The organism is Mycobacterium sp. IS-1742, assembly GCF_001500125.1.
Lineage (GTDB): Bacteria > Actinomycetota > Actinomycetes > Mycobacteriales > Mycobacteriaceae > Mycobacterium.
In genome coordinates, this window is record NZ_LQIV01000021.1 from 1 (window position 1) to 57,671 (window position 57,671).

Sequence of the window (57,671 nt, forward strand, 5' to 3'; positions counted from 1 at the left end):
ACGGCGGTGGTGGTGCGGGCGCGGGCGGTTCGGTGGTGACCGTGACGACCGGCGGCGGCGGCGCGGCCGACGGTTCCGGCTCGGGTGCGCCCGCGGGCAGGCGGGTGGTCTCGAACTCGGTGACCGGCGTGCTGTCGGTGGAGGTTCCGGTCAGCGCGTAGGCCACGCCACCGACGGCGATCGCCGCGACCACCGCCGCGGCGCCGAACGCCAGCTGCGGCAGGTGCCAGCCGCGGCGGCCGTCCTCCGGCTCGTCGGCGGGCAGGTAGTGCACGGCGGGCTGGGCGCCGGTGGCGGTGGGTGCGTAGGGGTTGTACGGCTCGTAGGTCTCGTCACCGGTGTAGGGCACCGGTTCGTCGGAGGTCGTGTCGTCCTGCGACCACGCCAGGGCGCGGAAGGTCGCCGACCCGGGCGCATCGTCGATCATCGCGGTGACCGGGGCGGCGGCGGCCATCCCCGTCGGGGCGTCCGCGGCGGCGCTGTACGCGGCGAACAGCGCCGCGCCCACCGCGGCGTCCAGCGCCGGTTGCGGCGTGGTGATCACGGGGACGCGGGTGTGCGCCGAGAGCTGCTGGGTCACCATCGGGGTGCTCGCGCCGCCGCCGATGGTGACGACCGCCGACACGCCCGCCCATCCGATGCGGGTCCGCTCGAGTGCCGCGTCGAGCGCGGCCAGCACCCCGGCCAACGGCTGCCGCATCATCTCCTCGAGTTCCGTGCGGGTGACACGGATCGTCGAGTGGTACCCCGGGAGTTCGGCGGCGACGTCCGCGGCGGTCACCGACGACAGTCGTTCCTTGGCCTCGCGGCACTGCGCCCGCAGCCGGGTCAGGGATCCGACCGCCGCGGTGCCCGCCGGGTCGACACCACCGGCGTCGCTGATGCCGGTCAACACGTGCGTGAGCAACGCCTGGTCGATCAGGTCGCCGGAGAATTCGGTGAACCGGGTGGTCTCGTCGACCGGCGCGAAGTTCGCGGCGGCGTCCGCCAGGGTGATGCCGGTGCCGCTGCCGCCGAAGTCGAGCAGTGCCACCACCCCGTCGGAGGGCAGGCCCGGGTTGGCGTGCAACGCGGTCAGCGAGGCGACCGCATCGGACACCAGGCGCGCCGGGGCACCGTTCGGCGCGAAGACGGGGTTGGTGCGCAGCGCGTTGCGCAGGGCGTAGACCGTCGAGGTGCTCCAGTGCGCGGGCACGGCGATCGCGATGTCGCCGACGGGCGCGGAGCCGGTGGCCTGGAACGCTTCGAGGGTCATCGCGTCGAGCGCCTCGACCAGCAGCGCCTCGGCGCGGTAGGAGGTGCCGTCCGCGGCGACCAGGGGTACCGGGTCGCCGACCCGCTCGACGAAACCGTCGAGGACCAGGCCGCGTTCGTCGGGCAGCCCGACCTGCGGCGTGCGATCACTGAACAGGCTCAGCGTCGAACGCCGTAGGACTGGGGGATTGCCGACGCGTGCCGCAACCAGGTTGGTGGTCCCGATCGACAAGCCCAACGGGTCGCTCATCGGGAGATCACCCTAGTGGCACCGTCGGCGCCGTGCCGGCAACCCCTCGTTTCGGCGGGTTCGCCGGGGGGAAAACCCCCGCATGACGTCACTCTGGCTGGCCGGCCGCCCCGAGCAGGCTCTCCCACCCGACCCTCTCGACGAAACCACCCGCTCTGCCGACGTGGTCGTCGTCGGCGCCGGGCTCACCGGGCTGATCACCGCGGTCCTGCTGGCCCGCGCGGGCCGCGACGTGATGGTGCTCGAGGCGTTCCGCGCGGGAGCGGGCGCGACGGGTAACACCACCGCCAAGATCAGCCTGCTGCAGGGCACCAAGCTGTCGAAGATCGTCGGCAAGCACGGCGCGGGCGTGGCGAAGAAGTACGTCGAGGGCAACCTCGAGGGTCAGGAGTGGCTGATCCAGCGCTGCGAGGCGCACGGCATCTCGGTGCAGCGCGAGGACGCCTTCACCTATGCGCAGTCGGAGAAGGGGCTGTCCGCGGCGCGGGCCGAACTCGAGGCCTGTCAGGCGGCGGGGCTGGGCGCCGAGTGGGTCGACAAGGACCACGGGGCCCACGTGCCCTTCCCGTTCGAGGGCGGTGTCCGGCTGGCCGATCAGGCGCAGTTCGATCCGATGCCGTTGCTGGACAGCCTGATCGTGGAACTCGACGAGCGGGGCGGCCGGCTGGTCCAGGGTGTGCGAGTGCAGCGGGTCTCCGGCACCGACGACGGCCTCACCCTGCACGTGCGGACCTCGGAGGGCCACGAGTTCGATGTCGACGCACGGCAGTGCGTGCTCGCCACGGGGATCCCGATCCTCGACCGCGGCGGGTTCTTCGCCCGCCTCAAACCCGCCCGGTCCTACTGCATGGCGTACAAGGTGCCCGGCGCCATCACCCGCGGTATGTACCTGTCCACCGACTCCCCCACCCGGTCGGTGCGGTACGCGCCGACCCCGGAGGGGGATCGGCTGATCGTCGGCGGGGCGGGACATCCGGTCGGCCGCGAGAAGCATCCGTCGTCGTCGGTGCAGGAACTCGACTCGTGGGCCAAACAGCACTATCCGGGTGCGATGCAGACGAACTACTGGTCCGCCCAGGACTACACGCCCGCCGACGAGCTGCCCTACGTCGGCCCCATCCTGCCCGGCCAGGACAAGATCTATGTGGCAACGGGTTTCGACAAGTGGGGCATGACCAACGGCACCGCGGCCGCGCTCGCCCTGGCCGGCAGCATCCTGGGCGGCCGGATGGACTGGGCGGACGCGTTCGCCAGTTGGAGCCCGCACGAGCTGTCCGGCATCCCGAAAGCGGTGCAGGCCAACGTCGAAGTCGGGATCAACCTGGCGAAGGGGTGGATCACGCCGGTGACGCGGATCGCCGACCGCACGCCGCAGTCCGGTGGTGTGGTGAGCGGGCCGCCGTGGGCGTTGGAGGCGCGCAGCGTGGTCGACGGGGTGGAGCATCGGGTCTCGCCGGTGTGCCCGCACCTGGGCGGCATCGTCAACTGGAACGACTCCGACGAGTCGTGGGAGTGTCCGTTGCACGGGTCGCGCTTCGCGCCGGACGGCACCCTGCTCGAGGGCCCCGCGACCCGGGATCTCACGAGATCGCTGTGACTACGACTGTGACTACGACGGGCCGGTGACCTTCGCCGGTTCGTCCGGGAAGACCTTGCGCATCACCGCCGAGCCGATGCTGCCCGCGACGATCAGCGCGATACCCAGCGTGTCCGGAATCTCGTCGGACACCCAGCCGACGATCCCGGTGATCACGACGAACGGCGGCGCCCAGTCGAACACTCGGGCCCACGACGCGTCGCTCTCCCCCGTCGCGTGCTCGGGGTAGAACTCGGTGAAGGCCCCGGCCAGGATCAGTGCCGCCAGGGGCAGGATCCACCCCAGCCAGAAGTTGTCGTTGTCCCCCAGCACGGCGTCACCGTAGGCGCCCGCCGCCGCGGACACCACGAAGGCACCCGCCCACACCGCCGAGATGACGTAGTTGATCCGGAGGAAGACGGGGCTGTCCCAATGTTCGGGCGGGGCAGTGTCTTTGGCGTAGGCGAGGGTGAACGGACGGCGGATCAGCAGCGTGACGATCGCGAATGTCGCGAGCGCGATGTTGCTCAGTTCGCCGGCCCACAGCGCCAGCGATTCGATGGCGTGCTCCGAGGCGACGAGTCCGAGGATCACCAGCACTGCGAAGAACGCGACCCCGAACGCCTCCAGCGCGTGCACCGGCACACCGCGGCGCTTGCCCACCCACAGCGTGAGGAGGGCGAGTCCCAGTGCGGCGGAGGCGGCCTCCTCGAAGCGGCCGGGACCGACGACTATCGCCATGAGAATCCACGGCGCGAGCCCCGAGAACGGTGACCTGACGTAACCGTCGACCAAATTCATGCCCGGACTCTATGCCGGGTACGGCGGTTGTGCTGCAATGTCGGCCATGGGCGACATCGACGAGATTAAGAACGTGAAATACCGGTATCTGCGCGCGCTCGACACCAAGAACTGGGCCGAGTTCGAGGACACCCTCACCGAGGACGTCGAGGGCGACTACGGGGAGTCGCTCGGCGAGGACCACCGGTTCACCGACCGCGACGCGCTGGTCTCGTTCATGAGAACCTCCCTGGGACCGGAGGTGATCACCGAGCATCGCGTCGACCATCCCGAGATCGTCGTCGACGGCGACGAGGCGACCGGCACCTGGTATCTGCAGGACCGGGTGATCGCGCCGGATTTCAACTTCATGCTGATCGGCGCCGCCTTCTACCGCGACCGGTACCGTCGCACCCCCGAGGGATGGAAGATCTGCGCCACCGGGTACGACCGGACCTACGACGCCAGCATGTCGTTGGAGAACCTGGGATTCAAACTCAAACGCGGTCGCGCACTGAACCTGTAGAGCATCACTTCGAGATCGCGATCACCGCGCCCGGCCGCAGCCACCGCATGATGTCGACCAGCGTGGCGTCGTCGATGGCCACGCATCCGGCGGTCGGTCCGCCGTCGGTGGAGTGCACGAAGAACGCGCCGCCGTTGCCGGGGACGCGCGCCTTGTTGACGCCCATCACCACCGCGTGCCGGTACTGCGGGATGTCGAGGTTCTCGGTGCCCGCACTCAGCGATGTGTCGAAGCGGCACTGCTCCTTCCTGCACACCTGCATGGTGTTGTAGGTGGGGCTCTTCATATCCCCGTCCCACCAGTGGTCGGGCCCCACCTGGACGTAGGGCAGGCCGCCACCGGGGTTGGGCTCGGTGCCGAACGCGAAGTCGAGCGTGAACACCCCCATCGGCGTCTTCATCTCGCCGTCGTGGGTCTGCGGCGCCATACCCTTCGCGCCGATGAAGGCGGGAATGCCGACGCCGATCGGCTGCCAGCCGGCCGCGGTGCGCTGGTACACATCCATCTTCGCCGTCGAATCACCCACGCCCACAACGGAGATCACCTGAGTGGCCGCCCCGACCGACGAGGCGAACCACGGGCCCGCGGCAGGCGCCGCCGGGGAACCGGCGACCAGGCATACCGCGACGGCGCACAGCAGGCTCAACAGTCGGCGCATCCCACCCATCCTGAGCGGGCGGCCTCTCGGTTACGTCAACGTACGGACACGATCGGGTCGCGACCCGAGCACCCCGTCGAGCCACTGCGACCACACCTGCTGCTGCGCGGCGGCCGTATCGGCGGCGGAATCACCGTAGAGGTACAGGCACACCATCGCCCGCATCTGCTCACCCATCGGGTACGCACCGACGACCGCGACACCCTGGCCGGGGCGATCGAGCCGCAGCATCACCCGGCGGGCTTGCCGCGTCTGGTCGACGCGTTCCACCACACCGCCGAATTCAGGTGTCCGCGAGGATGCTTCGGCACGATCTCCCACGTCGACACCCGCCAGCCCGAGCTCGCGGGCCCGCCGGGACCAGCCGTCGGCGACATCGCCCGGATACTCGGCCATCACGCGGACCGGCGCGGCGGGGCAGCCGGCGAAGTCATGCAGGTAGAGCCGCAGGACGTCGAAGAATCCGGGCCAGCCGCCCTCGAACCCCTCGAGTTCGTCGTCCCAGTCGTCGGCGTCGGCGAACAGGCTGTGCACCATCCGGACCACGCACGTGCCGCCGCTGCGGCCGGTGACGGTGATCTCGGTCGCCAGCGGTCCGGGCGACCCGGTGCTGCTCCACTCGTGCTCTTCGTAGGTGAGCCGGCGCGGCGGCTCCCACCCGGTCACGACGCCGCGTTGCACGGCGCCCCCGCCGAAGTCGAAGTGGAGTTCGCCGCCGACGCGTTCCTCGACGGTCGTCGGGGTGAACCATGCGCTCATCCCCGGACCCGTCGCGATGGCGTCCCAAACCTGTTCCGGTGTGCCGGGTACGACCAGTTCCATCTCGACCCAGCGACGTCCGTCGTCTTTTCGTATCGGCATCACGCATCCTCCTCGTTCCTGGGCATCGGATAGGCGGCCAGCACCACTCGGTGCGCCCGGCCGTCGGGGGCGGTGTCGTCGTGATATCGAGCAGTCAGCGCGGCGACGGCGTCGGACAGCTCGCGGGTGAACTCGGCGCGGTCGGCCGCGCTGCGGAATCGGACGGTCGCCTCCAGGGACAGGGTGGCCAGTCGCTTGTCCCTGGCGCGCGCCTCGCGCCACAGATCGCCGACCTCCTGGACGGTCCGCGCCGCCAAGGCGATCAGGTAGCTCGCCGAGAGCCGGTCGCGGGATCGTCCGGGATCGGTGCCAGCGGCGCCCAGGGCGCCGGGCGACACCACATAGGACGAGGCGGTGGCGACCAGGAGGCGTTCGCGCAGGCCGCCCCACTTCCGTTCCCCCGCGATGGTCACGAGCTGGTGCTGTTCGAGTGCCCGGAGGTGGTAATTGACCTTTTGCCTGGCGATTCCGACGCGGGTGGCAAGCGTTGCGGCCGAGGCCGGTTCGGTCAGTTCCGCCAGCAACCGGCTGCGCACGGGGTCGAGCGCGACGACGGCCGCGGCGGGGTCGGCGATCACTTCCACATCCAGCACGGGGCCATCGTCATCCTTGACAAGAAGTTTTGTCAAGGGGGCCGGCGGCTACGTTGGCTGCTATGGACCTCCGCATCCGCCGCCGCGCCAGTGGCCTCCGACAGATCGGCAAGGGCCTCGGCAGCCTTGACCGGGAGGTCTTCGAAGCCGTCGCCGAGTCGCCCAGTCCCCTGTTGGACGCGACGATGCCGCGACTGACCAGGGCGGCCGACCATTCGAAGCTGTGGTTCGCCATCGCCGCCGGGCTGATGGCGGCCGGCGGGCCCAGGACCCGGCGCGGCGCCAACCGTGGCGTGCTGTCGCTCGCCGTCACCAGCCTCGTCGCCAACCAGGGCGCCAAACGCATCTGGAAGCGCGCCCGCCCGAGCTATCTGCCGGTGCCGCTCGCCCGCCGGAGCCGGCGGTTCCCGACGTCGAACTCGCTTCCGTCGGGCCACTCGGCGAGCGCCGCGGCGTTCGCGGTCGGTGTCGGTCTGGAGAGCCCGCCGATCGGATTGGGGCTGGCGCTGCTGGCCGGGCTGGTCGGGCTGTCCCGGGTGGCGACGGGCGCCCACTATCCCGGTGACGTGTTCGCCGGCTTCGGGCTCGGCGCCGGCGTCGCGGTCCTGGGCGGCCGGGTGGTGCCGCCGTCGACCCCGACGAAACTGCCGACGGCCGAACCGCTGCGCGTGCCCGCCCCGCCCCGGCCCGACGGCGCCGGCGTGGTGCTGGTGATCAACCCCGCCTCCGGCAGCGGCAGCGGCGCGCGCGTGGTGGACGAGGTGCGCGATGCCCTGCCGCGCGCCGAGATCGTCGAACTGGGCGAAGGGGACGACCTCCGGGAGGTGCTGCGGGAGGCGGCCGGACGCGCGGAGGTCCTGGCCGTGGGCGGTGGCGACGGGACGGTGGCCACCGGGGCGGGTATCGCCAAGGAGGCCGGGTTACCGCTCGCGGTGTTCCCGGGCGGGACGTTCAACCACTTCGCCAAGGACATCGGGTGCGACTCGGTCGCCCGCACGGTCGATGCGATCCGACGCGGCACGGTCGCCTGCGTGGATCTGGTGTGCCTCAACGAGGAGCACATGGTCATCAACACCGCCAGCATCGGCGCCTACCCGACGTTCGTGCAGAGCAGGGAGAAGCTCGAGCACCGGGTCGGCAAACCACTGGCCGGGTTGTACGCCATGTTCGACACCCTGCGACGCGGTGAACCGGTCCGCATCCACTACGACAACCGGACCCTGCAGACCTCGTTGTTCTTCCTGGGCAACTCGACCTACCTGCCGTCGGGTTTCGCCCCGGCCCAGCGGCACCGCATGGATGACGGCCTGCTCGACGTGCGGATCCTCGAGACCGGCCGGCGGTTGAGCCGACTGCGGATCCTGACCGCCCTGATGCTCGGCCGGCTGGAGCGCAGCCCGCTCTATCACGAGATGCGGGTGCCGGAGTTCACGTTCACCGCCGTCGACGGTCCGACGGTGCTGGCGTGCGACGGGGAGGTGGCCGCCGAAGTCGAGAAGGCCAGTTTCAGCGCGCAGTACCGGGTGCTGCCGGTGTTCCGTCCGTTGGACTGACGCGCGGCGGGTAGAGCAGCAGGCACAGCACGACATACGCGTAGCCGAGCGCCCAGCCGGCCACCACGTCGGAGGGGTGGTGCACGTTGAGCACCACCCGGCCGGCCCCGATCGTCGCGATGAGCACCACGCCGATCGCGATCGCCCAGCGCCGCGACGCCGGCGGCAGCAGGGGCACCAGCAGGACCAGGAACGCCGGCACGCAGACCATCAGCCCCAGGGCGTGGCCCGAGGGGAACGACGTCGACTGCGCCAACACCAGTGCGGTGGCGGGACGCTGACGGTCCGCGACCGCCTTGGCGAGCACCAGCAACAGACCCGACAGTTCGACGGTGAGCACCAACCACAGCGCGGTGCGGATGCGGCGCCGGACCAACGCGACGACGATGACGACGATGCCCACGAGCCGCAACACCGTCGGCCCCAGCACCGTGCAGTAGACGACCCAACCCGTCACCCAGCCCGGGTGGGCGGTGCCGAAGCGGTCGAGCGGTTCGAGGACGGCCAGATCGGCGTCGTACAACCACGCCCAGTGGGCGGCGTAGCCGATCCACAGCAACGCGAAGACGGCGGTGGCGAACACGGCCGAGGCGATCAGCCATCTCCGGTGGGGCACCACGCCTGTGTACCAGTCACCGGCGATGCCGTTTAGGCTGACTGCACATGGCCGTCTTTCTGCGCAAGTTGCTCCGCATCGGCAGGTTGCCCGACGAGATGCGCGCGGCCGCCGAGGCCGAGGGGATCCTGCACCTGTCCGAGTGCGTGCCGGTCACCCGCCGGTTCACCGGGTCCATCCCGGGCAAACGGGCGACGGGAAGCGTCTCCGGCTACACCGGCGCACTGGTGCTGACCCGCGAGCGGGTGCTGGCCACCCTTTCGACCGTCCCGGGTCTGGCCGGCCGCACCATCGACCAGCGCTGGGACGCCCCCGCGGACGGGCCGGTCAGCGTCGAGGTCGCCCCGGACGGGCTGCACTTCGAGGTCGACGTCAGCCAGGTGGACCCCCGATCCCGCGGGCACCTGTCGCTGCACTACAGAAGCGACATCGGTGACGACGTGCTCGCGGCGCTGCCGACCCGGTCGCTGGCGTTCCACGTTCCGCCGGAGTGGGTGTTCCGGGCCGTCGGGGTGCCGTACCGGCCGTGACGGGGAGCCCGACGGCGCGTCGATATCGCATGAGCCGAACACTTGCCGATGTGGCCGCAACCCGCTTCTGTGGGGCAGCGTGACCGGACCAGAACGCCTGACACCCGCACAGCGCGCCAACGTGCTGATCGTCCACTGGCACGATCTCGGCCGCTACCTCGGTGCCTACGGGCATTCCGACGTGCGGAGCCCCCGCCTCGACCGGTTCGCCGCCGAGAGCATCCTGTTCACCCGCGCGCACGCCACCGCACCCCTGTGCTCGCCGTCGCGCGGATCGTTGTTCACGGGCCGCTATCCGCAGAGCAACGGTCTGGTCGGGCTCGCGCACCACGGTTGGGAGTACCGCACCGGGGTGCGCACCCTGCCCCACATACTGAGTGAGAACGGTTGGCACACCGCGCTGTTCGGGATGCAGCACGAGACGTCATATCCGGCGAAGCTCGGCTTCGCGGAGTTCGACGTGTCCAACTCCTATTGCGAGTACGTCGTCGAGCACGCCACCGCCTGGCTGCGCGACGCACCGCCACAACCGTTCCTGCTGACCGCCGGTTTCTTCGAGACCCACCGCCCCTACCCACGCGAGCGCTACGAACCCGCCGACGCGGCCGCGGTCGAACTGCCCGACTATCTCCCCGAGGACGACGAGGTGCGCCAGGACCTCGCCGAGTTCTACGGGTCGATCACCGTCGCCGACGCCGCTGTCGGCGAACTGCTCGACACCCTCGAGGCCACCGGCCTGGACCGCAGCACGTGGGTGGTGTTCATGACCGACCACGGTCCCGCGCTGCCGCGCGCGAAATCCACGCTGTACGACGCGGGCACCGGCATCGCGATGATCATCCGCCCGCCGCGCGACGCCGCCGTCACCCCGAGGGTCTACGACGATCTGTTCAGCGGCGTCGACCTGCTCCCCACCCTGCTCGACGTGCTCGGCGTGGACATCCCCGACGACGTCGACGGACTGTCGCATGCCGACAATTTGCTGGGCGGCCCGGAGAAAAGGCGGGAAGTGCGCACTGCGGTGTACACGACGAAGACGTATCACGATTCCTTCGACCCCATCCGCGCCATTCGGACAAAAGAATTCAGTTACATCGAGAATTACGCGCATCGGCCGCTTCTGGACCTGCCGTGGGACATCGCCGAAAGCGCACCGGGCCGCATTGTCGGACCGCAGGCGAGCACGCCGAGACCCGAACGCGAACTCTACGATCTGCGCACCGACCCCACAGAACTGCACAACCTGCTGACATCGGAGAACAAGATCAACGCCGAGACCGTCGCGGGTGATCTCGCGCTCCTTCTCGACGACTGGCGGGTGAAGACCAATGACGTCATCCCGTCCGATTTCGCGGGTTCGCGCATTTCCGACCGATACACCGAGACGTATCTGCGAATTCACGCGCGGGTGGTGACCAGCCGGTCCGCGATCGCCGCCGAACGCGGCATCGAGGACGAGCGCCGAACAGCGCAATGAATAAACTCACCGTGAACGAAAAATCCGCATAGGCATCCCAATTGCGTTGCGGTTAGGCTCACGCGCATGCCTTCCCAGCCCTCGGCATATCTGGTCCTCGCGTCGCAGCGCAGCGGCAGCACCCTGCTCGTCGAATCGCTGCGCGCCACGGGCGTGGCCGGCGAACCGCAGGAGTTCTTCCAGTACCTGCCGAAGACCAGTCAGGCCCCCCAACCACGGGAGTGGTTCGCCGACGTGCAGGACGAGTCGATCCTGCGCCTGCTCGACCCGCTCGACGAGGGCAAGCCGGACCTCGCGCCGGCCCCCATCTGGCGGGACTACATCCGCACGGTCGGCCGCACCCCCAACGGCGTGTGGGGCGGCAAGCTGATGTGGAACCAGACCCCGCTGCTCCTCGATCGCGCCGCCGATCTGCCGGACCGCTCCGGAGACGGTCTGCTCGCCGCGATTCGCGACGTCGTGGGCAGCGAACCGGTGCTGGTGCACGTCTACCGGCCCGATGTCATCTCCCAGGCGGTGTCGTTCTGGCGCGCCGTGCAGACCCGGGTGTGGCGCGGACGCCCGGATCCGAATCGCGACGCCAGGGCCGAGTACCACGCCGGGGCCATCGCACATGTCGTGACGATGCTGCGCGCGCAGGAGGAGGGCTGGCGGAACTGGTTCGCCGAAGAGAACGTCGAACCGATCGACGTTCCCTATCCGGTGTTGTGGCGCAACCTCACCCAGGTGGTCGCCGACATCCTCGAGCGGCTCGGCCAGGACCCCCGGCTGGCGCCGGCGCCGGTGCTCGAGCGTCAGGCCGACCAGCGTTCCGACGAATGGGTGGACCGCTACAAGGCCGACGCACAGCGAAACGGGCTGCCGACATGACGACCACCGACCTGGACGCCCTGCGCGTCGACGAACTGCGGCTGCTGGAGGCCGAAGCCGTCCACATCATCCGCGAGGTGGTCGCCGAACTCGAACGGCCCGTGCTGCTGTTCAGCGCCGGCAAGGACTCCATTGTGCTGCTCCGGTTGGCGGAGAAGGCCTTTCGGCCTGCGCCGCTGCCCTTCCCGGTCATGCACGTCGACACCGGCCACAACTTCGACGAGGTGATCGAGTTCCGGGATCGCCGCGTCACCGGGCACGGTCACAAACTCATCGTCGCCTCGGTGCAGGAGTCCATCGACAGGGGCCGGGTGCCGGATCCCGGTCCCGGCGCGTCGCGCAACCGCCAACAGACCCGCACGCTGCTCGACGCGCTGGAGGAAGGCGGTTTCGACGCGGCGTTCGGGGGCGCCCGCCGCGACGAGGAGCGGGCCCGCGCCAAGGAACGCATCTTGAGCTTCCGAGACGAGTTCGGGCAGTGGGATCCGCGGGCGCAGCGCCCCGAGCCGTGGTCGCTCTACAACGGCCGCATCAAGAGGGGCGAACAGGTCCGCGTCTTCCCCCTGAGCAACTGGACCGAACTCGACGTGTGGCGCTACATCCAGCTCGAGGGCCTCGAGCTGCCGTCGATCTACTTCGCCCATCGGCGTGAGGTCTTCGCGCGCGACGGCATCCTGCTCGCGGTGTCGCAGTACGCACAGCCGGACGACGGGGAGACCTCCGCCGTCGAGTGGGTGCGCTACCGCACCGTCGGCGATCTCACCATCACCGGGGCGGTGCGCTCGGAGGCCACCGACATCGCGCGGGTGATCGCCGAGATCTCCGCGGCGACGGTGTCCGAACGCGGTGAGACGCGCGCCGACGACCGCACATCCGTTGCGGCGATGGAAGACCGGAAACGCGAGGGCTACTTCTGATGAGCGCGCACAAGACCCGCCAGCTGCTCCGCATCACCACCGCGGGTTCGGTCGACGACGGCAAGAGCACGCTGATCGGCCGGCTGCTGCACGACACCGACAGCCTGCCGCTCGACCACCTCGAGGCCGTCACCGACGAGGAGGGGATCGCCGACCTGGCCGCGCTGTCGGACGGTCTGCGCGCCGAACGCGAGCAGGGCATCACGATCGACGTCGCCTACCGGTTCTTCTCCACCGAGAACCGCAGCTACATCCTGGCCGACACCCCCGGCCACGAGCGCTACACCCGCAACATGTTCACCGGCGCCTCCAACGCGCATGTGGCGGTGCTGCTCGTCGACGCGCGGGCCGGGGTGCTGCGGCAGACCAACCGCCACGCCCGTATCGCGAAGTTGTTGGGGATCGAGCACTTCGTCGCCGCGGTGAACAAGATCGACCTCGTCGACTTCGACGGGGACCGGTTCTCCGAGGTGTCCGACGAACTGCAACGGCTCTCGGCGCGGCTCGGCGGTCTCGACATCACGGTCATCCCGATCGCGGCCAAACACGGCGACAACGTCGTGCACCGCTCCGACCGCACCCCGTGGTACGACGGACCGACGCTGCTGGAGTACCTCGAGGGTGTGGAACTCATTGCCCCTCAACCAGAACCCGCCAGACTCCGGTTGCCCGTGCAGTGGGTGTCGCGGCCGACCGCCGAGCAGCGCCGCCGCTACACCGGCAGGCTGTCCGCGGGCACGCTGAGCGTGGGTGACACGGTGGTGAGCCTGCCGGCCGGCACCCGCTCGACGGTCACGGTCGTCGACACCCTCGACGACGACCGGCCGGTGGCGGTGGCGCCGCTGTCGGTCGCGATCGAACTCGCCGACGACATCGACGTCGGCCGCGGGGATGTCTTCGTCAGCGGCGCCGATACCGCGACCCTGCCCGTGCTCGCCCGCGAACTCGACGCGACGGTGTGCTGGTTCTCCGACGCCCCGCTGCGCGCCGGTGACCGGCTCGCCCTCAAACAGGGCACCCGCACGGTGCGGGCGACCGTGCAGGCCCTGCACAGCCGGCTCGACCCGGAGACGCTCGACGAGTTCGACAACCCGACGGAGTTGGTGCTCAACGACATCGGATCGGTGACGCTGCGCACCAGTTCGGTGGTGGTGGCCGACACGTACGCCGACAACCGGGACAGCGGCGCGTTCATCCTCATCGACGAGTCGAGCAACGACACCGTCGGCGCGGGCACCATCCTGGAGCCCCGCGAGGTCACCCCCGGCGCGCAGACCCGTAACGACATCCGTTGGCACCCTTCGTCACTCGATCGGCGACACCGCTGGTCGTCGACGGGACAGCGGGGCGCGACCATCTGGTTCACCGGGCTGCCCGCGTCGGGCAAGTCGACGATCGCCGTGGCGGTCGAACGCGCGCTCGTCGAGTCCGGGCAGGTGGCCTACCTCCTCGACGGCGACAACATCCGCCACGGCCTGTCGGACGACCTCGGGTTCGCCGCGGGCGACCGCGCCGAGAACATCCGCCGGGTCGGGCATCTCACGCGGCTGTTCGCCGACGCGGGTGTCGTCGCGCTGGCCTCGCTGGTGTCGCCGTTGAGGTCCGACCGGGAGATCGCGCGCACCCTGAGCGACGCGGCGAAGCTGCCGTTCCTCGAGGTGTACGTGGCCACCCCGGTCGAGGAGTGCGAGAAGCGCGATCCCAAGGGGCTCTACGCCCGCGCCCGCGCCGGAGAGCTGAAGGGGCTCACCGGTGTCGACGCCCCCTACGAGCCGCCCGAGGATCCGGACCTGGTGCTCGACACCACCGGCGCCGACATCGCCGACCTCGTCGCGCAGGTGATCGACCTGCTCGAGAGCAGGCGTTAACCGGTCCGCGCGACCACGAACACCCGCCGGAACGGGAAGAACGTCCGCCCGTCGGCACGCACCGGGTACGCCGCGTCGAGCAGCGGGATCAGCTCGGCGCGGAACCTGCCCCACTGTTCGTCGTCGAGCCGGCTCCGCACGGGCCGCAGCGCGGTGCCGGTGATCCATTCGAGCACCGGGTGCACCCCGGTCAGTTCGTGGATGTAGGTGGTCTCCCACGCGTCGACGGTGCAGCCCGCGTCGGTGAGCAGTTCGGCGTAGCGCGCCGGTGTCTCGACGACCGTGCCGACCCGGAACGGGATGTCGTGCAGCAGCGGCGCCCACTCATCGCGGTTCGCCAGCCGCCGTACCGCGTCGTGCGACGGGGCGTCGAAATTGCCCGGCACCTGCATGGCCAGCCACGATCCGGCGGGCAGCACGTCCGCCCACCGGGTCAGCAATTCGGGATGGTCGGGCACCCACTGCAGGGTGGCGTTGCTGAGCACCACGTCGGTGTCGGGCTGCGGCGACCAGTCGCGCACGTCGCCGACCTGCGCCTCGACACCGCGCTCGCGGGCGGCGGCCACCATCTCCGGCGAGTTGTCCCACGCCTCGACCGCCGCGGCGGGCCACCGCTGGTGCAGGGCTGCCGTGAGATTGCCTGGACCGCAACCCAGGTCGACGACGCGGCGCGGGTCCTCGGCGCCGATACGGGCCAGGAGGTCGAAGAACGGCCTGCCACGCTGATCGGCGAAGGACAGGTACACCTCCGGGTTCCACATGTGCCCAGTGTGCATCCAGGGCGTCGAGTGTGCCGTGAGGGCGGAAATCTCGCGGGTTTCCCGCCCTGAGTGCACAGTGAGCGCCCTGCATGCGGGCTACCATCGCTGTCGATGACGTCATCCGTCGACCCGGTCGACCCACCCGTCCCCCTGCCCGACATCCCGGGCGGCGACGCCGGCAACCGGGGACTGCCGCGGCGCGCCGACCTCACGCCGGGCCAGCGCCTGATCGTCGACTCATCGGCTGTCGCGGACATCGCCTTGCGCACCGGGGTCGCCTCGCTGGTGGGTGCGGCGATGCTGCCGTCGGTGGTGGCCGCCGCGCTGAGACCGTCGACCGTGCGGGCGGACACCGAACACCTGAGGTTCTACGGCGAACTGGCCGCCGCCCGCGACCCGCAGGCCTCGTTCCCGGCGCCGACGGTGCCCCCGCGCATCTCGTCGCGTCCGGCGAACCCCGTCGCCGAGTGGACCGCGCACGGGCGGGTGCACAACATCCGGTTCCGCAGCAGTTTCGAAGCGGTCAACCCGGCGCTGCGCGAGCGGTGCCGCGGATATCAGCGCAACAACGTCGTGCATGCCCAGCACTGGCGCCACGACGACGGGCCGCGCCCGACGCTGTGCGTCATCCACGGCTTCATGGGCTCGGCCTACCTGTTCAACGGCCAGTTCCTGTCGCTGCCGTGGTTCTACCGCTCCGGCTACGACGTCCTGCTGTACACGCTGCCGTTCCACGGCCGCCGCGCCGAGAAGTACTCGCCCTACAGCGGATACGGCTACTTCGCCAACGGATTCGCCGGATTCGCCGAGGCCATGGCCCAGGCCGTGCACGACTTCCGTTCGCTCGTGGACCATCTCGAGTTCACCGGTGTCGACCGGGTCGCGGTCACCGGGATCTCGTTGGGCGGATTCACCTCCGCACTGCTGGCGTGCGTCGACGAGCGCATCCGCGCGGTCATCCCCAATGTGCCGGTGGTGACGCCCGACCGCACCGTCGACGAATGGTTCCCCGCGAACAAGCTGGTGGCGCTCAACCGCCGGATCGGCCGCATCGACCCGGAACTCGAAGCCGCCGCGTCGCGGTACCCGTCCCCGCTGAACTATCCGCCGCTGGTGCCGCGGGACCGTCGGCTGATCATCACCGGTCTCGGCGACCGGCTGGCCCCGCCACAGCAGGCCGAACTGTTGTGGGAACACTGGGAGCGCTGCGCATTCCACTGGTTTCCCGGCAACCACCTGCTGCACGTCAGCCAACCGGATTACCTGCGCCGTATGACGCGGTTCCTGCGAAGTTTCATGTTCGACTGACCGTCACCTCCGGTTCCCGCAGGCGCGCGCGTCCCGCGGGTAGCATCGCTCACCGTGTCCGCGGAGTCTCGGCCAGTGTCCATCCTGCCGGAGAGCGAATGCTGGAGCCTGTTGCGGAGTGTGGCGCTGGGACGGTTCGTCACCTGCGCGGACGGTCGACCGGAACTCTTCCCCGTGAACTTCGTCGTCCAGGACCGGACGGTGCTGTTCCGCACGGCCGAGGGCACCAAGCTCACGAGCACCGCGATCAGCGACCATGTGCTTTTCGAGGCGGATTCCTACACCGACGCCGAGGGCTGGAGCGTGGTCGTCAAAGGCACCGCGCGCTCACTTCACGACGACGAGGACATCCTCAAAGCACAAGAGGCGCAACTGCTTCCGTGGACCGCGACGACCAAGGAGCACATCGTACGCATCCGGCCCGCGCGGGTGACCGGACGGCGGTTCGTGTTCGGTCCCGCACCGGCGTAGCCCGACACCGTCACCCCTCCGCGTCGGGCCGCCACGAACGCAGCTGCCGGAGCAGGGCGTTCTTCTTGTAGTGGTGGTCGTCCATTCTGCGCAGGATGCCGTCGAGCACCCTGATCGCATCCCTGATGTGCGGACCCTTGTTGAGCATGACGCACTCCGCGCGCTCCCCCATCGCCGCATCGCTGATCTCGGCGCGCGACGGCAGACCGCTCTTCGCGAGTTGCTCGAGCACCTGGGTCGCCCAGATCACCGGCAGGTGCGCCGCCTCGCAGAGCCACAGGATCTCTTCCTGAACCTCAGCCAGCCGTTCGTAACCCACCTCGACCGCCAGGTCACCGCGGGCGATCATGACACCGACGCCGGGCCGGCGCATCGCGGTGAGCAACAGCTGGGGCAGGTTCGCGAACGCCCGGGTGGTTTCGATCTTGAGCACGACGCCCAACCGCTCGCCGCCGAGCCGGCGCAGTTCCTCGTGCAGACGGGTGATGTCGGAAGGTCGCTGCACGAACGACATTTGGACGATGTCGGCGATCTCGACGACCGTCGCCAGGTCGGCCACGTCCTTATCGGTCAGGGCCGGGACCGGGAGATGGGTGTCGGGCACGTTGATGCCCTTGGCCGCACCGAGTTTCGAACCGCCGAACCCGGTCTGGTCGATGCGGACGCGCAGCGCGTCGCGGTCGACCGCGACGATCTCACCGCCGATCCGGCCGTCGTCGAACCGGATCGTCTGCCCGACACGGGCGTTGTCGAACACCTCGGGCAGCGTGCACCCGATCCGCGGAGCGCCCCCGTGGTCGGCGGGTGCCGGGGCGCAGTCCCTGGTCAGCGTCAGCACATCACCGCGACTCAGCAGCAGGGTCTGCTCCCGAGCGGGCAGCGGACCGACCGGGCAGGGGTCGTGGGCATCCTCGACGTGCAGGAGCGTCCCGCTCGCGAGGTAGCTCGTCTTGACACCGGTGGCCAGCAGACCGCCCCCGGCGGGATCGGGTTCGGTCAGCACGAGTGTGCGCTTGGCGCCGCGGGTGTCACGAAACCTGACCACGTCGCCGTCCTGCCGACGGCTCAGCCAGGCGGCGTCGACCGGCACCGTGACGAGTTCGGGTTCCGGCGCAGGTGCGGGGTTCTCGGCGGAGGTGAGCCAGGCGCGCGCCGGTGCCACGACGCGGCCGAGGGCATCGCGCGCGGGCCGGAGCTTGACCACCTGCGGTCCGGGCTGGATCGGTCCAGTGCGCAGCTTCGGTCCGGCCAGATCCATCGCGATGACGCAGCCGCGACCGGTCATCGCGCCGGCGCGGCGGACATGGTCGGCCATCGCGGACCACGCCGCCGGGCCGTCGTGCGCGCAGTTGATGCGGGCCACGTCCATACCTCGTTCCAGGAGTTCTCGAACGAGGGGGAAATCGGTCGCCGCCTCCGAGGGGAGGGTCACCATGATGCGGGTCTCGCGATCGGCGGGCGCGGCACCCAGCAGGTCGGCGGTCCGGCCCCGCAACATCTCCCGCCCCCGGTCGAGGTCGACGCGGCCGGCTTCCCGGGGCGCCCACGGACCGTCGTCCATCGCGGCCGCCGCGGCGCGTACGGCCCGCAACGTGCCCTCCACGTGCGGTTCGCTCCGCCCCAGCGACGACAGGCCCAGGGCGGCCAACCGGCTCTGCAGGGGCCGGAGGTCGCGCTGCCGGATGGACCAGTAGTGGACCATGTTCCGTGCGCTGAACCGGTGGTCGGGGCTGACCTCCCGTAACCGGTCCGACCACGCGCTCTCCGCCTGTCCGAGGTCCTCGATCAGCTCGTCGAGGTCCTCGAGCAGATCGGCGGGGCCGCCGTCGGCGGATGCCCGGGAGTCGATCACTCGGATCGGGGAAGTCGACACGTGTTCGCGCTCCTGGAAATCGATTGCGGCCCGGTTCCACCACGCTATGGGCCGCCGGTTACCCGGAGATGAACACCGGACGCCGATCGCGACAAGGGGCCATCATGGCTGGCGTGAACTTCTCCCCAAAAACCACGAACCGGACCGTCCGGGCGCGGAAGGTGTCGATCATCGGTGCGGGCAGCGTCGGTACCGCAATCGCCTACGCCTGCCTGATCCGCGGCTCCGCCGGCGCGCTGGCGCTCCACGACACCAACTCCGCGAAGGTGCACGCCGAGGTCCTCGATCTCAATCACGGCAGCCAGTTCGTGCCCGAGTGCGCGGTCGACGGATCCGACGACATCGCCGTCACCGCGGGCTCCTCGGTCATCATCGTCACCGCGGGCGCCAAACAGCACCCCGGGCAGAGCCGCCTCGACCTGGCGGCCGCGAATGTCGCCATGGCGCAGGCCCTCACACCGCAGCTGATCGAGCACTCGCCGCGTGCGGTGGTCGTGTTCGTCACCAACCCGGTCGACGTCGTGACGTACGCCGCATCCACCGCGGTCGACTCCCGGCCCGGGCAGATCTTCGGCACCGGAACGGTGTTGGACTCCAGCAGATTCCGGTACCTCGTCGCTCAGCGGGCGGCGATCGCGGTCGGCAACGTGCACGCGCTCGTCATCGGCGAGCACGGTGATTCCGAGATCCCGCTGTGGTCAACGCTTTCCATCGGCGGTGTGCGCGCCGACTCGTATTCTGCGGACGGCCGTGTGGTCTTCGACGAACCGACGCGTGCGGCCATCGCCACCGGCGTGGTCAACGCCGCATACGAGATCATCGCCGGCAAGGGCGCCACGAACCTCGCCATCGGGCTCGCGACCGCACGGATCGTCGAAGCGGTTCTCGGTGATCAGCACCGCGTCCTGCCGGTGTCGACCGTCCAGCGCGGCGCGTACGGGATCACCGGTGTCGCGCTCTCGCTGCCGACGGTGGTCTCGGCCGCCGGCGCGGGCCGCGTCCTGGAAGTGGAGCTCTCCCCGGACGAACTCCGGGGACTCCAGACGTCGGCGCAGACGCTGCGCGACGTCCAGCGCTCACTGGGGATCTGACGATCCGGCCTCCACGAGGTCGGCGACCGGCCGGCGGTCGACCGGCCAGCGCAGCCGGTTCAGGGCATCCCCGGAGACCGGTACGGGCCGGCCTTCGAGCCGCTCGTGGGCCAGCGGGTGCAGCGCGTCGGCCGCGGGGCGGTGCCTGCCACGGTGCGGTGTCAGACCGCCCAGCGGCGCCTTGGCCTTCGGCCGGTCCTCGGTGCGGACCGCGCATCCGGCGACCACCTCGGGGTGCCGGGGGTCACCCGAGATGTCGACGGCCGTCCACGTCTCGGCCGACGGCAGCGCGGCCACCCCCGTGAGGGTGTCGGCCAACCGCTCGTCGACGGTCACCCGGTAGGCCGCGACGTGGCCGTCCTCGCTGCGCAACCCGCGCCACGTCTCACGCGCCGCTCGAGGCACCGGCGAGTCGGTCTCGTCGACGGGGGTGAGCGTCCAGCCGAGTTCACGCAGGTGATCGGTCAGCCTGCGGGCGGCGATCTCCGTGGTCTGCCGCAACGGCAAATGTGCGGACCGCGCCTGCAGCGCTGCGAGATTCTCGGCGGCGGCGATCGTCAACGCGATCCACGTCGTCCGCTGTCCGGCGACATCCCGGCTGACCACCCGCACCTTGTGTGCCCGCACCCCGTAGCGGTCGACGTAGCCGGCCAGCAGTGACAGGGGCAGGTCGCCCGACGGCGCCTCGTCGACGCGCAGCGCCACCGTGGCGACGTGCGCCGACGCTTCCTGCCCGCGGGTGTGCCCGCCACGCCGGTTGCGCCGCAGTATCGCGAAGCGGCGCCGCACCATGTCGGTGACGAAGAGCCCGCGCCACCAGGCGAAGAGCACCACCACGACGGCGATCGCCACGCCGAGCAGCCACCAGTCGGTGGTGGTTTCCCACGGGTACGCCAGCGCCGCCGGTATGACGAACAAGAGCGCCAACGTGATTCTGGCCGTCATGAGGCCTCGTCCTTTCGTCGTCGGCTCGCCCCTGACCGCCACACGGTGGCGGCGAGAACCGTGAGCGCGAGCGCCGCGGTGCCGATCAGGGCGACCGTTCGGGGAGTGTGGTCCGGAACCGGGGGGACCGGCGGCGCGGCAACCGGTTTCGGCTGCACCGCAGCGCTCACGTCCTCGGTGGGGAGCTGCCACGTGAGCGCGGCGACCGGGTCGACGCTTCCCGCGCCCACCACGTTCGACGGGGACCGCGGGCCGCCGTGGGCGGTCGCGGTCAACCGCTGCACCACCTGCTCGGCGGTCAGTCCGGGAAACCTGCTGCGCACCAACGCCGCAACCCCGGACACGTAAGCCGCCGCGTAACTCGTCCCGCTGACCGGGAACAGTTCGTTGCGGTCGTTGGGCAGGCCGTTGGCGAGCCCGCCGCCGGGGCCGTTGCTCACCGAGGCGATCCCCTCGCCCGGCGCGGCGATACCCACCCACGGACCGGACATCGTGAACTCGGACGGCTGGCCGGTCGCGTTCAGCGACCCCACCGACAGCACGTACGGCTGCCACCACGACGGGATCGACACGGACGTCACCCCGGCCCAGTTGCGCGGGTCGCTCGGGCGGCCGGCGTTACCGAGCGGATTGGATTCACACGCCGATCCGGTGTTCATACCCGCACGGCTGTTGCCCGCCGCCGCCACGATCACCGCATCCTTCTCACGGGCCGCATACCGCAGCGCCGCACCGAGTTCGGCCTGGTCGACGCTGCGGCCCGCGGGCAGGCAGGTGACCACCGAGATGTTGATGACGCGCGCGCCGAGATCGGCGGCCCGCACGACGGCTCGGGCCAGACTCGCGACGTCGGCCGCGGCACGCGATACCGCGGGGTCCTCCCCCGGGGCGACCGGGGAGAAGCGCGGCGAGTTCTGCCGGATGGAGACGATGCGCGCACCCGGCGCCACACCGGAGAAGCCGTCGCCGCCGGGCTGGCCGGCGATCAGGCCGGCGACGAGCGTGCCGTGCCCGTCGCAGTCGGTGAGTCCGTCGGTCGACGCCAGGTAGTCCCCGCCCGCTTCGACGTTGGGCAGTCGCGGCCCGGGTTTCACGCCGGTGTCGATGACGGCGACCGTCTGACCTTCGCCACGGCTGTGCCGCCAGGCACCGGAAAGGTTGAGCGCCAGCTGATTCGGGCTGACCGCACCGGGATCGCTGCCGGCCAGGACACCGCCCACCACGCAGTCACCACGCTGCGCCATCGGCTGCACCGGTCCGGCGGCGCCCGACGGCGGCGGTGTCGCGGGGTCCACCTCCGGTGGGCTCACCGCCGCCGCGGGCGGCGCGGCGAGCAGCGCGACCGCACCGGGGCCGGCGAGCAGGGCGAGGGGTCGGATCACCTGTTGAGCACCCAACTGAACAGCCCGACGAGGAAGGCCATCACGGGGATCAGCGAGGCGTCGACACCGGCCGCGGCGAAGCCCACGAGCCTGCGCATGGGCAGCGAGTACGTCTCGGGCGAGGCGATCGACGGGTTGAGCGCCACGATCACCCACACGACGACGATCGCCGCGGCCGCGGCCAGCGCCCACCAGGCGGCGCCGAACCGGTCGGTGGCAGCGAAGAGCACGAGCAGCGCCACGCTCAGCAGCAGCGGATGGGCGAGCAGCCATGCCTTGCACGGCGCCGAATCCCAGACCCGAGCGCGCAACACCGCCCCCGCCGCCGCGGCCACCACGACGTACCACGCCCAGCCGGACACGTCCTGCCGTCCCACCAGCACAAGCGATCCCGTCACGCTGAGCAGCACGCCCGCGGCCAGGAACCCGGTCTGGTGCGACTGGCTCATCTGTACGCGGCGAGGCAGGTCCTCGAGAACGCGCAGCGGCTGCGCCGACGGCGTGGGGTCCCCGGGGGCGGGTATCACCGGCAGCGGGAACCGGGCCCACATCGCGGACAGTTGTGCGGCCTGCACGGTGACCAGCAGGCCGAGGAGGATGAGCACACAACCGAGCACCATGTCCGACAGCGTCCACACCGAGGCGGCCGCGGCGGTCAGCAGCACGCCGAAACCCGTTGCGGTGGTGGCGGTGAACAGGGCGACCGCACGGTCTCCGGTGGTCAGGCTGATCACCGACCAGGCGGTGACCCCGGCCGCGGCGAGCAGGATCTGCGCCGCCCCGAAGTCGCCGGGCACCGCCAGCGCGAACGCGGCAGCCACGGCGGGCAGCGCGGTCACCGCCAGGGCGCTGGCCAGTGCCGGTGAGGCGGCCCGGCTGAGTAGGGAGCCGAGCACCGCGGCCACCGCCACGGCGCAGACCACGATGAGTCCGAGCCCGTGCCCGGTGACCAGCCGGTGCGCGACGCTCAGGCCGGTGGCCACCACGATCAGCCCCACCACGGAGGCGGCGGCGGCACGCTTGATGTGCGCAGGCCCCCAACGCTTCTCCTGCGCAGCGGAGAAGATCACCGCCGCGTCCGCGATGTCTTCCACGATGCGGGGTGCGGACGGGCCCGCGGGCACCGGTTGCAGGGCCAGCAGGTCACCGTCGACCACGCCCACGGTGTCCAGCGTCGCGTCGAGGCTGAACGGCGCACCGCCGATGGGGGCGAGGCTCAGCCTGACCGGCTCGGGCGCCGAATCGTCCCGGTCGCCACCGTCGTGCGGGCGCGCCATGCGCTGCACGGCGGGCAGGATCTCGCGCAGCGGCAGGTCGGCGGGCAGCGCCATCTCGGTGAGCCGGCCGCCGTCGTCGCCACCGGCGAGTACGGCCACCCGCACGATCGGCATCACAGTGTTGTCGGACATTGTCGTGTTCTCAGTTCTCTCGTGTCGTGGTCGTGGGTGTCGAAGTCTCGGGTGAGGTGCAGGTCGGGGAACCAGGCTCCGCGCGGTAGGGATCCGGTCAGCCGTTCGACGGCCGCCGCGATGGCGAACGGGGTGCCCGGCGCGAACGTCGACACCCACTCGCCGTCGAACGCTCTGTCCGGGCTGACCAGGACCCGGCCCTCGGTGGTGTCGACGACGCTCACGCCGACCTGCGTGGTCACGCGGTGACCGTCGCGGTGCTCACCCGCCACGATCTCCACGTAGGTCCTCGAGGTGTCGAACGCCGCCTCGACGACCAGGCGCGCCGACGGCGGGATGCCGAGGAAGTCGAGCACCTCGGCCAGCGGGGTGCCCTGGCGGATCTGTTCGTCGGCCCGCGCACCGACGTGGGTCGGCAGCGTGAACTCGGCGAAACGGCCGGGCGCCCGTCCCGACAGTCCCGCGCAGAGCACCGGGACGAGCGCGTGCGGATGGTCGATGTCCATGCGGGTGAACGTGATCAGCGAACCGCTGCGCAACGCGACGACCGTCTGCCCCGCGCGGCGCGCCACCACACCGCGCAGCAGCGCACCCCGGCCGGACACGAACCTGCAGTCGAGCCATTGCTGCGCCCGGCACACCGTCCTGACCCAGTCGGCCACCCCGGCGTCGACCACCCCGTCGCCGGACATCACCCCGAGCGATTCGAGCGTGGCCACCGTCTCGGCGGTGAACCGCGCCCGGTCGGCCTCCTGGCTGTACGGCGGCGTGATCGCCAGCACCCAGGGCAGTGATCCCGCGCCGATGGTGTCGGCGACGAACCAGGCCTGGGCGGCGGTCAGCTCAACGGCGTTGGGACCCACTGCAACCCGATACCAGCCGAGCGCGCCGGCATACGCTCAGCCCCACTTGGCGCCCTCGGCCTGATCGCGGGCGCTCATCGACATGGTGTTCATCTCGTGGGTGCTCGCCATCGCGCGGTACGCGCGGACCAGTTCCTCGAGGCTGGCGTTCCACTGGGCCTGCCAGGCCTGGTAGGTCATACCGCTGTCACCCTGCCAGGCGCCGGCGAGGGCGGCCTGCTCACTGGCGATGTCGGCGCCGACGGCGTGCATCGCGCCTGCGTAGCTGGACATCTCACCCGCGTGCGCCAGCATCGCCGGGTAGTTGTACATGATCTGCGACATGGGAATCTCCTCGGTCGTGGCGTGCGGTCAGATGGCGGTGTAGGTGCTGGCGGCCGCCGCGTCCTCGGCGACGTACGTGCCCGCGGCCTCGCCGAGATTGACCTGGGCGATGTCGAGCAGGGCGTTGATCTTCGCCGAGACCTCGATGAACCGGGCATGGGCGGCCTGGAAAGCGGCCGACGACTCGCCCATGTGGAAGGCCTGTGAGGACTGCGCGGCCTGTTCGGCCTGCGCCATGGTGTTGCGCATCAGCGCGGCCTTGGCGCCGAACGCGGCTTCGGAGGCGACGAGTTGCGGGATGTGGGCGTCGAGCATGCTCATGGGTGTTCCTTTCGGATTGTCGAAAGCTGTTGCGGCGGCACGGATTGTCTGGTCAGGTGCGCGGTCCCCCTTCCGGCTCGTGGCCGGTCGGCCCGGCCTCGCCGTCGGGATCCCACGTGCCGGGCAGCATCGGGCTGACCGGCCCGGAACCGAACGCGTCCGGCGACAGGGTGGTCAACCCCGTCGCCCGTGCGTCGGCCGCTCCGGGGGCGGTGCCGGTGAAGCCCATCGGGCCCGCACCGCGTGAGGAGGCCGCCACCCGCGGTTCCTCGACCGGCGGCTCCTCGGGATCGTCCTCGTAGTCCATGTAGGCGTCGGCGTATCCGCGGCCCTTCACCTCGGCGATCTTGCGGCGCCGACGCTTCCGCCGTTGCGCCGCGGCGGCCGCGGCCGACGCCGCGGCGGCCGCGGGGATGTCGCCCGCCGGCGCCTTGGCGCTGGTGGAGTCACGCACGGTCGGGGTGAACCCCTCGCCGGGATCGCCGCCGCGCACCGCGTACGGCACCAACGGCGCGGCCGCCGCCGCGGCCGGTGCCGGTGCGGCCGGTGCGGCCGCCGACCCTGCGGCCGGCGCAGTGCCCGGCGTCACCGGGGCGGTCGGGGCGGGCATGCCGGCCACCGGCAGCACCTGCTGATCGGGTCGAGCGGCGAGTGCGGGTGCCGGCTCTGCCTGTTCGGCGGGCGGCGGTTGTGTCAGTTCGGGTTTCAGTGCGTCGATGATGAGCACCAGGCCGGCGATGCCGAGCGGGATGAGCGCGGCGAGCAGGAACGGCGAGGCGAAGATCATCGCCCAGGTCGGCCACCCCACCAGGTTGGTGAAGACCTGGTAGGCGACGGCCGACAGCAGCGGGCCCCATGTCACCAGCGCGGCCGAGGGGTTCGTCATGAAGTCGTTGATGAGCGTCTGCAGGTTCCCCAGCGGATCGCGCAGGAAGTCGATGATCTCCTGGCCGCCCGGCACGTTCTGCAGATACATCTCGAGCAACTGGTTGATGCTGTCGGAGATGTTGAGCGCCGAACCGGATTCGGAGGCCTGGGCCTGCGCGCCGACCTGCTGCATGGTCGCCATCGCCTGGCCCGCCTCCCCCACGCCCGGCGTCAACAGGAACGGTGCGGGCGCCGTGGTCGGGGCCGCGGCCACCGCGGCGCCCGCGACGGCCTGGTAGGTGCTCATGCTCGTGGCGGCCTGGATCCACATCCGCACGTAGTCGGCCTCGTTGAGGGCGATCGGAATGGTGTTGATGCCCAGGAAGTTCGTCGCCAGGAGGACCGCGTGGGTGGCGTGGTTGGCGGCGAGTTCACCCAGCGTCGGCATGGTGGCCAGCGCTGTGGTGTAGGCGGCGGCCGCCGTCTCGTGCTGCGCCGCCGTCGCCGCGCTGTTCGCACTGGCCTGCGCCAGCCACGCCAGGAAGGGGGTGTGCGCGGCGACGTACTGTTCGGCGCTCGGCCCTTCCCACGATCCGGCCTGCACCGAGCTGAGGATGCCCGTCAATTCCGCTGCGGCCGAGGCGTACTCGGCACTGAGCGACTGCCATGCCCCCGCGGCGGCCAGCAGCGACCCGGGGCCGGGGCCGCTGGAGAGCAGCGCCGAGTGCACCTCGGGTGGCAGGGCCATCCAGACCGGGGCGGTCATGACGGGGCGAGCGCAGCGACGGGGGGATTCAACTCAGCCTCGCGCGATCATGTAGGCGGCCGCGTTCATCGCGTCGCCGCTGGCGTAGCTGGCACCGGACTGGCCGACGCCCATGCCGGACCGGCCGAGTTCCTCGACGCCCTGGGCCGCGACCGCCTCGTGACGGCCGCCGTTGACGCTCAGCCCGGCGGCGGTCTGCAGCGAGACGGCGTCCGCCGCGGGGGGCAGCACGGTGCCGATCAGCGGCGCGGCGGCGGCGTGGGCGGAGGCCAGCCTGGCGGTCAGCGCCTCGACCGCGGCACTCGCCGCGGTCAGACCCTCCGGAACGACGCGAAGTGTCATCAGCGGTAATCCTTTCCATTGGTGTGGGACGAGCCGGTGGCCGCGGCCACGAGCGGATTGACGAGCTGGACGAACGTCGGGGTGTCGGTGTCGCCGAGCAGCAGTGCCCGGCCCGCGGGCAACCGGCTGAACCGGTGGCCGCGCAGCTTGCCGCTGTCCTGCGGGTTGCCGGACAGCATCAGCGTGGTCGCCTGCAGGTCGTTGAGCCTGCGCAACAACGGAGCGGTCATCACCGCGTGCGCCGACCCGGTCGCCCTGGCGGTGACGATCACCCGCAGGCCGAGATCGCCTGCCTGAGCGAGCAATCCGATGAGCGAGGTCCACGGCCGCTGTCCGACGTAGGGCCCGTTGACGGCCGGTCCGTCCGGGATCTGGTCGACGTCGTCGATGATCAGATAGTGCGTGTGCGCGGCCCCGTTGGCGCGGTAGGACCATCGGCTCAGCTCGGCTGGCGTCAGACCGGCGGGCGGGCGGCGCTTCTCGATCAGCGCCGAGAGTCCGAGCATCGCCGGGGTGATGCGGTCGATGTTCGCGGTGTACTCGTTGTCGGGGAACAGCGGTTCGTCGACGAGTTGCAGACGCCGGTCGATGACGGTGAAGGCGACGTCGCCGGCGGACGAGTTCTCCCGCACCGTCCGGATGATGTGACGAAGCAGCGTCGTCTTGCCGGAGCGGTTGTCGCCGAACACCATCAGCAACGGGTTGTCCGCGAAGTCGAGCACGACCGGCGCGAGGTCCTCTTCGCGCTGCCCGATGACGACCCGTTCGGGGCCCGGGTACAGCGGACCGATCGCATCGGGTGCCAGGTTGTGCGGCAGCAGCCGCACCGGGGGTGCGGTCTGCTCGGGGAACCGTGCGTTGATCGCGGGGATGAGCTCGAGCGCCGGGGTGGCGAACAGGAAGTGCTCGGCGGCCATCGTGAGGCCGCGGCCAGGTTGGTCGGCGGGCACACTGTCGGCGGGCCGACGAAATACCGCACTGTCGGCGGGCCGGCGCAGGCCGCCGACGATCCGTACGTTGCTGTCGTGGCTGTCGTGCAGTTTGAGTTCGAGCCGCAATCCGAGCCCGTCGCGCATGTTCAGCGGCACCTCGAGCCAGTTCGGCGTGGTGATGACGACGTGGATGCCGTATGCCAGGCCGTTGTTGACCAACTCGGTCACCTTGCCCAGCAGCGGGTTGCGCGTGTTGAAGGTGTCGGTGTTGTCGCGGCTGAACGCGTAGAGGTTGTCGATGACCAAGAACACTTCGCCGTAGCCGTCCGGGAAGGCCTCGCCGCGTGCGCCGCGGGCCTGCCTGGCCCGGAGCAGCTGTTCGAGCTCACCGAAGGTGCGCCGGATCCGCTCCGGCTCCAGCGGTGTCGCCACACTGCCGACATGGGCCAGGTCGGCCATCGGGGCCAGCTTGCCGCCGCCGTAGTCGAGGCAGTAGAACGTCACGTCGCGCGGTGAGTGCAGTGCGGCCGCCGACAGCATGAACGTCTGCAGCGCCGTGGACTTGCCGGACTTCGGCCCGCCGTGGATGACCATGTTGGCCGCCGACGAGGTGGCGTCGAAGACGAGCGGATCACGGCGCATCTCGAACGGCTTGTCGATCTCACCGAGCGGCCACCGCCACTGCCGTGCCGGCACGGCCGACCGCTGCAGCACCTCGACCAACTGGATGGGCTCGTCGAGCGGAGGCAGCCACAGCTGCGGCGCCTTGGGTCCGTACTGGGCCAATTGCCGCCCGATCGTGGCGATCAGCTTCCGCGGCGGCGCGGGCTCGGCCTGCGGTACGGACGACGGGATCACCGTGTCCGGTTCGGGTTCCACACGCGAGGCGGTGAACAGCTGCGGCTGTGGCAGCGCGCGCACCACGATCGACCGCTCCACCCGCGGCGGTTCGTAGATGCCGTCGACGTAGGTGCTGCGGAACTTGATCGGCACCGCGCCCGGGGCGGGCACCAGGAAGCCTTCGCCTTTGTGCTCCCGCCCGGACTCGATGTGGTACGCGTCCTCCACGCCGATGATCTGCCGAGAGATGCTGGGACTGGCCACCTTCAGACCGATGCGGTAGGAGGTGTTCTTGTCGATGTCCTTGATCTTGCCGACGTCGAGCGTCTGCGAGGCGAACAGGATGTGGATCCGGAACGAGCGGCCCTTGCGGGCGACGTAGTCGAACAGGTCCGCGTACTCGGGGTGGTCGGCGAGCATCAGCGTGAACTCATCGGCGACCACGAACAGCGTCGGCAGCGGTGGCAGGTCGTGACCGGCGTCCCGGGCGTCCTCGTATTCGGTGACGGAGTTGAACGCGCTGCCCTGCACCCGGCGGCCGGTCTCCTTGAGCAGCTGCTCCCGGCGGGCCACCTCACCGCGCAGCGTGTCGGCGAACCTGTCCGCCAGCGACCGCTTCTCGGCCATGTTCGAGATGACCGCCACCACCTGGGGGAAGTCGCGGAAGATGTCCGCGCCCGCCTCCCCCTTGAAGTCGGCGTAGATGACGTTCAGCCGTTCGGCGGAGTGAGTCGTCAACAGCGACAACAGAATCGACATCAGGGTCTGCGACTTGCCGGAGCCGGTCATGCCGATCATCAGACCGTGCGGGCCCATCCCGCCCTCGGCCTCGTCCTTGAGGTCGAAGTACAGCGGCTCGCCGGTGGCGGTGACGCCGATGGGGACGCGCAGTTCCTCCTCCCGCCGGCGCGGCGCCCACAGCGCGGCGACGTCGAGCGCCGACGCGTCGGGAATGCCGAGCAGCGTGGTGAACGTCGATCCGCCCGTGGTGGTGGAGCGGGCGTGGGTGGGGTTGGAGTCCCAGCGCGACAGCCGCCGCGCGAGGTGACGGGCGTCGGCGGCGCCCATGGTGTCCGCGGTGTCGACGTAGGATTGCCAGCCCCCGGTCTGCCAGCGCTCGATCCGGCCGTCGGCGATCCGCAGGATGGGTCGCTCCGGGTTCGGATACTGCTCGCGGTGCGGTGGGGTGGCGGTCCGGTGCACGACGGTCACGCCGGCCAGACCCGGTCTGCGCACCAGATCCTCCACATCGGCTTCGGGGTCGTCGACGATCACCAGCAGGTGGCGCACCGCGCGGTCGGGCTCACCGGGGAACGCAGGCCGATCGGCCAGGGCGGGCGCCAGCGACGCGCGCAGCGCCTCGATGTCGGTGGCCAGGTGGCGGGCCGGACCGACGCCGTCGGCCTCGCCGGGAATGTCGGTGTGCGGCAGCCACTTCAGCCACGACCAGTCGTCGCCGTCGATGTCGGGAGCGGCCAGCGCCACGCCGAGCACACTGGGGTCGTGCCAGGTGACCGCCTGCGCGATCCAGGACCGGAGCGCACCCCGGACCTCCTCGGCCTCACCGAACACCGTGATCCGCGAGACCTTCGCGATGTCGATGCCCCTGGGTGCGTCGCGCACGGTGCGCTGTACGTCGAGCAGTCCGCGCAGTGTCGTGTGGGACACCGGTTCGAGGTCGATCTCGTCGGCGGTGTCCTTGACCCGCAGCGTGGTGTCGAGCGGGGTGCCGTGCAGACCCGCCCGCAGGACCAGGAAGTCCGCATCCCGTGGATCCCGTTCCCACTGCCTGCGGGTGCCGGGGATGGTGGCCAGCACGTCGGGGGCCGGATGCGACCACTCCAGCGCCGCCCGCTGTTCGGCGGCGTGTGCGCGGACGTTGTCGCGCACCACGGACAGATAGCGCAGGTAGTCGGCGCGTTCGGCGTCGACCTCCTCGGTGCGCATCTTGTTGTCGGTACCGCGGTACATCGCGGTGGCCGCCAGCAGCAGGACGAACGGGAAGAACAGCATCGTCGGCGAGATGAGCCGCATCCCCGTCGCGATCAGCGCGACGATCATGCCGACGATCAGCAGCACGATCAGGTACGGCAGCACCCGGCGCAGCAGCGACGGCGGTACCAACCGCGGCAGTTCGGGCGGCGGTTCGATGGTGATGGTGCCCTTACGGGTCGCCGGCGGCGGGAGCCGGCGGTGGGCCTCGAAGATCAGCCGGCTCATGGATTCTCCTGAGATATGGGGTTGTCCAGACGCGCGGGATTCGGATCGGGTGCCAGGGTGTCGTGCGCGAGCAGCGCGTCGTCCCGGGACAGGGTCGGGCCGGCGGCGAACTGCGCGAGCACCGACCACGGCACGGGGACGGGCGGCGCGGATAGGCCGAGCGCCGTGACGGTCTGGTCGTTCTGTCCCGGTTCGATGCCGTACCGCACGCCGGTGTCGCTGACCCAGAACAACGAGCCGGCGGTGGGCGATCCCGGTTCCTGACCGACCGTCTGGACGAAGTAGCCGCTGCCGGGTGCCAGCACGACCCGGTCGGCGGTCACCCCGTTGCCGCCGCCGACGAGGTCGAGCGTGCGCATCCCGTCGGGCATCGGCAGTGCCGCGCCTGCCAGCAGACTCAGCGAACTCTGTTCCGCGTCAGCGGCTTTGCGCCACTGCACGCAGGTGACGGGGTCGGCGGCGGCATCGACGACCGTGACGGGCGCGGCCGGGTAGGCGTCGGTGTCGAGGAGTTGCGAGACCGGGAGCCTGGACACCTCGTCGGCGCCGAGACGCGGCGGTTGGTTCAGGCCGTACGAATCGGTGTTGCGCAGGATCGCCGCGAGCACCTGCGACACGGGCTGCAGACCGTCGGGCAGCACGGCGTAGTAGCGGATCGTGTTGTCGGCCTCGAAGGCGGCGACGACCGCGCCGACGGGCGCGGCGACCGACAGCGGGAACCGGGGCGTCGCACCGGCTTCCGGGATCGGCGGGGCGGTCAGCGCGGGCGCTTCGGGGATGGCGTTGAACAGCCCCGCGGCGATGGGCCGCGGCGTGGCCGGGGTGGCGCCGAGGCCGAGCGCGTCGGTGATGGCGCGGTTGGCCAGGTCGACCGGGCTGCGCCTGCCGTCCCACAGCAGCCACGCACCGGCATCGTTCGACACGAGGACAGCCTGATCGCCGCTGAGCGGTTCGGCCCGCTCGCTGCCGGTGACCACCGGCCCGCCGAGGACGGTCACGCCCGCGTTCGCACCCGAGGACGCATCGCACACGGTCCACTCCGCGTCCCGGGAGTCGTTCTGCACCATGCGTTCCGGCGCACCGGGGATGCCGACCAGGTTGCCGCGGGGGAACTGGTCGATCTCGCTGGTCTTGACCGTGGTGGGGTTGTTCGCGCGCCCGGTGATCAACCGCGCGGAGGTGAGGTTGAGCACCGGGTGCAGCTGCTCGCCGATGCGCACGTACAGCGCCGCGGTCGACCGGTCGGCCAGCACGGTGTCGGTCCCCGCCGCACCGGCGGGACGGATCAGGGAGAAGACGAAGCAGCCGGCCAGACCGGTGATGAGGATCAGCGCCCCGGTGAGCACCGCACGGGACTGCGTGCGCAGCGGGTCGACGAGCATCCGGGTGTCGTGCAGCGCCACACCGGAAGCGGTGCGGCGCATGACGAAACGCCATCCGGACACCTGATGGCGGGTGACGAAACCGCGCCGGTAGGTGACACGTTCGGGGTTGTCGTTGACCGGCGTCCGCGAGGCGAACGACCGGCGGTCGTCGGGCGTGGTCATGCGGACACCGTCAGCCCGAGGCCGCGCAGCAGCGGTTCGGCCGACTTGCGCACGTCGTCGGCGGTGATGGTCATCAGGTCCTCGTCGGTGAAGTCTTCTCCGGCAGAGTGGTCGGCCGAATGATCCAAGCGGTATTCGCGCTCTTCCTCGGACCGCTCGACGAGGTTGCGGACGAATCGGCCGTTACCGGCGATGTCCAGGCTGCGGCGGTCGACGCCGTTGGCGTCCGGGCTCGACGACGCGGCCAACTGGGCGAACAGTTTCTCCATGTCGTCGTGGGCGGCCGTTTCGAAGACGCTGTCGCGCTTCTCGGCCATCCGCACGGCCATCTCGACGAGTTCCTCGGGCGAATACGAGGGGAAGTCGATGCTGCGGGTGAAGCGGGACCGCAGACCCTCGTTCGCGTCGAGGAACATGTCGAGGTCCTTGCGGTACCCGGCGATGATGACCACAAGGCGGTCGCGGTCGTTCTCCATCCGCGCCAGCAGCGTGTCGATGGCGACCAGACCGAAGTCGTTCTTCGCGCCGGTCGACACCAGGGCGTAGGCCTCGTCGAGGAACAACACGCCGTCGAGCGCGGCGTCGATGATCGCGTTGGTCTTCGCCTCGGTCTCGCCGATGTGCTGGCCGATCAGGTCGGCACGATGCACCTCGCGCACGGTTTCCTTGCGCAGCAACCCGAGTCCGCAGTAGATCTTCGCGACGACGCGCGCGATGGTCGTCTTACCGGTGCCGGGAGGACCCGCGAACACCAGGTGGTTGGTGCGCTGGGCGACGGCCAGGCCACGTTCCTGGCGCCGGATCGCCATGGCCACCGAACTTTTCAGCCGGGCGACCTGATACTTGACCTCTTCGAGCCCGATGAACTCGGCGAGTTCGGCTTCGGCCTCGACGAGCAGGTGCGCCTTGCGGTCCTTGGCGCCCGGGTCGACGAAATCGGCTTCTCCGGGCTCGGTCTCGGGATCCCACGGGTTGGCGCGCGCCTCGATCCGGGCCGCGGTGGTGGTCACCAGCCCGAAGGTCGGATCGGTCAGCGCCGCCTCGATCTCCGCGTTCTCGGGGTTGGCCGCGTAGAGCTCCTGGAGGACCTCGGCGGCGTCCTCCTCCTCGCCCTGCGCCCGCAGGGTGAGCCCCTTGGCCAACCCACCGTCGACCGCGGCCACCGCGATCGGCCCGGCCGGTTCGGCGAGATAGGACATGGCGGGCGCGAACATGCCGAGGCGGGCCAGCGCGATGCCCAGCGTGACGCGCGCGGCATGGGCGTAGGTCGGGTCGAGCGTCGTGTCGTTGACCACCGGCGTGAGCAGGCGCACGACGTCGGACCAGCGCTGCGTGCGGTGGTGGATCGCGACGCGCAACCACCGGGCCTGCAGCCATCCGGGGCGGCCGGCCAGGAGCTCACCGACCAGCGCGTCGGCGTCGGCGTACGCGCCGGCGTCGCAGAGCGCGGCGGCGTAGGCGAGACCGAAATCGTCGCGGCCGGTGGCACGGAACTGCAGGTACAGCCCGCTGTCGAAGTGGAAGCCCAGCGCACCGGGGGCCATTTCGACGTGCCGCTGCAGGGCGCCCGCGCTGTCGCGGGTCGACCAGATCGCCTCGACGACGCGCGCGCTCACGTCGCCTGCGGCGGCCAGGCCGGTCCACGTGTCGCACTGTTCGTGCGCGATATGGGTGAGCGCGGCGAATCCGCTGCGGGCCGCGGGGAGGTCGGCGGGCCGCTGACGGTCGTTGACCGTCAGACCCAGCGCACGGCAACAGGTGGCAAACCGGCTGACCACGTCACGGTCGACCCGGGCAGGCGCGGTCCTCGGCGCCGCGAGCGTGTCAGTAGGCGTTTCCATTGGTCGTTACGCACGGGAACGCTGGGCCCCGCATTCTCCCCTTAAGTATGGCTAGGCTAACTTTCGGTGAAGTTAGCATTGCACAACCTAAGTGTCGAGACGCACGCCGCCTGGCGGATCGGTGACCCCGCTCACGTCTTGGTCGCCGTGACCAGTCGGATCGCGCTGATCATCGGGCCCACCTCGATATCGTCGACCGGGGCCGCGCGACCCAGCCGGGACAGATAGTCGGCGAGCGCAGTCGGTTCGGCGGCCCATCCGCGCTCGCCCAACCACTGTTCTGCCGGGGCGTGCCGCTGGTTGTAGACGAGCGTGAAGAACGTGCCATCGTCACCGGCCGCCCGCTCCTCCTCACGCTTGACGGTGAAGACCTCGTCGGGCATGGGAATCGACTCCTCGACGCCGACCCAGCTACCCGGAGGTGACAACGCGTCGATACCGGAGAACAATGCCTCCTGGGCGGTGGCGGGCAGGTACATCAGCAACCCTTCGGCGAGCCACGCCGACGGCCGCGCCCGATCGAATCCGGCTGCGATCAATGCGGCGCCCCAGTCGTCGCGCAGATCGATCGCGACCTCGCGACGCCGAGCCACCGGTTGCTCGCCACGCTCGGCCAGCACCGCCCGCTTGAACTCCAGCACCCGCGGTTGGTCGAGTTCGTAGACGACGGTGCCATCGGGCCACGGCAGGCGGTAGGCGCGGGAGTCGAGGCCCGCGGCCAGCAGCACGACCTGTCGCACGCCGGCGGCCGACGCCGCGGCGAAATACGCGTCGAAGTACTTCGTGCGCGCACCCTGGAAGTCGACGAAGTGCCTGCCGAAGTCCGAGTGCAGGATGTGGTCGCCCGCCGCCTCGGCACGTGCGCCGTCGAACAGATCGGCCCAGTCGCCGCCGGCCGCGCGGCAGAAGGCCTCCGCGTAGGGGTCCACCGCGAGCGGATCGGGCTTGCGCGCCTCCAGCGCCCGCGATGCCGCCACGAACAGGGCCGTCGACCCGACGCTGGTGGTGATGTCCCAGGAATCGTTGTCGTGGCGCACGATTCGGTTATACGCGTCAGATCAGGGGACGTCCTGTGCGGATGCGCCGGTCCAGATCCTTGAGCAGCACGTTGAAGGGGAACTGCCGGACGAAGCGCGGCAGCATGTGGTTGACGGTGCGCAGCACGCCGATGAGCCGGTCGAACCGCCGCTGCCGCTCGGCGTCCCACGGCAACCGCATCTCGTCACGGAAGCGCTGCGGCAGGAAGCCGGTGGTGATCAGCAGGGCGAGTTCCTCGTTCCTGCGCTGCAGTGGCCCCGGCAGCCTCAGCCCGCGCAGCCGCGAGGCCGCGATCGGGTAGAGGTATTCGCGGACGGTGTCGTCGATGTGCACCTTGTCCAACGAGTCCTGCCAGTACTTGTCGAACGCCGCCCGGTCGGCGGGCCACATCCCCGGCGGGACCTGCAACGTGGTGCCCATCGTCATGCTGTCGCGGTAGTGCTCCTCGGCGGCCTGGTCGTCCATCTCACCGACGAAGAGCCGGTACACGTCGACCGCGCCCTTGTAGAGGCAGGCCGCCACCCACAACTGCAGGTCCTTGTCGAACGCGTGGTACTTCACCGGGCTCTCCTCGGTGGAGTACACCTGTGCGTGGGCCTTGTTCACGGCCCGGCGGAACGCGGCCTTCTGCGCGTCGCTCCCCCGAGTGGCGACGGCCAGATAGGTGAACGTGGTGCGGGCGCGCTTGACCGGGTGCAGGTCGACGCGACCGCTCTCCACGCGGCTCTCGAGCACTCCGTAACCGACCCCGGGCCGGGCCAGCTGCATGATCACGTTGGCCGGTCCGGCCAGCAGCGCCACGCCCATCAGCCCGTCCTCCATGCTGGCGGCGCGCCGGGCCAGCACAGGGGGCGGCGTCAGCGCGCCGGGGTGCGCCGGTGCGCTGACCGGACGCTCGACGTGCGGAATCGGTTCGCTGACCGTCATTGGCCACCCCTCATAATGTGAGAACGAATGTTTCCTGATTTTCTCCCGCCGCATCGACAGGTGTCAAGATGGGTGCATGGGACAGGTTCGGCCCTACCGCGGCGTCGAGGCGCCCGAACGCCTCGCGCAACGCAGGCATCGCTTCCTCGAGGCCGGCCTCGACCTGCTCGGTTCGGCCGAACACGATCTCGCCGAACTCACCGTGCGGGCGATCTGCCGCCGGGCCGGGGTGGCCGTCCGGTACTTCTACGAGTGCTTCCCCGACAAGGACGACTTCGTCGCGGCGGTCTTCGACTGGGTGATCACGGGCATCGCCACCACGACCCAGGCCGCCGCGGCCGCCGCGCCGCAGCGGACGCAGAGTCGTGCGGTGATGTCCGACATCGTCCGCACCATCTCCGAGGATCCCCGCATCGGTCGGCTGCTGTTCAGCTCGCAACTGTCCAACACCATCGTGGTGCGCAAACGCGCCGAATCCGGCGCCCTGTTCGCGCTGCTGTCGGGCAGGCATGCCAGCGCCGCGCTGCGGCAGTCCGAGAACGACCGCATCAAGGCCGCCGCGCATTTCGTGGTGGGCGGTGTCGGGCAGACGATCAGCGCCTGGCTGGCCCACGACGTGGCGCTCGAACCGGACGAGCTCGTCGACCAGCTCACCGCGATGATCGACCAGCTGGCCGATCCGCGGCTGTACTGATTCCCGCGCTTGGACACTGCGTCCACGGTCGCCGGCTCGGCAATGGGCCCAGCCCCCAGTGCAATCTCCGCCACCATCGGGGCCGCAAGGTAACGTGGCTCCCAACCAAGCGGTTAATAGGGAGGCAACGAAGCTATGCCCATCGCGATCAACGAAGAGCACAACGCGCTCGCCGACTCGGTGCGGTCCCTGGTGGCGCGCGTCGCGCCGTCGGAGGTCCTCCACGACGCCCTCGAGAACCCGATCCCCAACCCACCGCCGTTCTGGAAGGCGGCCGCCGAACAGGGCCTGCAGGGTGTGCACCTGCCGGAATCCGCGGGCGGGCAGGGCTTCGGCATCCTCGAACTCGCCATCGTGCTCGCCGAATTCGGCTACGGCGCCGTGCCCGGACCGTTCGTGCCGTCGGCCATCGCGAGCGCGCTGATCGCCGCACACGACCCCGACGCCAAGGCGCTCAGCGGACTCGCCTCCGGTGAGGTCATCGCCGCCTATGCGATCGACTCGGGGTTGACCGCCACCCGGCACGGCGACGCGCTGGTCATCCGCGGCGAGGTGCGCGCCGTTCCCGCCGCCGCCCAGGCCTCGGTGCTGGTCCTCCCGGTCGCCATCGATTCGGGTGACGAATGGGTGGTCCTCGACGCCGATCAACTCGAGATCGAGCCGGTGGCGAGCGTCGATCCCCTGCGGCCGGTGGCTCACATCCGCGCCAACGCCGTCGAGGTCACCGACGACCGTGTACTGGACAAGCTCAGTCCCGCCATGGCCCGCGCCCTGATCGTGACGCTGCTGTCCGCCGAGGCCATCGGCGTGGCGCGGTGGGCCACCGATACGGCGTCGGCGTACGCGAAGATCCGTGAGCAGTTCGGCAGGCCGATCGGCCAGTTCCAGGCCATCAAGCACAAGTGCGCCGACATGATCGCCCAGACCGAGCGGGCGACCGCCGCGGTGTGGGACGCCGCCCGCGCGCTCGATGACGTCCGCGAATCCGCCGCCGAGGAAACGCATTTCGAGTTCGCCGCCGCCGTCGCCGCGACACTGGCGCCGACCGCCGCGCAGCACTGCGTGCAGGAGTGCATCCAGGTCCACGGCGGTATCGGGTTCACCTGGGAGCACGACACCAACGTCTACTACCGCCGCGCTCTGGTGCTCGCCGCCGCATTCGGCCGCCGCGCCGACTATCCGCAGCACGTCGTCGACACCGCGACGACCACGGGCATGCGGCCGATCAACATCGATCTCGACCCCGACACCGAGAAGCTGCGTGAGGAGATCCGCGCGGAAGTCGCCGCGCTCAAGGCGCTGCCGCGCGAGGAGCGCACCGTCGCCATCGCCGAGGGCGGCTGGGTGGTGCCGCACCTGCCGACCCCGTGGGGCCGCGGCGCCGGGCCGGTCGAGCAGATCATCATCGCTCAGGAGTTCGCGACCGGCCGGGTCAAGCGGCCGCAGATGGGGATCGCCGCATGGCTGATCCCGTCGATCGTCGCGTTCGGCACCGACGAGCAGAAGCAACGGTTCCTGCCGCCCACGTTCCGCGGCGAGATGATCTGGTGCCAGCTGTTCTCCGAACCGGGCGCCGGCTCCGACCTCGCGAGCCTGACCACCAAGGCCACCAAGGTCGACGGCGGGTGGCGAATCACCGGTCAGAAGATCTGGACCACCGGGGCGCAGTACTCGCAGTGGGGCGCCCTGCTCGCCCGCACGGATCCGAATGCCCCGAAACACAACGGGATCACGTACTTCCTGCTCGACATGAACAGCGAAGGCGTGGAGGTCAAACCGCTGCGTGAGCTGACCGGCAACGCGATGTTCAACACGGTGTTCATCGACGACGTCTTCATCCCGGACGAACTCGTGCTCGGCGAGGTCGACCGCGGCTGGGAGGTCAGCCGCAACACCCTGACCAACGAGCGGGTGTCGATCGGCAGCAGCGAGCCGCCGTTCCTGGCGACGCTCGACGGTTTCGTCGACTTCATCCGCGACGGACACTTCGACCAGATCGGCCAGAACAAGGCCGGCCAGCTGATCGCCGAGGGGCATGCCGCCAAACTGCTCAACCTGCGCTCGACGCTGCTGACGCTGGCCGGCGGTGACGCGATGCCGTCGGCGGCCATCTCGAAGCTGCTGTCGATGAAGACCGGTCAGGGCTACGCGGAGTTCGCGGTGTCGTCGTTCGGCACCGATGCCGTGATCGCCGAACCGGATTCGCTGGAGTTCACGTGGGTGGAGTACCTGCTGGGCAGCCGGGCGACGACGATCTACGGCGGCACCTCGGAGGTGCAGCTCAACATCATCGCCGAGCGGCTGCTCGGACTCCCGCGCGATCCGTAATCCGCTGCGGTGTTTGATCAGTCGACGCGGCGGGAACAAGGGGCGATCAGCGTCCGTTGAGTGCTGTGCAGTTTCCCGCGACGACTTAAGAGGCAGCCATCATGACCGTGGACTACGACGCACCTCGCCGTAAGCAAGAAGACCTGGAATCCGACTCGCTCGACGAGCTGCCGGTGGGGCGGTCCGACGCCCGCACGGCGGTTCTCGACGTCGATGACGCCGAGGAAGTGGACTCCATCGACCTCCCCGGCGCCGACCTGTCCGGTGAGGAGCTCACCGTCCGGGTCATCCCCAAGCAGGCAGACGAGTTCACCTGCAGCAGTTGTTTCCTCGTGTTTCACCGCAGCCGGTTGGCCCGCGATTCCAACGGAACGATGATCTGCGCCGACTGCGCCTGACGTGACCGGGGGGCGGGCCCCGTTCACGAGTTCCGGCGCGATCCGATTGCGCACGTTTGCGCGACCGATCGCCGGGTACGGCGGTGTGCGCATCGGTCCGAACGGCGAAAGGAACGACCATGGCCACCGGAGAGACCGGCTTCGACGATGTGACGTACGACCTGATCTCGGTGCAGTACCACTCACTGAAGGCCGGACACGACTACGGGCAGTACGTGCGGGACGCCCGCAACGCAGGAATGGACGACGTCGCGTCGTTCTTCGAACAGGTGATGTCCGAGGACTCCGACCGGGCACGGCGGTGTCACGAGTTCCTCGGCCGCCTACAGGGGTCACATGCGGCCGGGCCGGCCGCCGGCTGACTCAGCCCGTCGAGACCCGCAGCTGCGCCAGTGCGGCGCTGAGCGCGTCCAGCGTCGCGCGCTCTGGCAGGTCGACGCGGTCCAGCCACGGGATGTCCGGGGTCTGCGGCGCGCGACCGCCGAGTATTCCGCCCGCGATCGCGGCGGCCGTGTCGGTGTCCCCGCCGAGCGACACCGCGTAGCGCAACGCGTCCGCGATCGGCAGGCTCCGCTCGGTGGTGTGCCGGACCACGTCGACCACCGCGGCCACCGCGTCGACGGCCTCCAGTGCCACCCCGTTGCGGCCGGGTCGCCATCGTCCCTCGACGGCGTCGCGCACCGCCGTCAGCTCCACGTCGAGACAGCGCTCGGCCCAGCCGACTTCGCGGGCGGCCGCATCCACTGACGACGCGCCGTCCACAGCGGCCGAGGCCATCGCCGACGCGATGGACGCGGCGGCGACGGCCGGCGCAGCGCCGTGGGTGGTCCGTGACAGGCCGGTGGTGACCGTACGCCGCAGATCGTCGCCGGCGACCGCCCATCCGATCGGCAGCGCGCGCATCGGGGCGCCGTTCGTGTCACCGCCCTCGGCCTGCAGTGCTCCGCTGCGCCCGAACCGCTCCACCGCCGCGCGGGTGCTGGGCCCGATCCCGCGGATGTGCGGGGCGGCCGCGGCGAGCCGGGTCAAGAAGTCCGCCTCGTCGACAACCGCCCCGCGATCGCGGAGGTATTCGGCGACCAGCAGGGTCAGCGCCGTGTCGTCGGAGGTGGCGCCGGACGGCCAGTCCCCGTGGCGAGGCAGTTCGTCTATGCCGGATGCGGGGATGTCCGCGGCCCGGCAGCCCTCCCACGGCACGCCCGCCGCGTCGCCCGCGGCGTAGGCGAGCAGACCCGCCCGGATACGGGCGGCTACCTGTGTGGTGTTCATACGTCTCGATTGTCCGCGTCGACCGTTTCCCCGGTGGCGTCCTGGGAAACCGGTGCCCATGACCGACGATGTGGAGAAGCGCTGGCGTGACCCGCAGACCTTCCGCGCGGCCGTCAAGTACGACGTGGCGGTGATCGCGGTCGCGGCGGTGTGCTTCGCGGCCTACGCGATTCCCGACGACCGGTCGCTCATCGCCGCGGTCCTCGTTCCCGTGGTGCTGTTCGCGGGCGGTGTGGGTGCGTTCGTCCAGACCTACCGGGTATGGAAACTCCGTGGCACGTGGCCGATCTGGCACGGCGCAGGGTGGTTCCTGTTCATGCTGTTCCTGCTGTGCCTGTCCGTGCCGGGGTCGGCGCTGAGCGATTAGCGGCCTACTCCGCCTTCCCGCCGTCGGGATCCATATCGCGCAGCTCGCGTTTGAGGATCTTCCCGGTCGGGTTTCGCGGCAACTCGTCGAGGAAGACGACCTCGCGGGGCACCTTGTACCGCGCCAGGTGTTCCTTGACGTAGCTCTTGATGCCCTCCTCGTCGACCGATGCGTTCTCGGCCTTGACGACGAACGCCCGCAGCCGGTGTCCCCACTCCTTGTCCTCGACGCCGAGTGCGGTCGCCTCCACCACCTCCGGGTGGCCGCTGATGAGGTCCTCCACCTCGGCGGGGAAGACGTTCTCGCCGCCGGACACGATCATCTCGTCATCGCGTCCGGACACGTAGAGCAGACCGTTCTCGTCGAAGTAGCCGACGTCACCCGAGGACATCAGCCCGTCGATGATCTGCTTGTGGCCGCCGCCGGTGTACCCCTCGAACGGGAAGGTGGTGCCGACGAAGATCCGGCCCACCTCACCGCGCGGCACCTCTTTGCCGTTCTCGTCGAAGAGTTTGACCCGCACCCCCTTGACGACCGGGCCGACCGTCGCCGGGTTCTTCTGCAGATCCTCCGGCCGGGCGATGGTCGCGAACGCGATCTCGGTCGAGCCGTACAGGTTGTAGATGACCGGGCCGATGTCCTTCATGGCCCTGGTCGCCAGTTCGGAGCCCAGCTGCGAACCCGAGACGAACACGATCCGCAGCGACGACAGGTCGGGTTTGGTGTCCAACGTCTCGATGTGGTCGAGGATCCGCGAGAGCATCACGGGCACCACCACCATCGCCGACGCCTTGTGCTTCTCGACGTCGGCGAGCACGGTGGCCGGTTTGAACCGCCGCCGCAGCACCAGCGTCGACCCCAGCATCATGCCGATGGTGGCGTGCAGGTAACCCAGCGCGTGGAACATGGGTGCGGGCAGCAGGGTGACCTCACCGGATTTGAAGGGCACGTGCGAAAGCACGCCACCGATCGGCGCGAGCGACAGCGGTGGCTTGCGGTTGGCGCCCTTCGGCGTGCCGGTGGTGCCGCTGGTGAGGATGATGACCGACGAATGCTTGGTCACCTTGGGCGCCGGTGTCTTGTCCCCGCGCGCGACGATGTCGGCCAGGGTCTCGGCGTCGCTCTCGGACGGCTCGCTGTTGTCGGGATTGGTGGGCAGCGCCCGCAGGAATCCCTTCTCGGGCTTCGCCTGCGACACCGCCTTGGAGTACTCGTCGTCGTGGATGATCAGCTTGGCGCCCTCCCGTTCGGACACCTCCTTGATCTGCGGACCGGAGAACTCGCTGTTGAGCAGGATGATCCGCGCACCCGTGCGGGCGGCGCCGTAGACGGCGACCAGGAACCAGCGGTGGTTGCGCGCCAGGATCGCGACGCCGTCGCCACCCTTGATCCCCTTGGCCAACAGTGCGTGCGCGACCGCGTGGGCGGCCTCGTCGAGTTCGGCGTAGGTCATCTCCCCCTCGTCGTCGATGACCGCGCGGCGGTCCGGGGTGCGACGGGCGTTGAGCGCCGGGATCATCCCGAACTCACCCCATCGGCGCATGTCGGCGACGAAGGCGGCCATGTTCTGCGGCGGTTCGAGCTGTAAGGCGCCCGCCTCGAACATCTTTCGGGCGTAGTGCAATTCAGCGGCACCGCGGTCGATATAGAGCTTGGCCTTCTCAGCAACCTGCGACGAGAGTTCAGTGAGCTTCGGCATGCCACCACAATATGTGAGCCATGTCGCAGCCGATGCGGGTATCGGGCAGTCCCTACCATGGCTGACATGGCCGGATCCCGGGCGCAGGGCCTGACGCTGGACATCGCCGGTCGCGCGCTGACCGTCACGCACCCCGACAAGGTCGTCTTCGACGCGTACGGCGGCCGGCCCGCGATCACGAAAATCGACCTGATCGACTACTACCTGGCCGTCGCCGACGGCGCCCTGCGCGGGGTGGCCGACCGGCCGATGATCCTCAAGCGGTTCGTCAAGGGCATCACCGAGGAGGCCGTGTTCCAGAAGCGCGCGCCGGCCAAGCGTCCCGACTACGTCGACGTCGCCGAGTTGAAGTACGCGTCGGGCACCTCGGCCAAGGAAGCGGTCATCCACGACGCCGCCGGCCTGGCGTGGGCGGTGAACGTCGGATGCGTCGACCTGAATCCGCATCCGACCCGCTCCGGCGACCTCGCCCATCCCGACGAACTGCGCGTCGACCTCGATCCGATGCCCGGCGTGGAATGGCAGCAGATCGTCGACGTCGCGCTGGTCGCGCGCGAGGTGCTCGAGGATCACGGGCTGACCGCGTGGCCGAAGACGTCGGGTTCGCGCGGCTTCCACATCTATGCCCGGATCGAACCGCGCTGGCCGTTCAAGTTCGTGCGGCTGGCGGCTCAGACGGTGGCGCGTGAGGTGGAACGGCGCGCGCCGGACCTGGCGACGAGCCGCTGGTGGAAAGAGGAACGCGAAGGCGTGTTCGTCGACTTCAACCAGAACGCCTTCGACCGCACCGTCGCGTCGGCGTACTCGGTGCGTGCCACCCCGGACGCCCGGGTGTCCACGCCGCTGCGCTGGGACGAGGTGCCGGGATGCCGTCCGGAGGCGTTCACCGTCGCGACCGTGCCCGCCCGCTACGCCGCCATCGGGGACCCGTGGGAGTCGATGGACGATCATCCCGGGCGGTTGGACGCGTTGCTCGATCTCGCCGACCGGCTGGGGCCGGCCGAGAAGGCACCGCGCGGCGCCACGCGCTCAGGGGGCACCGGCAGGCGGCAGTCGGTGATGCCGCTCATCGAGATCGCCCGCACCAAGACCAAGGACGAGGCGCTGGCCGCACTCGACACCTGGCGTGCGCGCCATCCCGCCGCGGCGGACCGGCTCGAGCCACCCGACGTCCTCGTCGACGGGATGCGGGGCCCCAGCTCCATCTGGTACCGGATCCGGATCAACCTCCAGCACGTCCCGGAGGAGCAGCGCCCACCGCAGGAACCCCTGCTGGCCGACTACAGCCCGTGGGTCAACTACACCGGTCCCCAGGCGGGTGGGCAGCCGCGGCACGACACGGATACCGACCGGTAACAATCGCATCACGAGTCCCGCGAATAGCAACTCTTACCAAAGGTTTAGCGGTAGCTCCCAGCGGCCTTAAATTCGCCGCATAACTTTGGGGTCACGTTGAGGTGGCAAAACAACGAAGCCATTCCAGCGAAACGCCGACGGGAGACCGCTCATGACGCTCACGAGCACATCCACTGGTTCACACAGCGCCTTTCACTATGGCAACCCGTCATTCGACTGCGATCGCGTCCGGATGCGGGCCCGTTGCCGTCAACTCGCGACGGTCGTCTCGGTCACGGGCGACATCGACGCCGACAACCTGTCGTGCGTCGCGGAGTACGCGAGGCGCTTCGTCCTCGCCGAGAAGCCGTTCATCCTCGATCTCAGTGGTGTGAGTTCCTTTGCCGCAGAAGGTCTCTCACTGTTCTACGACATCGACGGCCGTTGCGCCGACGCCGACGTCGAATGGTCGGTGATCGGCAGCCAACCCGTTCTGCAGGTGCTGCGCGCCTCCGGCACTCTCGAAGACATGCCGGTGACCGCATCCGTTCCGGAGGCCCTGCATCACTTCAGCGAGGGCATCCTGGCGCGGCGCCGCCTGCTCCCCCTCCTGACCAAGACAGCCTGACACGGAAAGGCAAACACATGCTCATCGACGTTCGTTGGCTGACCTTCCTGCTCAAGCGCAGGCATCACATCCACCACGTGCACACCGCCGCCTGATCCGACCTTTGCCCGAACGCGCCGCCACGGTGACCACTGTGGCGGCGCGTCGGCGTCGAGAGGACTCCCCGACCGGATCAGGACGGCAGCAGACGCTGCACCAGGCCTCTGGACACTTCCTCGGGACGGTACTGCTCGGCGGCGTACGCACCGATGGCGGTGATCGCGCCGGTCAGCGCGGGAACCGCCCACTGCAACATGGTGAGCTGCTTCTGGGCGGCCGCCACCTCGGGCGGGGTGGTGGCAGCGGGCGTGGTGCCGTCGGAGACCGGGACGTCGCGGTGCGCGGAGACCTTCTGGCCGAGCATGCGGCTGTACGCCGTGACGCCGAGCGCGGCGACGGTCAGCACCGTCTTGGTCGCCGCCATGGTGGGCACACCCTGCTGAACCTTCATGCGGCCGAGGTCGTGTTTGAGCAGACCGGCGGCGCCGACCAGGTGCACCCCGATCGCGGCGGCGTTCACCGGGGTCCAGCGGTCCCAACCCTCGTTCGCGACCGCGCCGGCTCGCGAGGGGTCGCCCCCCGCTGCCGCGGCGGGGTTCAGCGCGACGGCGTTGGCCAGGGTGCCGCCGAACCACGCAGCGAGACCGAGATCGTGCAGTTGATGAAAGACGGTGGCGCGGGCCATGAGAACTCCTCGAGCAGGATGACGTGAGGCCCGCGTCATACCCGGGAGCCGGGATGGTAAACGGCTACCCGCGCCCCTTGATCCACCGCCACTGCCCAGGTGTCCACTCACCGGCGTCCGGAAGGCTGTCGCTCACCGCGGCCACCACACCCGGCCACCACTCCGGGTGGTAGTCGTCCCCCGACAGCCAGCCGCCGGGCCTCACCTTCGGCGCCCACGCCGCGATGTCGGCGCACACGCTCTCGTAGTCGTGCCGGGCGTCGATGTGCACCCACGCCAGCGAGTCGTCGTCGAACATCCGTGACGCCGACACCGAGTCGGTGATCAGGAGCGCGACGGTGTCGGCGAACCCACAGGCGATGACGTTGCGGTGCAGCAGCCCGGCGAACGTGCCTCCGCCGAACTCGACGGCGGGTCCGTGGGCGTTGATCTCGCGGGCGCCTTCGGGACCGCTCCCCCGGCATGTGTCGACGCCGACGATGTCTATCCGCCGACCCGACTGTTGCACGACCTCGGCCAGTGAGCACAGGCTCCGGCCGAGATAGCTGCCCACCTCCACGAACCGGGGGGCGGCAGCCCGGTCCCCGCCGCCGAAGTGCGCGACGGCCTCCTCCTGGGCCTGCCGCCAGCCGAACCAGCCCGGGATGTCCTCCCAGCGTCGGACGGGAGCGTCGAAGGAATGCTGCACCATGATCAGACCGGCCAGACCTCGCGGCGGTGCGCCGCGTCGAAGAACATCCACTCGTAGCGCGACGTCGTGACGAAGTGGGCGCGCGCGGCGGCTTCCTCCGCTGCCGTCAGTGCGGGACCGGTGCGGTCGGCGAGGTCGAGGACCTGCGCGACGGTGGCGGCGAACTCCTCACCCCCGTAGCTGTCGATCCACCGTTGGTACCGGGGGTCCGGCGAGCCACGCCCGATCAACTCTTCGCCCACCCGCGCGTAGATCCAGTAGCACGGCAGGACCGCGGCGAGGCCTTCGGCGAAACTGCCGCCGTAGACCGTGGCGAGCAGGTAGCTGGTGTAGGCGCGGGTCGTCGGCGCCACCGGCACCCGGTCCACGCCGGCGGGGTCCAGCCCGATCTCCGGGAGCAGCGTCCGGTGCAGCGACAACTCGACCTCGACGATGTCCGAGGCGTGGCGGGCGAACATCGCGGTGTCCGCCAGGGTCGGGGCCTTCGCGCCGACCACGGCGAGTGCCCGCGCGTAGTCCCGCAGATAGTGCACGTCCTGGGCGACATAGTGCGCGAAGACGTCCTGATCCAGGGTGCCGTCGGTGAGCCCCGCGGTGAACGGGTGGGCCATGATCGCCGAGAAGATCGGCACGGTCTCGCTCCACAGCCGCTGTGACCAGGTGTTCGTCGATTCGTCAGGCGCGTCCATCGCGGTCAACGTATCAGCAGCACGCGGTGCGGTCGTCGTGACGGAACCGGTTGCCGCCGGCACGCTTCGCCGCATACATGGCGTGGTCGGCGGCGCCGATGAGCGTGTGGATCACGGTCTGGCCCTCCCCCTCCACCGGCAGGCACACCGCCGCGACACCGACGCTGGCGGTGACCCGGAACGGGACCACTTCCACGGCGGCGCACATGCGCTGGGCCCAGTCGTCGATCCGCCCGGCCTCGAGGAGGTCGGCGATCAGGAACTCCTCACCTCCGAGCCGGCCCACGACCGCGGTCTCGCCTGATCCGCCGCGCAGTGCGCGGGCGACGGCGACGAGCGCCTCGTCACCGACCGCGTGCCCGTGACTGTCGTTGAGTTGTTTGAAGTCGTCGAGGTCGATCACCGCCACCGCGAGATGGACGTGCCGGTCGCGGTGCGCGGTCAGCAGGTGCTCGATCTGCTGGTAGACCGCGCGCCGGTTGAGCAGACCCGTGAGGGGATCGCGGGCGGCCCGCAGCAGATCCGCGCCGAGCGCGTGGACGACGGCCTGCACGGCGAACGGGACCGCGATGTTGAGCACCAGGACCAGCAGGAGCAGGCCGACGGCCAGTGCCGGGTCGGCGGTCTCGACGGCGAGCCGGGTCGCCTGCAGCACACCGACGTACAGCGCGACGCCGAAGTTGTACACCATGTACCCGGGCGTGTGGAACAGCGCGATGTACCCGCCGGTGGTGGCGAAGACCGTGCAGCCCATCAGCCCGACCATCGGGTCGTCCTGCACGCAGCACGCCAGTGTGATGAACAGGTTCGCCGCCAGGATGTAGGCGACCGACTGACCGCGCGTGGGCCAGCGAAGCGCCCACAGCACGGCGGCGACCAGCCCGCCGAGCACCGCGGTCCGGGTCAGCACCTCGGTGACGCCGCCGTCCGGCCCCTGCGCTCCCATCGCCAGAATCGCGGGAACGAGCGCCAGCGCCGCGGTGCTGAACGCCAGATTCCACCGCGCCACCCCGAGCATCCCGCGGGCCCGTAGGTATCCGGTGATCCAGTCGAAGTGGTCCGGTTGCCGCCACCACCGACGAAGCGCTCGCACCAGCGATCCCCCCTTACGCCACTGGCTCCCGCACATTCGCTGGACATCACCGGCGGTGCTCGCCGCAGCCTAGCGCAGAGGTCTCGGACCGACCTTCCGAGCGCGGCATGGTTGGCAAAGCGTCCGCGCGGGTAACGCCTGCGCGTGAACACCACCGCCGACCCGGTCGACCGTTCCTTCGATGTCCTGGTCGTCGGCGGCGGCAACGCCGGGGTGAGTGCGGCCGCGCGCCTGATCCGCAAGGGCATCGCCGACGTCGCGTTGATCGAACCGCAGCGCGTCCACACCTACCGGCCGTTGCTGTCCTACGTCGGCGGCGGGCAGGCGTCGATGCGTGACGCCGAGCGGACTCAGCGGTCGGTGACCCCACGCGGGTGCACCTGGCTCCAGGACTCGGTGGTGATGATCGACGCGTCCGACCGCACGGTGTGGTGCGCGACGGGCCGCCGGTACCGCTATCGGGACCTCATCCTCGGCACCGGCCTGGTACCCGACACCGGCGCGCTGCCGGGCCTCCACACCGCACTGGACGCGCCGGGAGTCGCGAGCAACTACGTGAACCGCGCGGAGGAGACCTGGCGGCTCGTGCAGGCCATGCCTCGGGGAGGACGCGCGGTGTTCACCGTGCCACGCCCGCCGGTGAGCTGCACCGCGACGACGATCAAACCGCTGTTCCTCGCCGCCGCGCACTGGAAGCGCACGGGGCGCTTCCCCGGGGTGGACATCACCCTGGTGGTCGACCGCCCGGAGCTGGTCCCGGCCCCGCGCATCGACGCCCGACTGCGCGAGCATCTGCGGGCTCTGAATGTGCGCGTCCTGTTCGACACCGCGGTGACCGAACTGAGTCCCGGCCGGCGCAGCATCACGGTCACCGGCCGCGACGGCAGCGACGAACACCTGCCGTACGACATGCTGCATCTCGTGCCGCCGTTCCGCGGCGCCCGGTGGCTGGAAGGTTCGGGGCTGACCGATGCGCAGCCACACGGCCTCATCGACATCGATCCGGAGACCCTCAGACACCGGGCATTCCCGGAGGTCTGGGCGGCCGGCGACGCCGCGGCCGTCGAGACGGACCCGTCGGGCGGTGCGCTGCGCAGGCAGGTCTCCATCCTGGTCGACAACCTGCTCGCCGCCCGCGACGGCCGACAGCTCCAGCGGTACGACGGTTACACGGTCGCGCCGGTCACGACCGACGCGCACCGCTTGATCCCCGGTGAGTACGACCGATCCGGATCGGTGGCATCGTCGCTGCCGTCGTTCGTCGACCCGCTCGAATCCCGTCGCATCGCCTGGGCGTTCGACCGCTACGTACTGCCCCGCACCTACTGGAACCTCATCCTCAAGGGGCGCGTCTGAATTCTCAGCGCCGCCGTGGCAGACCGCCCGCCGCGGACCGGACCGCAGCGGTGAGCCGGGCCACGAGCGGGCTGTCGAGCTTCCAGCACTGCCAGTACAGCGGGACGTCGAGGTGGACGTCGGCGACGCGGACGAACGCACCGTCGGCCAGGTCGGGCGCGGCCAGTTGTTCCGGGTACATCCCCCAGCCCAGCCCGGCGCGCACCGCCGCGCCGAACCCCTCGGCGGTGGGCACGTAGTGCACCGGGCGGGTGATCGCGCGGCGAAATGCCCTGCGAATCAACATGTCCTGCAACGCATCGTCACGATTCCACGCCAACGACGGGGCGTGCGCCGCGGTGGCCGCGGTGAACCCGTCGGACAGGTGGCGCTCCACGAACGCCGCGCTTGCGACGGGCAGGTACCGCATCACCCCGAGGGGCTGCACCCGGCAGCCGGGCACGGGGCTGCGCTCGGTGGTGACCGCCCCCATCACCACGCCTTCGCGCAGCAACCGCGCCGAGTGGTCCTGATCCTCGATCCGCAGGTCGAACAACACGTCGCCGACGTCGCCGAGCACGGCGGTGAACCACGTCGCCATGGAGTCCGCGTTGACGGCGACCGCCACCCGCGGCGTGCGGGCGGCGCCCGGACCGCCGAGCTCGCCGAGCGCCTCGGCCTCCAGGAGGGCCGTCTGCGCGGCGAGCCGGAGCAGCGGGACACCCGATGGTGTTGCGCGGCAGGGCTTCTCCCGCACCACCAGCACCTGTCCGACCCGCTGCTCGAGCGCTTTGATGCGCTGACTCACCGCGGACGGTGTCACGTGCAGATGCGCGGCGGCCGCGTCGAAACTGCCGAACTCGACCACCGCGGCGAGCGCGGCGAGCTGGTCGGCGCCGAGACGGGTCTCATCGCGCGGCCGGGGCGCAGAAGTGATCACCGCCCCAATCTAGGAACGTCGCGCCGCCGCCGTGGTAACTCGCCGTCCGCGGCGGTGCACCTTAGGGTCGTCCCATGAATCGCCTCGATCGCTTCTTCGAGATCTCGGCACGCGGGTCCACGCTCGGCGCCGAGGTCCGTGGTGGCCTCGTCACGTTCATCGCGATGGCCTACATCATCGTGCTGAACCCGATCATCCTGTCGAGTTCGGTCGACGTCGAGGGCAACTCGTTGCAGTTCGCCCAGGTTTCGGCGACCACGGCGCTCGCCGCGGGCGTGATGACGATCCTGTTCGGGCTGATCGCGCGGTTGCCGTTCGCCTTCGCCGCCGGGCTCGGGATCAACTCGTTCCTGGCGACGACGGTGGTCGGCGAGGTCACCTGGCCCGAGGCGATGGGCCTGGTCGTCATCAACGGCCTGATCATCGTGCTGCTGGCGGTGACCGGGCTGCGTCGGCTGGTGTTCGACGCGGTGCCCATGCAGCTCAAACTGGCGATCACCGCGGGCATCGGGCTGTTCATCCTGTTCATCGGCCTCGTCGACGCCGGTTTCGTCAGCTCGACCGGTTCGGCCTCGCCCCCGGTCGGCCTCGGGACCGACGGGCTGGGCTCGATCAGCACGGTGCCGACCGTCATCTTCGTGGTCACGCTGCTGGTCACCGGGGTGCTGGTCGCACGGCGGGTGCGCGGCGGCATCCTCATCGGCTTGGTGGCGGGCACCGCGATCGCGGTCGTCGTCGAGGCGATCTGGGATCTGGGCTCGGCGCAGGACAAGGACGGCGGCTGGAGCCTGTCGGTGCCGCAGCTGTCCGGTTCGCCGTTCGCGTTCCCGGATCTGTCGCTGGTCGGCGAGTTCAGCCTCACCGACAGCTTCCAACGCATCGGCATCCTCGCGGCGGTGATGCTCGTCTTCACGTTGGTGTTCGCGAACTTCTTCGACGCGATGGGCACGTTCACCGGGCTGTCGAGGGAGGCGGGTCTCTCCGACGATCGGGGTACCTTCCCGCGGTTGCGCTCCGCGCTGATCGTCGAAGGCGCGGGCGCGGCGGTCGGCGGCGCGTCGTCGGCGTCGTCCAACACGGTGTTCATCGAATCCGGGGCCGGCATCGAAGAGGGTGCGCGCACCGGTCTGGCGAACCTCGTGACCGGCGCCCTGTTCCTCGCCGCGATGTTCGTCTCCCCCTTGGCGTCGATCGTGCCGACGGAGGTGGCGGCGGCCGCGCTGGTGATCGTGGGGGCGATGATGGTCTCGCAGCTGCGGCACATCGAGCTGTCGGAGTTCTCGGTGGTGCTACCGGTGGTCCTCACCGTGGCTGCCATGCCGTTCACGTACTCCATCGCCAACGGCATCGGTGTCGGGTTCATCTCGTGGGTGGTCGTTCGCTCCGGCGCGGGTAAGGCCCGCGAGATCAGCCCGCTGCTGTGGGTGGTCGCCGCCGGCTTCCTCGTGTACTTCGCCCGCAGCTGGATCGAGAACCTCATGGGCGTCTGAGCGGTTGGCCTCGAACGTCACCGCCACGTGTTGAAAACCCTTGACCCGCTCGGCTTTCGCCTTACGGGTGTAGGTGCGGCGGTCGGCGGAGGTCAGGGTCACCGCATCGGTGAACGGGGTGAGCAGCGCGCGCGGATACAACCGGTCGACCCGCACCACATTGAGCTCCGCGCACAGCACCAGGCTGACCGAGATGAGATAGAGGAACGCCAGCAGTCCGAGGACGAGGGCGAACACGGTGTTGGTGGCGCTGGCCGAACTGACCGTCCGCGCGACGTAGCCGGCGCCGAACCACTGCAGGAACTGCCAGACCAGTGCTCCGGCGAGCGCGCCGGGCAGCACCTGGCGGTAGGTGAGTTCGCGGCTCGTCGTCGTCCGGAACGCCACCAGCAGGATGCCGGTGTTGATCGCGATGGTCCCCACCAGGACGCCGGCCGTGCCGAACACGCCGAGATCGTCGACGGCCCGCCCGACGGCGGACAGCACCGTTGCCGCGATCGCCGCCGACCCCAGCACCAGCAGGAGCAGCAGACTGCGGATCCGTGACCGGATCGGATCCGGACGCACGTTGCGGGGCACCGCCCACACCGTGTTCATCGCGTTCTGAACGGCCTGTCCGACACCGGATCCGCCGTAGAGCGCACCGAGGATGCCGACCACCACGGCGACCGCCCCGCCGCTGAGCTGTTCGGGCTGTGCCAGCTGCTCCCCGATCAGCGGGAACTGGCTGACGGTCGACTCCACGATCTGCTGCTGCAGATCCGGGCGGCCGACGAGCACCACACCCAGCACGGTGGTGAGCAGGAGCAGCAGCGGGAACAGTGAGACGAAGGCGTAGTAGGTGATCAGCGCCGCGAGGTAACCGCCCTGGTCGTCGACGTACTTGTAGATCACCGCGAGGATGTAGCCGATGACGCGGCTGCGCTGTTGCAGCCTGTCGAGCCAACCGATCACCGCAGCCACCTTTCGGACAGTGCGCCCGGCATACCCCCTGCGACCGGTGAAAACACCCCGAGGTGGTCCGCGAACCGCCTAGGCGTCGGCGGGCTTCGCCGGTTCCACGGTGGCCAGTTGGTCGATGCCGCTGATCCGCAGCACCGGGATCAGGTACGGATTGGCGACCAGGCGCATCTGCGGCACCTGATCGGCGTGCACCGACAACGCACCGATCGCTGCGCTGTCCAGGTATTCGACGGCGCTGAGGTCCACCGTCACCGTGCCTGCGCCGTCCGCCGCCTCGATCACGGTCACCAGTGCGCGGGTGAACGTGTCGACGTTGCTCAGGTCGATCTCGCCCACGGCGACCAGGAGAGGGCTGCCGTCGGTGTGCCGGTCGGCGTTGACGGTGAGCTGCGTGACCATCAGATGATCCTCGCGTCGAGGTGAACCGCGGTCCCCTCGTGTCCGGGCCTGATCGTCACATCGTCCATCAGACCCTCCATCAACGCGACACCGCGGCCGCGCCGGGTGTCCACCTTCGTCCGCGGTGTCTTCCACGAGCCGGTGTCGAGTACCGACACCTGGAGCCGGTCCACCAGCGCGGTCGCCCGCAGGGTGACGTGACCGTCGGGCCGGTCACGGTGCCCGTGCTCGATCGCGTTGGCGACCGCCTCACCGGTGGCGATGAGCACGTTCATGGCCTGATCCGGCCCCACCCCGGCCTGGGTCAGCCAATCGCGAAGAGCCGTCCGCGAACTCGCGAGATATTCGTTGCGCGCCGGGAACACCATGTCGAGCGGGGCGGGCTGGCGGTAGAGCAGCAGCGCGACGTCGTCCTGATAGCCACCGTCGGGCGAGAGGCGGGACATCAGCCGGTCGGCGACCGCGTCGAGCCCGTCGGACCGGCCCTCGGCGACCAGGTCGGCGGCTCGGCCGATACCCGTCTCCAACGAGGCGCGGCGACGCTCCACCAGCCCGTCGGTGTAGAGCAGCAACGTGGTCCGCGCGGACAGCGTCACCCGGGCCTCCGGCCGCTCCTGCTCGGGCCGCAGAGCCAGCGCGAATCCGCGGGCGTCGTCGAGCACCCGGGTCCCGCCGTCGGAGTCGACGAGGATGGGTGGCGGGTGCCCGGCGCTGGAGTACACCAGTTCACCGCTGTGCGGGGACAGCACCGCACACCACACGGTCGTGCAGCGCGCACCGGGCAGCCTGGCCGCGAACCGATCGAGGCCCGCCAGCGCCGCCTTCGGGCTCGGCTGGTCGAGCAGCAGCGCGCGGCACGCGCTGCGCAGTTGGCCCATGACGGTGGCCGCCTCCAGGTCGTGGCCGACGCAGTCGCCGACGACCAGGCCGATGCACCCGCCGTCGAGGTCGACGACGTCGTACCAGTCGCCGCCGACCTGCAGGGGCCGGGTCGCCGGGTGGTAGCGGACCGCGAACCCGCCCGGCAGCCGGGCCGGGCCGAGGATCGCGTGCTGCAGCGTCAGCGCGGTCTCCCGCTGCTGGTCGAGCCGGTGCACCCGCTGCAGACCCTGACCGAGACGGCCAGCGAGAACGGTGAGCAGCGTGTGGTCCTCCGGGGTGAACGGACGTCGTTCGAGCAGCTCGATCCACAGGACCAGCACGCCGCGGGGATGTTGCAGCGTGATACCCGCCGTGCCGTACTCCCCGGTGTCGGCGGTCAACACGTTGGCGTCGCGCAGTCTGGTGATCGTATGACGTTGTCGGACAGTCAGATCCGCCCACTGAACGGGTTCGCCCGCGCAGATGATGTCCGGGTCGACGTCGGTGTCCGCGCCGGGGAAGGTCACGGCCAGCACGCGTCGCGCCTGCCACAGCCGGTGCAGTTCCCCGACGGCGGCGCGCAACGCGCCGTCGAGCGTGTCCGCCTCCGCCAGTTGCTCGTTCAGCGCGGCCAACGCGGTCTCGCGCTGAACGGTGTAGTGCTCGGCGGTGACGTCGCGGAACGTGCCGACGGCGACACGCTGCCCGGTGTCGGGGTCCCGCGCGGGGTTGAAACTCGCGTTGACCCACAGTCGGTGCCCGTCGCGGTGCACGACCGGGAAGGTGAAGTCCCCGCGGCTGTGTTCCATCACGCCGCCGAACGCCTGACTGGTCTGCCGGTAGCCCTCGGGATCGATGGCCGGGTCGGGCCACCACGGCTGTTCGGGTTCGTACGGCAGTCCTTCGGGGCCGTAGCCGAGGATGTCGGTGAACGCGGCGTTGATCTCGATGATCGCCCCCCGTTCGTCGCAGACGAAGAACGCCTCCTGCAGCGAGTCGATCAGCGCGGTGCGCCAGCGGCTGTGGTGGTTGCGCAACCGCGCCAGTGCCACGTTGGCCCGTACCCGCGCCAGGAGTTCAGCCGCCGCAAACGGTTTCACGAGGTAGTCGTCGGCGCCGGCATGCAGACCCTCGATGGACGATTCCTGGCCCGCCCGGGCCGACAACAGCAGCACCGGCAGTGCGGCGGTGCGGGATTCGGTGCGCAGCGCCGCGAGGAGTTCGAGGCCGTCGACGCCCGGCATCATGACGTCGCTGACGACGAGGTCGGGTAGGTCCGACCGGATGGAGTCCAATGCCTGCCTGCCGTCGGACACCGCGGTGACCTCGTACCCGGCGCCGCGCAGCAGACCGGTGAGGTAGGCGCGCATGTCGGCGTTGTCGTCGGCGATCAGGACCCGGGCGGGTACGACGGCGGCGCCGTCCGCGGGCACGGTCGCGGTGATTCCCTGCCCGTCCTCGATCTCGGAGTCCGACGCGGGCAGCCAGCGCAGCGCCTCCTGCAGATAGGGGTCGGCGATGGTGGAGACGCCGGACGTTCGTCCGGCGGGCACGACGTCGTCCGGCGGCAGATGGGCCGAGCCGAACGGCATCCGGATCGTGAAGGTGGTGCCGCGGCCCTCTTCGCTGCGGGCGCCGATGGTGCCTCCGTGCAGGCCGATCAACTCCTTGACGAGAGCAAGGCCGATCCCGCTTCCCTCCGTAGACCGGGCATCGGCCGTCTCGACGCGGTGGAACCGCTCGAAAAGACGGGGCATCTCCGTGTCGGGGATCCCGACCCCGGTGTCGGCCACCGTGACCACCGCGGCGCCGGCGTCGTGGGTGACCCGCACGGTGACGGCGCCGTCCAGGGTGAATTTCAGCGCGTTGGACAGCAGGTTGAGGACGACCTTCTCCCACATGTCGCGGTCGACGTAGACGGGTTCGGCAAGCGGCGGGCAGTCGACGGTGAACTCCAGGCCCGCCCGTTCGATCGCCGACCGGAACACGCTCGCCAGCTCCGCGGTGACGGCGGCCAAGTCGACGGGTTCGAACCGGGCCCGCATGCGGCCGGCCTGGATGCGGGAGAAGTCGAGCAACGTGTTGACCAATTTCGCGAGCCGTAACCCGTTGCGGTGCACCAGCTCCAGTTCCTCACGCGCCTGCGCGTCGAGGCCGGCGTCACGGCGCAGCTCGGCCAGCGGCCCGAGGATCAGCGTGAGCGGGGTGCGGAACTCATGGCTGATGTTGGAGAAGAACGTGGTCTTGGCCAGGTCGAGCTCGGCGAGCTCCTCGGCCCGCCGCTGCTGGGCCCGGTAGCTGCGGGCGCTGCCGATTCCGGCGGCGATGTGCCCGGCGACCAGCTCGATGAACCCCCGGTAGGGCGCGTCCAGGCGGCGGTGCGAGTTCAACGCCGCCACCAGGAACCCGACCGGGTCGGCGCCCTGCTGCAGCAGCGGGACCACCAGAGCCTGCGCGGGCGGGTCGGGCCAGACCCCTCGGGGCAGGCCCAGCGATTCGTCGTCGAGGTCGAGCAGCACGGTCTCACCCTCGGCGGGCAGCCGGACCGGCCACACCGACATTCCGTCGGCCGACATCGTTTCCGGTGCCGCCGCGTGTCCGGGTCCGATCCCGCTGCTCGCGGCGAGCCGCGCGTCACCGTCGTCCGCGAACAGATAGGTCAGTGTGAACGGCAGATCGTACGGGTTGCGGCTGAGCTGTTCGGCGGCGAAGTCGAGCATCTGCCGCTCGGTGCGGACCACGCTCGGATCCGACCCGAGGTCGCGCAGCGTCGCCATCCGGCGCTCGGCGATCACCCGCTCGGTGTCCTCGCTCACCACGCACAGCATGCCGACGACGTGACCGCCGTCGTCGCGCAGCGGGCTGTAGGAGAAGGTGTGGTAGGTCTCCTCGGAGTAGCCGGACCGTTCGAGGAACAGCAGCAGCGCCGAATCCCAGGTGGCCTGTCCGGTCGACAGGACCGATTGGATGCGCGGACCGATGTCGGGCCAGATCTCGGCCCACACCTCGCTGGCCGGCCGGCCCAGCGCCCACGGGTACTTGCGGCCCAACGTGTCCCGCCGGTAGGCGGCGTTGCAGAAGAACGTCAGATCCGGGCCCCATGCCATCCACATCGGGAACCGCGACGACAGCAGGATGTTGACGGCGGTGCGCAGGCTCTGCGGCCAGGTCGTGGGCGATCCGAGTGCGGTGGCCTCCCAGTCGACCACGGCGAGGTGGCGGCCCACGTCCGGGTCCGCACCGAAAAGCGCGTTCGCAGAGGAGGTCAACGAAGCCGCCCCAGCTTCCTCAACGCCCAACCCACATCCCTCTCAGCGCCGCGGATCGACGCGCGAAGGCGTCCGGAGTCATCCGTGAGTGCAGGCTGCCCA

50 protein-coding genes and 1 pseudogene are annotated in these 57,671 nt (G+C 70.2%); 20 read left to right on the top strand and 31 right to left on the bottom strand.

Going from position 1 to position 57,671, the window contains the following annotated elements; translation table 11 throughout:
* On the bottom strand, window positions 1–1,504 hold a 1,504-nt coding region (locus tag AU196_RS13850; RefSeq protein ID WP_059095657.1), incomplete at its 3' end, for an Hsp70 family protein.
* Window positions 1,505–1,586: 82 nt separating this feature from the next.
* Here AU196_RS13850 and AU196_RS13855 point away from each other — a divergent pair.
* Window positions 1,587–3,101 carry an FAD-dependent oxidoreductase gene (locus AU196_RS13855; protein WP_059095658.1) on the top strand — a complete coding sequence of 505 codons (1,515 nt, stop codon included), beginning with the start codon at window positions 1,587–1,589 and terminating at the stop codon, window positions 3,099–3,101.
* Between the two features lie 12 nt (window positions 3,102–3,113).
* Here the strand turns inward: AU196_RS13855 and AU196_RS13860 are convergent, their stop codons facing one another.
* The gene (locus tag AU196_RS13860) at window positions 3,114–3,821 is read right to left on the bottom strand and encodes a DUF3159 domain-containing protein (RefSeq protein WP_059095710.1); all 708 of its coding nucleotides are present in this window, start codon (window positions 3,819–3,821) and stop codon (window positions 3,114–3,116) included.
* 106 nt (window positions 3,822–3,927) lie between these two features.
* On the opposite strand from AU196_RS13860, the gene AU196_RS13865 reads away from it, so the two are divergent.
* The gene (locus AU196_RS13865; protein ID WP_059095659.1) at window positions 3,928–4,386 is read left to right on the top strand and encodes a nuclear transport factor 2 family protein; all 459 of its coding nucleotides are present in this window, start codon (window positions 3,928–3,930) and stop codon (window positions 4,384–4,386) included.
* A 4-nt stretch (window positions 4,387–4,390) separates the two neighbouring features.
* Here the strand turns inward: AU196_RS13865 and AU196_RS13870 are convergent, their stop codons facing one another.
* From AU196_RS13870 to AU196_RS13880, 3 genes are read right to left on the bottom strand one after another with little or no spacing between them, the layout of a single operon-like run.
* The gene (locus tag AU196_RS13870; RefSeq protein WP_059095660.1) at window positions 4,391–5,044 is read right to left on the bottom strand and encodes a L,D-transpeptidase family protein; all 654 of its coding nucleotides are present in this window, start codon (window positions 5,042–5,044) and stop codon (window positions 4,391–4,393) included.
* Between the two features lie 30 nt (window positions 5,045–5,074).
* On the bottom strand, window positions 5,075–5,905 hold the full coding sequence (locus AU196_RS13875) for an SRPBCC family protein (RefSeq protein WP_231737570.1): 831 nt from the start codon (window positions 5,903–5,905) through the stop codon (window positions 5,075–5,077).
* Window positions 5,905–6,498: a helix-turn-helix domain-containing protein gene (locus AU196_RS13880; RefSeq protein ID WP_059095661.1), complete on the bottom strand. Its 594-nt coding sequence runs from the start codon at window positions 6,496–6,498 to the stop codon at window positions 5,905–5,907. Before AU196_RS13880 ends, AU196_RS13875 begins: the two co-directional genes overlap by 1 nt.
* A gap of 62 nt (window positions 6,499–6,560) precedes the next feature.
* On the opposite strand from AU196_RS13880, the gene AU196_RS13885 reads away from it, so the two are divergent.
* Window positions 6,561–8,051 (top strand): bifunctional phosphatase PAP2/diacylglycerol kinase family protein, encoded by a 1,491-nt coding sequence (locus AU196_RS13885; protein ID WP_059095662.1) that lies wholly within the window; start codon window positions 6,561–6,563, stop codon window positions 8,049–8,051.
* Here the strand turns inward: AU196_RS13885 and AU196_RS13890 are convergent.
* Window positions 8,005–8,667: a phosphatase PAP2 family protein gene (locus AU196_RS13890; protein ID WP_059095711.1), complete on the bottom strand. Its 663-nt coding sequence runs from the start codon at window positions 8,665–8,667 to the stop codon at window positions 8,005–8,007. The genes AU196_RS13885 and AU196_RS13890 overlap by 47 nt on opposite strands.
* Before the next feature lie 47 nt (window positions 8,668–8,714).
* Between AU196_RS13890 and AU196_RS13895 the strand changes: the two genes are divergently transcribed.
* The 5 genes from AU196_RS13895 to cysC all read left to right on the top strand — a co-directional run bounded on the left by AU196_RS13895 (window position 8,715) and on the right by cysC (window position 14,329).
* Window positions 8,715–9,197, top strand: coding sequence for a hypothetical protein (locus AU196_RS13895; protein WP_059095663.1), 483 nt, complete (start codon window positions 8,715–8,717; stop codon window positions 9,195–9,197).
* A 79-nt stretch (window positions 9,198–9,276) separates the two neighbouring features.
* Window positions 9,277–10,674 (top strand): sulfatase family protein, encoded by a 1,398-nt coding sequence (locus AU196_RS13900; protein ID WP_059095664.1) that lies wholly within the window; start codon window positions 9,277–9,279, stop codon window positions 10,672–10,674.
* A gap of 66 nt (window positions 10,675–10,740) precedes the next feature.
* On the top strand, window positions 10,741–11,544 hold the full coding sequence (gene stf0, locus AU196_RS13905; RefSeq protein ID WP_059095665.1) for a trehalose 2-sulfotransferase: 804 nt from the start codon (window positions 10,741–10,743) through the stop codon (window positions 11,542–11,544).
* Window positions 11,541–12,461, top strand: coding sequence for a sulfate adenylyltransferase subunit CysD (gene cysD, locus AU196_RS13910; RefSeq protein ID WP_059095666.1), 921 nt, complete (start codon window positions 11,541–11,543; stop codon window positions 12,459–12,461). The genes stf0 and cysD overlap by 4 nt, the downstream gene beginning before the upstream one ends.
* The gene (gene cysC, locus AU196_RS13915; RefSeq protein WP_059095667.1) at window positions 12,461–14,329 is read left to right on the top strand and encodes an adenylyl-sulfate kinase; all 1,869 of its coding nucleotides are present in this window, start codon (window positions 12,461–12,463) and stop codon (window positions 14,327–14,329) included. The genes cysD and cysC overlap by 1 nt, the downstream gene beginning before the upstream one ends.
* Here cysC and AU196_RS13920 read toward each other — a convergent pair.
* Window positions 14,326–15,090 carry a trans-aconitate 2-methyltransferase gene (locus AU196_RS13920; RefSeq protein WP_059095668.1) on the bottom strand — a complete coding sequence of 255 codons (765 nt, stop codon included), beginning with the start codon at window positions 15,088–15,090 and terminating at the stop codon, window positions 14,326–14,328. The genes cysC and AU196_RS13920 overlap by 4 nt on opposite strands.
* 111 nt (window positions 15,091–15,201) lie before the next feature.
* Between AU196_RS13920 and AU196_RS13925 the strand changes: the two genes are divergently transcribed.
* Window positions 15,202–16,398, top strand: coding sequence for an alpha/beta hydrolase family protein (locus AU196_RS13925; protein ID WP_059095669.1), 1,197 nt, complete (start codon window positions 15,202–15,204; stop codon window positions 16,396–16,398).
* Between the two features lie 54 nt (window positions 16,399–16,452).
* Window positions 16,453–16,869 carry a pyridoxamine 5'-phosphate oxidase family protein gene (locus tag AU196_RS13930; RefSeq protein WP_059095670.1) on the top strand — a complete coding sequence of 139 codons (417 nt, stop codon included), beginning with the start codon at window positions 16,453–16,455 and terminating at the stop codon, window positions 16,867–16,869.
* A gap of 10 nt (window positions 16,870–16,879) precedes the next feature.
* Here AU196_RS13930 and AU196_RS13935 read toward each other — a convergent pair whose 3' ends face one another.
* The gene (locus AU196_RS13935) at window positions 16,880–18,721 is read right to left on the bottom strand and encodes a pyruvate kinase (protein WP_502687260.1); all 1,842 of its coding nucleotides are present in this window, start codon (window positions 18,719–18,721) and stop codon (window positions 16,880–16,882) included.
* A 134-nt stretch (window positions 18,722–18,855) separates the two neighbouring features.
* On the opposite strand from AU196_RS13935, the gene AU196_RS13940 reads away from it, so the two are divergent.
* A complete protein-coding gene (locus tag AU196_RS13940) occupies window positions 18,856–19,833 on the top strand; it encodes an L-lactate dehydrogenase (RefSeq protein WP_231737571.1) in 978 nt (325 codons plus the stop codon).
* On the opposite strand, the gene eccE is transcribed toward AU196_RS13940, so the two are convergent.
* The 13 genes from eccE to AU196_RS14005 all read right to left on the bottom strand — a co-directional run bounded on the left by eccE (window position 19,819) and on the right by AU196_RS14005 (window position 36,397).
* On the bottom strand, window positions 19,819–20,778 hold the full coding sequence (eccE, locus tag AU196_RS13945) for a type VII secretion protein EccE (RefSeq protein WP_059095673.1): 960 nt from the start codon (window positions 20,776–20,778) through the stop codon (window positions 19,819–19,821). The genes AU196_RS13940 and eccE overlap by 15 nt on opposite strands.
* A complete protein-coding gene (gene mycP, locus AU196_RS13950; protein WP_059095674.1) occupies window positions 20,775–22,160 on the bottom strand; it encodes a type VII secretion-associated serine protease mycosin in 1,386 nt (461 codons plus the stop codon). The genes eccE and mycP overlap by 4 nt, the downstream gene beginning before the upstream one ends.
* Complete coding sequence (gene eccD, locus AU196_RS13955; protein WP_059095675.1) at window positions 22,157–23,569, bottom strand: type VII secretion integral membrane protein EccD; 1,413 nt, start codon at window positions 23,567–23,569, stop codon at window positions 22,157–22,159. The genes mycP and eccD overlap by 4 nt, the downstream gene beginning before the upstream one ends.
* Entirely contained in the window at window positions 23,551–24,432 is an 882-nt protein-coding gene (locus AU196_RS13960) for an ESX secretion-associated protein EspG (RefSeq protein ID WP_059095676.1), read from the bottom strand. Before AU196_RS13960 ends, eccD begins: the two co-directional genes overlap by 19 nt.
* Window positions 24,433–24,468: 36 nt before the next feature.
* The gene (locus AU196_RS13965) at window positions 24,469–24,756 is read right to left on the bottom strand and encodes a WXG100 family type VII secretion target (protein WP_059095677.1); all 288 of its coding nucleotides are present in this window, start codon (window positions 24,754–24,756) and stop codon (window positions 24,469–24,471) included.
* 27 nt (window positions 24,757–24,783) lie between these two features.
* Window positions 24,784–25,077 carry a hypothetical protein gene (locus AU196_RS13970; RefSeq protein ID WP_059095678.1) on the bottom strand — a complete coding sequence of 98 codons (294 nt, stop codon included), beginning with the start codon at window positions 25,075–25,077 and terminating at the stop codon, window positions 24,784–24,786.
* 52 nt (window positions 25,078–25,129) lie between these two features.
* Window positions 25,130–26,710, bottom strand: coding sequence for a PPE family protein (locus AU196_RS13975; protein ID WP_059095679.1), 1,581 nt, complete (start codon window positions 26,708–26,710; stop codon window positions 25,130–25,132).
* Window positions 26,711–26,743: 33 nt separating this feature from the next.
* Window positions 26,744–27,052, bottom strand: coding sequence for a PE family protein (locus AU196_RS13980; protein WP_059095680.1), 309 nt, complete (start codon window positions 27,050–27,052; stop codon window positions 26,744–26,746).
* Window positions 27,052–31,044: a type VII secretion protein EccCa gene (gene eccCa, locus AU196_RS13985; RefSeq protein WP_059095681.1), complete on the bottom strand. Its 3,993-nt coding sequence runs from the start codon at window positions 31,042–31,044 to the stop codon at window positions 27,052–27,054. Before eccCa ends, AU196_RS13980 begins: the two co-directional genes overlap by 1 nt.
* On the bottom strand, window positions 31,041–32,591 hold the full coding sequence (eccB, locus tag AU196_RS13990) for a type VII secretion protein EccB (RefSeq protein ID WP_059095682.1): 1,551 nt from the start codon (window positions 32,589–32,591) through the stop codon (window positions 31,041–31,043). Before eccB ends, eccCa begins: the two co-directional genes overlap by 4 nt.
* Window positions 32,588–34,432, bottom strand: a complete 1,845-nt coding sequence (gene eccA / locus AU196_RS13995; RefSeq protein WP_197415788.1) for a type VII secretion AAA-ATPase EccA — start codon at window positions 34,430–34,432, stop codon at window positions 32,588–32,590. Before eccA ends, eccB begins: the two co-directional genes overlap by 4 nt.
* 131 nt (window positions 34,433–34,563) lie before the next feature.
* The gene (locus AU196_RS14000; protein ID WP_059095684.1) at window positions 34,564–35,469 is read right to left on the bottom strand and encodes a class I SAM-dependent methyltransferase; all 906 of its coding nucleotides are present in this window, start codon (window positions 35,467–35,469) and stop codon (window positions 34,564–34,566) included.
* A gap of 16 nt (window positions 35,470–35,485) precedes the next feature.
* Window positions 35,486–36,397 carry an oxygenase MpaB family protein gene (locus tag AU196_RS14005; RefSeq protein WP_059095685.1) on the bottom strand — a complete coding sequence of 304 codons (912 nt, stop codon included), beginning with the start codon at window positions 36,395–36,397 and terminating at the stop codon, window positions 35,486–35,488.
* Between the two features lie 76 nt (window positions 36,398–36,473).
* On the opposite strand from AU196_RS14005, the gene AU196_RS14010 reads away from it, so the two are divergent.
* The 4 genes from AU196_RS14010 (at window position 36,474) to AU196_RS14025 (ending at window position 40,179) form a co-directional block, all read left to right on the top strand.
* Window positions 36,474–37,091, top strand: coding sequence for a TetR/AcrR family transcriptional regulator (locus tag AU196_RS14010; RefSeq protein WP_059095686.1), 618 nt, complete (start codon window positions 36,474–36,476; stop codon window positions 37,089–37,091).
* Window positions 37,092–37,226: 135 nt separating this feature from the next.
* A complete protein-coding gene (locus AU196_RS14015) occupies window positions 37,227–39,419 on the top strand; it encodes an acyl-CoA dehydrogenase family protein (protein WP_059095687.1) in 2,193 nt (730 codons plus the stop codon).
* Between the two features lie 101 nt (window positions 39,420–39,520).
* Window positions 39,521–39,817 (top strand): DUF4193 domain-containing protein, encoded by a 297-nt coding sequence (locus AU196_RS14020; protein WP_059095688.1) that lies wholly within the window; start codon window positions 39,521–39,523, stop codon window positions 39,815–39,817.
* Between the two features lie 119 nt (window positions 39,818–39,936).
* Window positions 39,937–40,179 carry a hypothetical protein gene (locus AU196_RS14025; RefSeq protein ID WP_059095689.1) on the top strand — a complete coding sequence of 81 codons (243 nt, stop codon included), beginning with the start codon at window positions 39,937–39,939 and terminating at the stop codon, window positions 40,177–40,179.
* A gap of 1 nt (window position 40,180) precedes the next feature.
* On the opposite strand, the gene AU196_RS14030 is transcribed toward AU196_RS14025, so the two are convergent.
* Window positions 40,181–41,086 (bottom strand): ADP-ribosylglycohydrolase family protein, encoded by a 906-nt coding sequence (locus AU196_RS14030; RefSeq protein WP_059095690.1) that lies wholly within the window; start codon window positions 41,084–41,086, stop codon window positions 40,181–40,183.
* Between the two features lie 58 nt (window positions 41,087–41,144).
* Here AU196_RS14030 and AU196_RS14035 point away from each other — a divergent pair, with 58 nt between their 5' ends.
* A complete protein-coding gene (locus AU196_RS14035) occupies window positions 41,145–41,453 on the top strand; it encodes a hypothetical protein (RefSeq protein ID WP_059095691.1) in 309 nt (102 codons plus the stop codon).
* A gap of 4 nt (window positions 41,454–41,457) precedes the next feature.
* On the opposite strand, the gene fadD2 is transcribed toward AU196_RS14035, so the two are convergent.
* On the bottom strand, window positions 41,458–43,152 hold the full coding sequence (gene fadD2, locus AU196_RS14040; protein WP_059095692.1) for a long-chain-fatty-acid--CoA ligase FadD2: 1,695 nt from the start codon (window positions 43,150–43,152) through the stop codon (window positions 41,458–41,460).
* Between the two features lie 66 nt (window positions 43,153–43,218).
* On the opposite strand from fadD2, the gene AU196_RS14045 reads away from it, so the two are divergent.
* On the top strand, window positions 43,219–44,508 hold the full coding sequence (locus tag AU196_RS14045; RefSeq protein WP_197415789.1) for a DNA polymerase domain-containing protein: 1,290 nt from the start codon (window positions 43,219–43,221) through the stop codon (window positions 44,506–44,508).
* A gap of 151 nt (window positions 44,509–44,659) precedes the next feature.
* Window positions 44,660–45,115, top strand: coding sequence for an STAS domain-containing protein (locus AU196_RS14050; RefSeq protein WP_059095694.1), 456 nt, complete (start codon window positions 44,660–44,662; stop codon window positions 45,113–45,115).
* A gap of 172 nt (window positions 45,116–45,287) precedes the next feature.
* Here the strand turns inward: AU196_RS14050 and AU196_RS14055 are convergent, their stop codons facing one another.
* The 4 genes from AU196_RS14055 to AU196_RS14070 form a co-directional block, all read right to left on the bottom strand.
* Window positions 45,288–45,839: a hypothetical protein gene (locus AU196_RS14055; protein WP_059095695.1), complete on the bottom strand. Its 552-nt coding sequence runs from the start codon at window positions 45,837–45,839 to the stop codon at window positions 45,288–45,290.
* Window positions 45,840–45,903: 64 nt separating this feature from the next.
* A complete protein-coding gene (locus AU196_RS14060) occupies window positions 45,904–46,530 on the bottom strand; it encodes a class I SAM-dependent methyltransferase (RefSeq protein WP_059095696.1) in 627 nt (208 codons plus the stop codon).
* A 2-nt stretch (window positions 46,531–46,532) separates the two neighbouring features.
* Complete coding sequence (tenA, locus tag AU196_RS14065; RefSeq protein WP_059095697.1) at window positions 46,533–47,219, bottom strand: thiaminase II; 687 nt, start codon at window positions 47,217–47,219, stop codon at window positions 46,533–46,535.
* A gap of 13 nt (window positions 47,220–47,232) precedes the next feature.
* Window positions 47,233–48,312 carry a GGDEF domain-containing protein gene (locus AU196_RS14070; RefSeq protein WP_059095698.1) on the bottom strand — a complete coding sequence of 360 codons (1,080 nt, stop codon included), beginning with the start codon at window positions 48,310–48,312 and terminating at the stop codon, window positions 47,233–47,235.
* Between the two features lie 144 nt (window positions 48,313–48,456).
* Between AU196_RS14070 and AU196_RS14075 the strand changes: the two genes are divergently transcribed.
* Window positions 48,457–49,668, top strand: coding sequence for an NAD(P)/FAD-dependent oxidoreductase (locus AU196_RS14075; protein ID WP_059095699.1), 1,212 nt, complete (start codon window positions 48,457–48,459; stop codon window positions 49,666–49,668).
* Between the two features lie 4 nt (window positions 49,669–49,672).
* Here the strand turns inward: AU196_RS14075 and AU196_RS14080 are convergent, their stop codons facing one another.
* On the bottom strand, window positions 49,673–50,584 hold the full coding sequence (locus AU196_RS14080) for a LysR family transcriptional regulator ArgP (RefSeq protein WP_502687261.1): 912 nt from the start codon (window positions 50,582–50,584) through the stop codon (window positions 49,673–49,675).
* Window positions 50,585–50,751: 167 nt separating this feature from the next.
* Between AU196_RS14080 and AU196_RS26125 the strand changes: the two are divergent.
* Window positions 50,752–51,867, top strand: a pseudogene (locus tag AU196_RS26125) (NCS2 family permease); the annotation flags it as partial.
* A 9-nt stretch (window positions 51,868–51,876) separates the two neighbouring features.
* On the opposite strand, the gene AU196_RS26365 reads toward AU196_RS26125, so the two are convergent.
* The 3 genes from AU196_RS26365 to AU196_RS14100 all read right to left on the bottom strand — a co-directional run bounded on the left by AU196_RS26365 (window position 51,877) and on the right by AU196_RS14100 (window position 57,599).
* A complete protein-coding gene (locus AU196_RS26365) occupies window positions 51,877–53,031 on the bottom strand; it encodes a YihY/virulence factor BrkB family protein (RefSeq protein WP_197415793.1) in 1,155 nt (384 codons plus the stop codon).
* A gap of 78 nt (window positions 53,032–53,109) precedes the next feature.
* Window positions 53,110–53,439 carry an STAS domain-containing protein gene (locus AU196_RS14095; protein WP_059095702.1) on the bottom strand — a complete coding sequence of 110 codons (330 nt, stop codon included), beginning with the start codon at window positions 53,437–53,439 and terminating at the stop codon, window positions 53,110–53,112.
* Window positions 53,439–57,599, bottom strand: a complete 4,161-nt coding sequence (locus AU196_RS14100; protein ID WP_059095703.1) for a SpoIIE family protein phosphatase — start codon at window positions 57,597–57,599, stop codon at window positions 53,439–53,441. The genes AU196_RS14095 and AU196_RS14100 overlap by 1 nt, the downstream gene beginning before the upstream one ends.
* Window positions 57,600–57,671 lie beyond the last annotated feature (72 nt).

Bases quoted from the DNA above. Each gene is read 5' to 3' on its own strand.
- AU196_RS13855 (WP_059095658.1), top strand. From the start codon at position 1,587: ATGACGTCACTCTGGCTGGCCGGCCGCCCCGAGCAGGCTCTCCCACCC.
- AU196_RS13860 (WP_059095710.1), bottom strand. From the start codon at position 3,821: ATGGCGATAGTCGTCGGTCCCGGCCGCTTCGAGGAGGCCGCCTCCGCC.
- AU196_RS13865 (WP_059095659.1), top strand. From the start codon at position 3,928: ATGGGCGACATCGACGAGATTAAGAACGTGAAATACCGGTATCTGCGC.
- AU196_RS13870 (WP_059095660.1), bottom strand. From the start codon at position 5,044: ATGCGCCGACTGTTGAGCCTGCTGTGCGCCGTCGCGGTATGCCTGGTC.
- AU196_RS13875 (WP_231737570.1), bottom strand. From the start codon at position 5,905: ATGCCGATACGAAAAGACGACGGACGTCGCTGGGTCGAGATGGAACTG.
- AU196_RS13885 (WP_059095662.1), top strand. From the start codon at position 6,561: ATGGACCTCCGCATCCGCCGCCGCGCCAGTGGCCTCCGACAGATCGGC.
- AU196_RS13895 (WP_059095663.1), top strand. From the start codon at position 8,715: ATGGCCGTCTTTCTGCGCAAGTTGCTCCGCATCGGCAGGTTGCCCGAC.
- stf0 (WP_059095665.1), top strand. From the start codon at position 10,741: ATGCCTTCCCAGCCCTCGGCATATCTGGTCCTCGCGTCGCAGCGCAGC.
- cysD (WP_059095666.1), top strand. From the start codon at position 11,541: ATGACGACCACCGACCTGGACGCCCTGCGCGTCGACGAACTGCGGCTG.
- cysC (WP_059095667.1), top strand. From the start codon at position 12,461: ATGAGCGCGCACAAGACCCGCCAGCTGCTCCGCATCACCACCGCGGGT.
- AU196_RS13920 (WP_059095668.1), bottom strand. From the start codon at position 15,090: ATGTGGAACCCGGAGGTGTACCTGTCCTTCGCCGATCAGCGTGGCAGG.
- AU196_RS13925 (WP_059095669.1), top strand. From the start codon at position 15,202: ATGACGTCATCCGTCGACCCGGTCGACCCACCCGTCCCCCTGCCCGAC.
- eccE (WP_059095673.1), bottom strand. From the start codon at position 20,778: ATGACGGCCAGAATCACGTTGGCGCTCTTGTTCGTCATACCGGCGGCG.
- eccD (WP_059095675.1), bottom strand. From the start codon at position 23,569: ATGTCCGACAACACTGTGATGCCGATCGTGCGGGTGGCCGTACTCGCC.
- AU196_RS13965 (WP_059095677.1), bottom strand. From the start codon at position 24,756: ATGTCGCAGATCATGTACAACTACCCGGCGATGCTGGCGCACGCGGGT.
- AU196_RS13970 (WP_059095678.1), bottom strand. From the start codon at position 25,077: ATGAGCATGCTCGACGCCCACATCCCGCAACTCGTCGCCTCCGAAGCC.
- AU196_RS13975 (WP_059095679.1), bottom strand. From the start codon at position 26,710: ATGACCGCCCCGGTCTGGATGGCCCTGCCACCCGAGGTGCACTCGGCG.
- AU196_RS13980 (WP_059095680.1), bottom strand. From the start codon at position 27,052: ATGACACTTCGCGTCGTTCCGGAGGGTCTGACCGCGGCGAGTGCCGCG.
- eccCa (WP_059095681.1), bottom strand. From the start codon at position 31,044: ATGAGCCGGCTGATCTTCGAGGCCCACCGCCGGCTCCCGCCGCCGGCG.
- eccB (WP_059095682.1), bottom strand. From the start codon at position 32,591: ATGACCACGCCCGACGACCGCCGGTCGTTCGCCTCGCGGACGCCGGTC.
- eccA (WP_197415788.1), bottom strand. From the start codon at position 34,432: ATGGAAACGCCTACTGACACGCTCGCGGCGCCGAGGACCGCGCCTGCC.
- AU196_RS14005 (WP_059095685.1), bottom strand. From the start codon at position 36,397: ATGACGGTCAGCGAACCGATTCCGCACGTCGAGCGTCCGGTCAGCGCA.
- AU196_RS14010 (WP_059095686.1), top strand. From the start codon at position 36,474: ATGGGACAGGTTCGGCCCTACCGCGGCGTCGAGGCGCCCGAACGCCTC.
- AU196_RS14015 (WP_059095687.1), top strand. From the start codon at position 37,227: ATGCCCATCGCGATCAACGAAGAGCACAACGCGCTCGCCGACTCGGTG.
- AU196_RS14020 (WP_059095688.1), top strand. From the start codon at position 39,521: ATGACCGTGGACTACGACGCACCTCGCCGTAAGCAAGAAGACCTGGAA.
- AU196_RS14025 (WP_059095689.1), top strand. From the start codon at position 39,937: ATGGCCACCGGAGAGACCGGCTTCGACGATGTGACGTACGACCTGATC.
- AU196_RS14030 (WP_059095690.1), bottom strand. From the start codon at position 41,086: ATGAACACCACACAGGTAGCCGCCCGTATCCGGGCGGGTCTGCTCGCC.
- AU196_RS14035 (WP_059095691.1), top strand. From the start codon at position 41,145: ATGACCGACGATGTGGAGAAGCGCTGGCGTGACCCGCAGACCTTCCGC.
- fadD2 (WP_059095692.1), bottom strand. From the start codon at position 43,152: ATGCCGAAGCTCACTGAACTCTCGTCGCAGGTTGCTGAGAAGGCCAAG.
- AU196_RS14045 (WP_197415789.1), top strand. From the start codon at position 43,219: ATGGCCGGATCCCGGGCGCAGGGCCTGACGCTGGACATCGCCGGTCGC.
- AU196_RS14050 (WP_059095694.1), top strand. From the start codon at position 44,660: ATGACGCTCACGAGCACATCCACTGGTTCACACAGCGCCTTTCACTAT.
- AU196_RS14055 (WP_059095695.1), bottom strand. From the start codon at position 45,839: ATGGCCCGCGCCACCGTCTTTCATCAACTGCACGATCTCGGTCTCGCT.
- AU196_RS14060 (WP_059095696.1), bottom strand. From the start codon at position 46,530: ATGGTGCAGCATTCCTTCGACGCTCCCGTCCGACGCTGGGAGGACATC.
- tenA (WP_059095697.1), bottom strand. From the start codon at position 47,219: ATGGACGCGCCTGACGAATCGACGAACACCTGGTCACAGCGGCTGTGG.
- AU196_RS14095 (WP_059095702.1), bottom strand. From the start codon at position 53,439: ATGGTCACGCAGCTCACCGTCAACGCCGACCGGCACACCGACGGCAGC.